Annotated in this window: 45 protein-coding genes (1 of these 45 cut by a window edge); 19 read left to right on the top strand and 26 right to left on the bottom strand. The window is 65.8% G+C overall.

All coding sequences use genetic code 11. The annotated features are described in order from the left end of the window. The first annotated feature begins 372 nt into the window (after positions 1-372). Positions 373-3696, top strand: coding sequence for an autotransporter outer membrane beta-barrel domain-containing protein (locus QEP15_RS13470; protein WP_193725290.1), 3324 nt, complete (start codon positions 373-375; stop codon positions 3694-3696). 26 nt (positions 3697-3722) lie between these two features. Here QEP15_RS13470 and QEP15_RS13465 read toward each other — a convergent pair whose 3' ends face one another. After that, entirely contained in the window at positions 3723-4289 is a 567-nt protein-coding gene (locus QEP15_RS13465) for a hypothetical protein (protein ID WP_152384541.1), read from the bottom strand. A gap of 299 nt (positions 4290-4588) precedes the next feature. Here QEP15_RS13465 and QEP15_RS13460 point away from each other — a divergent pair, with 299 nt between their 5' ends. Beyond that, complete coding sequence (locus tag QEP15_RS13460) at positions 4589-5419, top strand: DUF4189 domain-containing protein (protein WP_227741235.1); 831 nt, start codon at positions 4589-4591, stop codon at positions 5417-5419. 96 nt (positions 5420-5515) lie between these two features. Here the strand turns inward: QEP15_RS13460 and QEP15_RS13455 are convergent, their stop codons facing one another. The 4 genes from QEP15_RS13455 to QEP15_RS13440 all read right to left on the bottom strand — a co-directional run bounded on the left by QEP15_RS13455 (position 5516) and on the right by QEP15_RS13440 (position 9606). Further along, positions 5516-6352, bottom strand: a complete 837-nt coding sequence (locus QEP15_RS13455) for an alpha/beta fold hydrolase (protein ID WP_056318536.1) — start codon at positions 6350-6352, stop codon at positions 5516-5518. A gap of 142 nt (positions 6353-6494) precedes the next feature. Further along, a complete protein-coding gene (locus QEP15_RS13450) occupies positions 6495-6878 on the bottom strand; it encodes a response regulator transcription factor (RefSeq protein ID WP_152384540.1) in 384 nt (127 codons plus the stop codon). A 116-nt stretch (positions 6879-6994) separates the two neighbouring features. Further along, the gene (locus QEP15_RS13445; protein WP_056318538.1) at positions 6995-7645 is read right to left on the bottom strand and encodes a response regulator transcription factor; all 651 of its coding nucleotides are present in this window, start codon (positions 7643-7645) and stop codon (positions 6995-6997) included. Next, positions 7642-9606, bottom strand: coding sequence for a PAS domain-containing sensor histidine kinase (locus QEP15_RS13440; RefSeq protein WP_227741234.1), 1965 nt, complete (start codon positions 9604-9606; stop codon positions 7642-7644). Before QEP15_RS13440 ends, QEP15_RS13445 begins: the two co-directional genes overlap by 4 nt. A 225-nt stretch (positions 9607-9831) precedes the next feature. On the opposite strand from QEP15_RS13440, the gene QEP15_RS13435 reads away from it, so the two are divergent. The 4 genes from QEP15_RS13435 (at position 9832) to QEP15_RS13420 (ending at position 13202) form a co-directional block, all read left to right on the top strand. After that, positions 9832-10350: a Dps family protein gene (locus QEP15_RS13435; protein WP_056318539.1), complete on the top strand. Its 519-nt coding sequence runs from the start codon at positions 9832-9834 to the stop codon at positions 10348-10350. 65 nt (positions 10351-10415) lie between these two features. Then, entirely contained in the window at positions 10416-10919 is a 504-nt protein-coding gene (locus QEP15_RS13430; RefSeq protein WP_056318540.1) for a redoxin domain-containing protein, read from the top strand. Further along, positions 10916-11455 carry a DsbA family protein gene (locus QEP15_RS13425; RefSeq protein WP_152384539.1) on the top strand — a complete coding sequence of 180 codons (540 nt, stop codon included), beginning with the start codon at positions 10916-10918 and terminating at the stop codon, positions 11453-11455. The genes QEP15_RS13430 and QEP15_RS13425 overlap by 4 nt, the downstream gene beginning before the upstream one ends. Before the next feature lie 181 nt (positions 11456-11636). Further along, entirely contained in the window at positions 11637-13202 is a 1566-nt protein-coding gene (locus QEP15_RS13420; protein WP_152384538.1) for a hypothetical protein, read from the top strand. Between the two features lie 20 nt (positions 13203-13222). On the opposite strand, the gene QEP15_RS13415 is transcribed toward QEP15_RS13420, so the two are convergent. The 5 genes from QEP15_RS13415 to QEP15_RS13395 form a co-directional block, all read right to left on the bottom strand. Further along, entirely contained in the window at positions 13223-13711 is a 489-nt protein-coding gene (locus QEP15_RS13415; protein WP_056318547.1) for a GlcG/HbpS family heme-binding protein, read from the bottom strand. A gap of 112 nt (positions 13712-13823) precedes the next feature. Next, entirely contained in the window at positions 13824-14438 is a 615-nt protein-coding gene (locus QEP15_RS13410) for a response regulator transcription factor (RefSeq protein ID WP_152384537.1), read from the bottom strand. Further along, positions 14435-15874, bottom strand: coding sequence for a sensor histidine kinase (locus tag QEP15_RS13405; protein ID WP_152384536.1), 1440 nt, complete (start codon positions 15872-15874; stop codon positions 14435-14437). The genes QEP15_RS13410 and QEP15_RS13405 overlap by 4 nt, the downstream gene beginning before the upstream one ends. Positions 15875-15930: 56 nt before the next feature. Further along, complete coding sequence (locus tag QEP15_RS13400; protein WP_152384535.1) at positions 15931-17085, bottom strand: HPP family protein; 1155 nt, start codon at positions 17083-17085, stop codon at positions 15931-15933. 109 nt (positions 17086-17194) lie between these two features. After that, positions 17195-17647 (bottom strand): MarR family winged helix-turn-helix transcriptional regulator, encoded by a 453-nt coding sequence (locus tag QEP15_RS13395; protein WP_142055105.1) that lies wholly within the window; start codon positions 17645-17647, stop codon positions 17195-17197. A gap of 83 nt (positions 17648-17730) precedes the next feature. Here QEP15_RS13395 and QEP15_RS13390 point away from each other — a divergent pair, with 83 nt between their 5' ends. Beyond that, a complete protein-coding gene (locus QEP15_RS13390) occupies positions 17731-19536 on the top strand; it encodes a chloride channel protein (RefSeq protein WP_152384534.1) in 1806 nt (601 codons plus the stop codon). Positions 19537-19546: 10 nt separating this feature from the next. Here QEP15_RS13390 and QEP15_RS13385 read toward each other — a convergent pair whose 3' ends face one another. Beyond that, positions 19547-20452 carry a LysR family transcriptional regulator gene (locus tag QEP15_RS13385; protein ID WP_152384533.1) on the bottom strand — a complete coding sequence of 302 codons (906 nt, stop codon included), beginning with the start codon at positions 20450-20452 and terminating at the stop codon, positions 19547-19549. Between the two features lie 166 nt (positions 20453-20618). Between QEP15_RS13385 and argC the strand changes: the two genes are divergently transcribed. Next, a complete protein-coding gene (gene argC / locus QEP15_RS13380) occupies positions 20619-21551 on the top strand; it encodes an N-acetyl-gamma-glutamyl-phosphate reductase (RefSeq protein ID WP_152384532.1) in 933 nt (310 codons plus the stop codon). A gap of 49 nt (positions 21552-21600) precedes the next feature. Here argC and QEP15_RS13375 read toward each other — a convergent pair whose 3' ends face one another. The 3 genes from QEP15_RS13375 to QEP15_RS13365 form a co-directional block, all read right to left on the bottom strand. Then, entirely contained in the window at positions 21601-22590 is a 990-nt protein-coding gene (locus tag QEP15_RS13375) for a tripartite tricarboxylate transporter substrate binding protein (RefSeq protein ID WP_152384531.1), read from the bottom strand. A gap of 78 nt (positions 22591-22668) precedes the next feature. Continuing rightward, positions 22669-23721, bottom strand: a complete 1053-nt coding sequence (locus QEP15_RS13370) for a hydroxyacid dehydrogenase (RefSeq protein WP_152384530.1) — start codon at positions 23719-23721, stop codon at positions 22669-22671. Positions 23722-23850: 129 nt separating this feature from the next. Then, on the bottom strand, positions 23851-24750 hold the full coding sequence (locus QEP15_RS13365; RefSeq protein WP_152384529.1) for a LysR family transcriptional regulator: 900 nt from the start codon (positions 24748-24750) through the stop codon (positions 23851-23853). A gap of 164 nt (positions 24751-24914) precedes the next feature. Here QEP15_RS13365 and QEP15_RS13360 point away from each other — a divergent pair, with 164 nt between their 5' ends. Continuing rightward, on the top strand, positions 24915-26096 hold the full coding sequence (locus QEP15_RS13360; protein WP_152384528.1) for an alpha-hydroxy acid oxidase: 1182 nt from the start codon (positions 24915-24917) through the stop codon (positions 26094-26096). Here QEP15_RS13360 and QEP15_RS13355 read toward each other — a convergent pair. From QEP15_RS13355 to QEP15_RS13330, 6 genes are all read right to left on the bottom strand, one after another. Continuing rightward, positions 26070-26906 (bottom strand): TlpA family protein disulfide reductase, encoded by an 837-nt coding sequence (locus QEP15_RS13355; protein ID WP_152384527.1) that lies wholly within the window; start codon positions 26904-26906, stop codon positions 26070-26072. The genes QEP15_RS13360 and QEP15_RS13355 overlap by 27 nt on opposite strands. 91 nt (positions 26907-26997) lie before the next feature. Continuing rightward, a complete protein-coding gene (locus QEP15_RS13350; protein ID WP_280147544.1) occupies positions 26998-29112 on the bottom strand; it encodes an HlyD family efflux transporter periplasmic adaptor subunit in 2115 nt (704 codons plus the stop codon). 13 nt (positions 29113-29125) lie between these two features. Beyond that, a complete protein-coding gene (locus QEP15_RS13345; protein ID WP_152384525.1) occupies positions 29126-30565 on the bottom strand; it encodes an efflux RND transporter periplasmic adaptor subunit in 1440 nt (479 codons plus the stop codon). Between the two features lie 18 nt (positions 30566-30583). After that, entirely contained in the window at positions 30584-31360 is a 777-nt protein-coding gene (locus QEP15_RS13340) for an efflux RND transporter periplasmic adaptor subunit (RefSeq protein ID WP_152384524.1), read from the bottom strand. Then, positions 31357-32979: a TolC family protein gene (locus QEP15_RS13335; protein ID WP_280147543.1), complete on the bottom strand. Its 1623-nt coding sequence runs from the start codon at positions 32977-32979 to the stop codon at positions 31357-31359. Before QEP15_RS13335 ends, QEP15_RS13340 begins: the two co-directional genes overlap by 4 nt. 35 nt (positions 32980-33014) lie before the next feature. Next, positions 33015-40241, bottom strand: coding sequence for a DUF4347 domain-containing protein (locus tag QEP15_RS13330; RefSeq protein WP_280147542.1), 7227 nt, complete (start codon positions 40239-40241; stop codon positions 33015-33017). 328 nt (positions 40242-40569) lie between these two features. On the opposite strand from QEP15_RS13330, the gene QEP15_RS13325 reads away from it, so the two are divergent. From QEP15_RS13325 to QEP15_RS13285, 9 genes are all read left to right on the top strand, one after another. Beyond that, positions 40570-41361, top strand: coding sequence for an amino acid ABC transporter substrate-binding protein (locus QEP15_RS13325; RefSeq protein ID WP_056318565.1), 792 nt, complete (start codon positions 40570-40572; stop codon positions 41359-41361). A 131-nt stretch (positions 41362-41492) separates the two neighbouring features. Continuing rightward, positions 41493-42146 carry an amino acid ABC transporter permease gene (locus tag QEP15_RS13320; protein WP_056318568.1) on the top strand — a complete coding sequence of 218 codons (654 nt, stop codon included), beginning with the start codon at positions 41493-41495 and terminating at the stop codon, positions 42144-42146. A gap of 31 nt (positions 42147-42177) precedes the next feature. Next, a complete protein-coding gene (locus QEP15_RS13315) occupies positions 42178-42930 on the top strand; it encodes an amino acid ABC transporter ATP-binding protein (RefSeq protein WP_152385503.1) in 753 nt (250 codons plus the stop codon). Between the two features lie 375 nt (positions 42931-43305). After that, the gene (locus tag QEP15_RS13310) at positions 43306-45966 is read left to right on the top strand and encodes a T6SS effector BTH_I2691 family protein (protein ID WP_280147541.1); all 2661 of its coding nucleotides are present in this window, start codon (positions 43306-43308) and stop codon (positions 45964-45966) included. 221 nt (positions 45967-46187) lie between these two features. Next, positions 46188-47075 (top strand): hypothetical protein, encoded by an 888-nt coding sequence (locus QEP15_RS13305; protein ID WP_175234436.1) that lies wholly within the window; start codon positions 46188-46190, stop codon positions 47073-47075. Positions 47076-47368: 293 nt separating this feature from the next. Further along, a complete protein-coding gene (locus tag QEP15_RS13300; RefSeq protein ID WP_279992557.1) occupies positions 47369-47674 on the top strand; it encodes a hypothetical protein in 306 nt (101 codons plus the stop codon). Continuing rightward, positions 47674-48801: a hypothetical protein gene (locus QEP15_RS13295; protein WP_280147540.1), complete on the top strand. Its 1128-nt coding sequence runs from the start codon at positions 47674-47676 to the stop codon at positions 48799-48801. Before QEP15_RS13300 ends, QEP15_RS13295 begins: the two co-directional genes overlap by 1 nt. Positions 48802-48897: 96 nt before the next feature. Then, positions 48898-49542, top strand: a complete 645-nt coding sequence (locus QEP15_RS13290) for an ABC transporter ATP-binding protein (protein ID WP_376750978.1) — start codon at positions 48898-48900, stop codon at positions 49540-49542. After that, on the top strand, positions 49533-50336 hold the full coding sequence (locus tag QEP15_RS13285) for an ABC transporter permease (protein WP_280147539.1): 804 nt from the start codon (positions 49533-49535) through the stop codon (positions 50334-50336). Before QEP15_RS13290 ends, QEP15_RS13285 begins: the two co-directional genes overlap by 10 nt. 14 nt (positions 50337-50350) lie before the next feature. Here QEP15_RS13285 and QEP15_RS13280 read toward each other — a convergent pair whose 3' ends face one another. The 3 genes from QEP15_RS13280 to QEP15_RS13270 all read right to left on the bottom strand — a co-directional run bounded on the left by QEP15_RS13280 (position 50351) and on the right by QEP15_RS13270 (position 53592). After that, entirely contained in the window at positions 50351-50653 is a 303-nt protein-coding gene (locus QEP15_RS13280) for a helix-turn-helix domain-containing protein (RefSeq protein WP_279992108.1), read from the bottom strand. Next, positions 50637-51017, bottom strand: a complete 381-nt coding sequence (locus QEP15_RS13275) for a type II toxin-antitoxin system RelE/ParE family toxin (RefSeq protein WP_279992109.1) — start codon at positions 51015-51017, stop codon at positions 50637-50639. Before QEP15_RS13275 ends, QEP15_RS13280 begins: the two co-directional genes overlap by 17 nt. A 346-nt stretch (positions 51018-51363) precedes the next feature. Next, complete coding sequence (locus QEP15_RS13270; RefSeq protein WP_280147538.1) at positions 51364-53592, bottom strand: NADP-dependent isocitrate dehydrogenase; 2229 nt, start codon at positions 53590-53592, stop codon at positions 51364-51366. A gap of 556 nt (positions 53593-54148) precedes the next feature. On the opposite strand from QEP15_RS13270, the gene ilvA reads away from it, so the two are divergent. Then, complete coding sequence (gene ilvA / locus QEP15_RS13265; protein WP_217617948.1) at positions 54149-55720, top strand: threonine ammonia-lyase, biosynthetic; 1572 nt, start codon at positions 54149-54151, stop codon at positions 55718-55720. 16 nt (positions 55721-55736) lie between these two features. Here the strand turns inward: ilvA and QEP15_RS13260 are convergent, their stop codons facing one another. From QEP15_RS13260 to azu, 3 genes are all read right to left on the bottom strand, one after another. Next, entirely contained in the window at positions 55737-56669 is a 933-nt protein-coding gene (locus tag QEP15_RS13260; RefSeq protein ID WP_175155535.1) for a hypothetical protein, read from the bottom strand. A gap of 62 nt (positions 56670-56731) precedes the next feature. Then, on the bottom strand, positions 56732-57514 hold the full coding sequence (locus tag QEP15_RS13255) for an ABC transporter ATP-binding protein (protein WP_062839404.1): 783 nt from the start codon (positions 57512-57514) through the stop codon (positions 56732-56734). 2 nt (positions 57515-57516) lie between these two features. Further along, on the bottom strand, positions 57517-57671 hold the 3' end of the coding sequence (azu, locus tag QEP15_RS13250) for an azurin (RefSeq protein WP_175155534.1). It continues 301 nt past the right edge of the window; only the last 155 of its 456 coding nucleotides appear in the window; the start codon falls outside the window, past its right edge; the stop codon is at positions 57517-57519.

The following is a 57671-nucleotide window of genomic DNA, read 5'->3' as shown; positions in this document are numbered from 1 at the left end:
AAAACCGGTTTACAAGAAATTTGAATTTCTGGTTATCAGACTAAATCCGAGTATTTGTGCTCAATATTTATTTGGAAGAGTTTTCTAGCATTCACCCTGATGCGAAGGCCATGCCTCGCTCGCGTTTGATGAGAGCGGCTATTCCGGTGCCCATCCTGGCGCGCGAGGCGATGTCGATGCGGTTTTATCAGCCAATCTGTGCATGGGGGGCAAATGCGTTCACGGTACGAGTTTGTGGGAAACGGTGTGCATTCGGTTTCAGCCGGAACCGGCCACGTCAAAACAACGACATCCCTATTCACCAGTCTCGGAAACGCTGGCCCAAGTGGGTTCAAACGCCGCCGCGCAACGTGCTTTATCGCGGGCGTGGCGTTGCTGGCGCCGGTCTCTGCGCTGGCGGACATCATCGGTGAAAGCGGTGTGGCCGGCCTGGGCGGCGCGACTGGCATGCGGGGCGGCGACGGCGGCGCGGGGCACACAGCAGTCGTGATCACGGACACCACGCCTTTCGTCAACGTGGAACGCCTGATCGGCGGCGCCGGTGGCGGCGGGGGTGGCGGCGGCGGGGGCGGGGGCCAGGTAAGCGGCAGCGGCGGCGCCGGGGGCAATGGCGGCCAGGGCGGGCACGGCGTCGAGCTGGCCGCGGACGGCGCCGTGCTGACCAACCGCGACCTGCTGCAAGGGGGGGCCGGTGGCGGCGGCGGCGGCGGCGGCGGCAGCTCGTACAACCGGGGGTCGGCCGCAGGAGGGCGAGGCGGCGATGGCGTGGGCGGCGCGGGCGGCGGCGGCGGCGGCGGCGGCGACATTCCCTTGGAGGGAGTGCCTATGCTGCCAGGCGACGGTGGCAACGGCGGTCAGCCAGGGTTGGATGGGATCGCGGGCAACTATCGGTATGGCGGGGGTGGCGGTGGGGCGGGAGGCAGCATCAATCCCTTTGGTTGCGGAAGCGGCGTCGGCGCCGATAGTGGTTGCGGGGGGGCGGCCGGGGACGGCGGCGGTACAGACTTGGGCGGGGCCGGCGGGCAGCCCGGCGCGTCCACCAACCTGAATGGCACGGACGGCGAGCACGTGGTGTCGAACCAGACCGGCGCCGGAGGCGGCGGGGGGGGCGCACCCGGCGGCTTGGGCGGTAGAGGCGGCGGCGCTGTGGGCGGACCTAATGGGTCAACCGCTGGCGGCACGTCCTTGGGCGGCTATGGCATACACGTCCTGGGCGCCAACACCGTGATCACGAACGCCGGCCGCATTGTCCCGGGCACGGGGTCGGCGCAATCGGTGGCGATCCTGTACGCCGACACGGCCCACAATTCGGTGCTGCGGTTGCAGGCCGGCAGCGAAATCCAAGGCACTGTGGACGCCACACGATCCACCAACAACACGCTCGTGCTCGATGGCGAGGCGGGCGTTGACCCGATCACGGGCGCGTCAATGGCCTTCGACGTCTCGAAGCTGGGCGCGGCGGGGGGCGTTGGCGCCACCAACGACGTCTACCAGGGCTTCTCTGCGTTCGAGAAAACTTCCGAAGGCACCTGGCAGTTGGCCAATGCGCCCACGCAGGCACGCACGCCGTGGCGCATCAAGGGCGGCACCTTGGCCATCGCCAGCGGCGACAGTCTTGGCAGTACGCTCGATGCCGTGACGCTGGACGGCGGAACGCTGCAGCTTCAGGACGATGCGGCCCTCCACCATGATGTGGTCGTCAACAGCACCGGCGCGATCGACATCGAAGACGGACAGCAATCGGTGCTGCATGGGGTGCTGGGCGGAGACGGCAGCCACTTTGCCAAGACGGGCGAGGGAACCCTGGCCATCGCAGCAGACGGCAACTTCCACGGCGTGACGCAGATTGACGGCGGCACGCTGCAACTCGGCGCGGGCGGCACAAGCGGCGCCATCGGAAACGGCGCCTTCATCAACCACGGCAGGCTGGTGTTCAACCGCGCGAATCACGTCGTGATCGGCGGTGCGATCGCCGGCACCGGAGACGTGGTGCAAGCGGGCTCGGGCTCGACGACGCTGACCGGCTCGTTGACTTACACCGGCAAGACATACCTGACCGGAGGAGAGCTGGCCATTCACGGCACGACGCTGGGCTCGATTTCAAGCGCGGCGGGCGTCATCGGGCAGGGTCCGCAAGAAACGCTGACCTTGCGCAATGCGGAATTGAACGGCTGGATGCATGCGCCGGGCACGTTGAACGTGGATGCCTCCAGCCGCTGGAACATGTTCACGGACCCGGACAATCCCGCATTCAATCCCGCATACGCGACCACCGGTCACGGGACCGCAATCAGCTTCGCTGGCGAGATCAACCTTGCCGGCCGCATCAACTTCATGCCGCCCGGCACGGCCAATGGCCCATCTGGCGGCACCGTGCTGGTCGCCAACAATCTGAACGGCCAGGGCGGTATCGTCCAGCTGCATGTGCAGTCGACGGAAACCGGGTTCACGGATCTCATTCGGCTCGGCGGCGGCGCCGTCGGAACGACGCATCTGGTTCTGCAAATGGGTGAATCCTCCGTTGGGGACGCGCTTACGGGCGACGGCGTGATGGTGGTCCAGGCAAATGGCCCGACCGACAACGCGTTCGTGCAACGGGAGGAAACGCCGGGCGCTAACCGCAGAGGGGCTTTTCTTTATCGGTTGCAACACGGATCAAGTGTCGTCAATGGCGTGCAGGCGTCTCCGCATAATTGGTATGTGCGCACCGAAGCGCGGCCCGAGGTTTCGCTGTATTCCCAACTGGGCAATCAGGCCGCGCGCCATGGCGAACTGACCGTCGGCACGCTGAACGAACGGATGGGATCCACCGAGAGCCTGGCCCGCAAGGTTTACCCCTTTGTGTGGGCGCGCGCCCTGGCCGACACTGGGCGCAATCGCGGCAATAGCACCGGACTGGCCGCGCAGGACATCGCGACGCGCTCCAGCCTGGCGGGCGTCCAGCTTGGAACCGACGTGTATGTGAATTTCCAAGGCTTGTCGCGCCGCAGTGCGGGGGTGTTTGCGTCTGCCAGCACCATGAAGACCGACGTGGACCATTATCTGAACGTCAGCAATGAAACCGTCGATGCGGGGCGTAGCAATCAGTCGGCATACAGCCTGGGTGGCTACTACACGCTGCTGGACGGAAAGGGCGGTTATCTGGATCTGGTCACGCAGGTCAGCCGCTACGACGTCAAGGCGAACTCGGCGGCCGGCGCAGGCCAGTTGAACACCACGGGTTGGGGCGGGTTGATCTCGGCGGAGGCTGGAAAATCGTTCGCCGTTGGCGACGAAGCCAGCAACCTCCGGCTGGAGCCCCAGGCGCAGGTGATCTATCAACGGATCAGGTTCTCGGACAGCCAGGACGTGGCAAGCGCGGTGGCGTTTCCCGGTGTGAACAGCTTGACCGGCCGGCTGGGCATGCGTCTGTCCAAGACATGGGACGACGATTCCGCCAAGGTCAGTACGGCGTGGGCGACGGTCAATCTGCTGACCACCGCCGGCCACTCGTCAAGCCGCTATGCCACCGCCACGCAGGGAGACCTCACCTTCAAGAACAAACTTGGCGGGCCGCGGGTGGGTCTGACGCTGGGGTACGACAGCCTGGTGGGCGGCAACACCTTCCTGAATGTGCAAGCCGGCACCGAGCAAGGCATCGGCAGCCGCAAGTCCAGCAGCTACAACCTTAACGCCGGGATCAAGATCATCTTCTAGCGATTGCAGATCATCCCGCCGGGCGCTCAGTTCACCACGTAGTTCTTGGCCTCGGCCTCGCCGGCCCATTTGCGCAGGGCCGAAATGAATTCCGGGCACACATTGCCGTCCACGCTGGTGTCGACGATGACGCTGTCTTTCATGCGCATCAGCACCTTGCATTCATAGACGCGCGTGCGGTTGGCATAGTGGCCCGTGGTGTTGGTCTGGAAGACCGGCGTGGGCGCCGCGTTTCTGTTGCCGGGGATCATGCCCACGACCTGTTGGCTGCTGCTGTCCACGACCCATTCCGTGTACGGAGCCGACTGGAAGTCGGACCATTCCAGCTCCATGGTGTTGCCGACCGCACGAACCCTGGAAGGCTCGCCCAGCGCCGCGATCGCGTCATCGATGGAGCGGCCTTCCATGTTCTTGGCCACGTTGACGCTGGGCGAGAACGAAAGCCCGGACTTGAACACCTGGCTGAGCGAGGGCAGGGTGGAACTTCCGCCCGTCGGCATCGGTGCGCAGCCGGCCAGCCCCAGCACGGCAACGAGGCCCGCAACCAGGAGAATCGATCCGCGGTTTCGGTTGGAATGCTGAGGCGACTTCATGTGTGTTGTCCAGGTTCCCGAGCCGACCTGCCTATATAGGCCGAAGGACGGACCGCTTGTTTCTATTCGTGACGGAGGGCGGGTAAAGCGACTCCGGTTGCGCAGGGCGACGGAGTAAACGCAACGCTGCGCCGCGTCGTGAAGTGCGACATTTTTACCGAAAAACGGGGCCGGAGTTCGTCAGGCGATGTGTTAATTTTGTTACCTAATATGCCGCAACGTCCATGCATACAGGGACGGAACCGGGGCCGGCTGCGCTAAGATCGTCCCCGCCCAATCCACTGGACTTTGTGACGATCATGCCCGCTCGCTTTCAATTCCTGATCCGTGCCGCATTTGCCGCCCTGGCCTTGGTGGCAGGCATGGCCTCGCCCAACGCGCATGCCGAGAAGCTGTACGGCGGCATTGCCACCGACGGCAAGCATTCGCGGATTTACTGGGTGTTGCCCGAAACCGGGGGCAAGTCGGCAGAAGCTGCCGCGCTTGCCGAATGCCGCAAGGCGGGCGGCAAGGACTGCAAGGTGCTGAGCTGGTTTTCCGACAGCTGCATGGTGTACGCCCGCAATTCCGTCCAGGATCTGTTTCCGGGCAACAGCGTGTCGCCGGAGATGGCGGCCAAGAAGGCGATGCGCCGCTGCACGGCCGGCAGCCCCGATGGGAAGTGCCGGTTGATCACCATGCCGCTGTGCGTGGGCCCGGGTTACAGCGCCGCCGACATGCGGGCGCCCCTGCGGGCCTCGAAGGCGGAGCTGGAAAGTCTGTCCGCGAAGTTGAACCAACGAGAATACTGGGGCGCCATCGCCGAAAACGACACCGGCGGACTGGTGTACTCGGATGGCTATCCCAATGAAAAGGACGCCCTGTCCAAACTGCTGGACTGGGAAGACTGCAAGGACTGCCGCAAGGTGCTGACGTACACGGACAGCTGCGTGGGCATGGCCTGGGCCAAGGGGGCCAAGGGCCGCGGCACCAGCTTCACGGCGCTCAACCCCGACCCGAAGGCCGCCCGCGACGAGTCGCGCGCGACGTGCACGGCCAAGACCGGCAGCCCGGCCTGCGTCGCCATGGTGCGTTGCTCGGGCCGCGCGTATATCGATGGCTATGCCGGCCTGGACGAAAAGCCGAACTAGGCGCCGTGGCCAAGGCTGCTCGCGGCCAGGCAGCCCGAAGCGACAGGCGAAAAAAAAGGAAGGCGGCGCCTTCCTTTTTTTGTGTTCACCGGACGATCAGCCCTTGATGAACGCCAGGAGGTCGGCGTTGATCACATCCGCGTGGGTCGTCAGCATGCCGTGCGGAAAGCCGGGATAGACCTTCAGCGTGCCATTCTTGAGCAGCTTGACCGCCAAGCGCGACGAGTCGTCGATGGGCACGATCTGGTCGTCGTCGCCATGCAGTACCAGCGTGGGCACCGTGATGGCCTTCAGGTCTTCGGTCTGGTCGGTCTCGGAGAAGGCCTTGATGCCTTCGTAATGCGCCTTGGCGCCGCCGTTCATGCCTTGGCGCCACCAGTTGTTGATCACGCCCTGCGAGACCTTGGCGCCTTCCCGGTTGAAGCCATAGAACGGGCCGGCGGCCACGTCCAGGAAGAACTGCGCGCGGTTGTCGGCCAGGGCCTTGCGGAAGCCGTCGAACACTTCGATGGGCGTGCCGCCGGGATTGGACTCGGTCTTGACCATGAGCGGGGGGACGGCGCTGACCAGCACGGCCTTGGCGACGCGGCCCTGCGGCTCGCCGTGGCGGGCGACGTAGCGGGCGACTTCGCCGCCGCCGGTGGAGTGCCCGATGTGCACGGCGTTGCGCAGGTCCAGATGCTGGGCGACGGCGGCAGCGTCGGCCGCGTAGTGATCCATGTCGTGGCCATCGCTGACCTGGGCCGAGCGGCCGTGGCCGCGGCGGTCGTGCGCAATGACGCGAAAGCCCTGGGCGAGGAAGAACAGCATCTGGGCGTCCCAATCATCGCCGGACAGCGGCCAGCCATGGTGGAACATGATGGGCTGGGCCGTCTTGGGGCCCCAATCCTTGAAGAAGATTTCAACGCCGTCGGGGGTGGTGATCGTGCTCATGTCGGGTTCTCCGGGGTTAGTTGGACCGCAGGGATAGACTAGGGCCTTATGCGCTGCCGGGAAATCCTACGCTGGGCTTGGCGCGTCATACGAAGGTATAAGCGGGGTTTGGCGCCGGATGTGTCCAAACCGCCACCACCGCCTATCGGGCTGGTTGGCAGCCTTGCAATGCGTGCGCGACGCACCGCGCCATCGCTTCGCCATCAACGGGCTTGTCCAGGTAGGCACACGCGCCCAGCGCGAGCAGCCGCTGCTTGGCCGCCTCGGTGGGAAAGGCGGTCATGAAGATCAACGGGAACCGGCGCCCGGCCGCGATGAGCTCGGCCTGGAGCTGATCGCCCGTCATGGGCGACATCTGGACATCGGTGATCATGCAATCCGGCTCTTGGGCATGCGCGTCGTTCAGGAATTCGGGGCCCGACCCGTAGGCCCGAACCTCGTAACCGAGCGAGCGCAGCAGGCTGGAGAGCGCGATCCTGACCCCATCGTCGTCGTCGACAACCGCGATAGTGGGAATGTGGTTCATATCAGAAAATCCTTCGGGCCGGTCGGGTCACGATACGCATCCGATGTCCGGCATGTTCCGTTATGAACCTTTGCGCCTGCCGCGGAAATCATACAGAGGTTTGTCCCAAGCGCGGGTCAGGGCGCGGAAATGCCCAGCGCCTCGGCGTGGCGGACCAGGTCGGCCAGCGACCGGACCCCCATTTTGCGCATGACGTGGCCACGGTGAATCTTGACCGTGATCTCACTCAGGCCGATCAGGCCCGCCACCTGTTTGTTCATCAGCCCGGACACCACATGCGCCATCACCTCGCGCTCGCGCGGGGTCAGCGTCTCGTAGCGGGCGCGCAGGCCGTCCATGGCCGCATCGCGCGAACGGCGCTGCGTGTCGCGTTCGATGGCGGCGGAGACGGCGTCCAGCATGTCCTGTTCGCGAAAGGGCTTGGACAGAAAGTCCACCGCGCCCGCCTTCATGGCGCGCACGGTCATGGGGATGTCGCCGTGCCCGGTGATGAACACGATGGGCAGATCGATACCTTGGCGCACCAGCTGATCCTGGAAATCCAGGCCGCTGATGCCGGGCAGGCGCACGTCCAGGACGATGCAGCCGGGCGCGTCGGGAATCTGGGTCTGCAGCAGTTCGGCGGGCGAGGCGCACAGGGTGGTGCGCAGGCCGATCGAGCGGAACAGGCTGTCGAGCGAGGCGCGGACGCTGGCCTCGTCGTCGACGACGATGACTTGCGACTGCGGGGCGGCGCTTGCGGCGCCGCTGGCGGTGCGGGTGTTCATGCGGAAGGTTCCCCCTGGGTGGCGGCGAGTGTCAGCGTGAATGCGGCACCCGCGCCGGGCGTGTTGTCGACGGTAAGGCTGCCGCCATGGGCCTGCGCCGTGGTGCGGCAGATCGGCAGGCCCATGCCCATGCCTTGCGGTTTGGTGGTGAAAAATGGATCGAACAGGCGTTCCAGGTCGGCGGGCGCGATGCCGGGGCCGGTGTCGCGCACCGTGACCGCGACGCGCCCGTCCTCGTGGCGGCGCGCGCCGACGGATAGCTGGCGGGCCTGAAACTGGCCGGCCATGGCCTGGCTGGCGTTGACCATCAGATTGACCAGCACCTGCTGAAGCTGGATCCGGTCGCCCAGGACGGGCGGCAGGCCCGGTTCGATGTCGACGTTCAGCGCCACGCGCTCGCGGCTGAGCTCGTGCGCGACCAGGCGCGTGGCTTCCTCGATGACGGCGCCGATGTCCAGCGCGGCCTGCTGCACCGGCGCCTTGCTGAGGAACGCGCGGATGCGCTTGACGATTTCGCTGGCGCGCCGGCCTTCGGAGATGATGCGCTCCATGGCCAGCTCGACCTCGTGCAAGTCGGGCTGCGGACGGCGCAGCCATCGCATGCCCGCGTCGCCGCTGGTGACCACCGCCATCAGCGGCTGGTTGACCTCGTGCGCGATCGATGCGGTGAGCTCGCCCAGGGTGGCAACGCGCGCGGCGTGCGCAAGTTCAGTCTGCGCCAACAGCAGCGCGTCCTGCGCCTGCCGGCGTTCCGTGATGTCCACCACGAAAACCAGCACGGCGCCGTTGACGTCGTCGGCGGGCGGAAACGTGATGGTGAACAGCACCGGCACGCGCGCGCCGTCCGCATGCACGACTTCGGTTTCGCCTTCGTGAAAGGCGTCGCCCTGGGCAAACGCCGTCAGCGACCGCGCGAACATGCGGTCGTCCTCGCAGAGAATGTCGTCGACCGAGTACGGTCCGGGCTCGCCGGCCGGGCGGCCCGCCATCGCCAGGAAGGCGGGATTCATGTCATCCACCTTGGTCAGCTTGCGGACCTGGCCGATGAATTCGGGATGGCGCGCCAGATGGGTGGTGAGGGCGGGGCCATCCATGAGGCCCAAGGCGGTCAGTTCGGCGCGCACGGCGCGCCAGTCTTCCTGGATGACGCCAATGCGGCTGGCGTCGAACATGCGGCGGTAGCGCCGTTCGCTGCTGACCAGCGCGGTGTAGGCGGCCTTGCGGTCGGTGGCGTCGCGGTGCGTTTCCATGACGCCCGTGATGCGCCCATGATGATCGCGCTGAAGGACCCAGCGGCTTTCCAGCACCAGCGTGGCGCCAGCCTGCGTCTTCTGTTCAAGCGTGCCGTCCCAGCTGCCGGTGGCAAGCAGTTCGGCCTCGACGGCTTCGCGCCGGTCCGGATAACGCGTCTGCAGCAGCGCATCGGCGACGCGGCCCAGGGCCATGCTGGCGGGCCAGCCGTAGGTGTCTTCGGCGGTGCGGTTCCAGAAGGTGATCACACCCTGGTGATCGCGCACGAAGATCATGTCGTGCGACAGGTTGAGCAGCCGCGCCTGCGAGGCAAGCCTGCGGGTGGCGCTTTGGTTCTGCAGCGCCAGCAGCGCGGTGATGCCGATGGCGGCCAGGCTGACCAGCGCACGGGCAGTGGGCGAGCCCACGTGGTTCAGGCCATGGGAATTCAGATAGGCCGCGATGGTGAGCAGGATGCCGCCCGTGCCCGCCACGATGATGTCCAGGCGCCGCGAGGTGCGCGCGGCAAGCAGCACGACCACCACATAAAGCACGGCCACGGCGCCGTCAAAGTCGGTGAAGGTATCCACCAGCGCAATGGCCAGCGCCAGCAGCAGGGCGGCGGCACGGAACAGGAACTGCATGCGGCGCATGCCCGTGGTCTGCGGCGCGCCGGGACGCACCGGTTGCGGCGGCTGGCCTGACGCGCTGCCGAGTGTCGACGTGAGCAAGATCCACCTCTGGGTAGGGGCGCGCGGGTCGGGCAGAAATCCAGGGGCGCGCAATGAGACCCGCACATTATCAGCCATGTTTGAAAGAAAACACCCGTATTTCCTGGGTAAACCTTCGTATGACTGGAGAAAACGATGAGCCGATTTTGCCGGCGCGTCGCCGTGGCTATTCTGGTTTCCATCGGGAATCGATACCCGATTCGTGAAGCCAACCCGGAGAATTCCATGAACGATCTTTCGCTTCAAACCCGCATCACCGCTCCCCTGCGCACGCCCACCGATCTGGGCGCCGAGGCCAGGGTCGACATCGCCGCCGCCCTGACGGGCCTGCTGGCAGACATGTTCGCGTTGTATCTGAAGACCAAGAACTTTCACTGGCATATGTCGGGCCCTCACTTTCGCGACTATCACCTGATGCTCGACGAGCAGGGCGACGAGATCTACGCCACGACGGACGTCATTGCCGAACGCGCCCGCAAGGTGGGCGGCACCACGCTGCGTTCGATCGGCCACATCCAGCGCCTGCAGCGTCTTGCCGACAACGACGCCGACTACGTGACCCCCGAGGACATGCTGGCTGAGCTGGCCGACGACAACCGCCGCCTGACGGGCTTTCTGCGCGCGACGCACGCCGTGTGCGAGGCCCACAACGACGTCGCATCGACCAGCCTGATCGAGAACTGGATCGACGAGGCCGAGCGCCGCACGTGGTTCTTGTACGAGTCGACGCGCGCTCAACGCTGATCCCCAGCCGGTCGGCTGCCGTCCAGACCCTTGCGCCGCGCGCGGCGCGTCCAGGAGACGTTTCCATGTCACACGACTACCCCGCGGCCGCCTTGCCAGCCGGCACGGCCGCCCCGTCCTTCGCCTTGCCGGCCACGCCGGACCAGACGGTTGCGCTGGAAGAACTGCGCGGCCGGCCGTTGATCCTGGCGTTCTATCCCGCGGACTGGAGCCCGGTCTGCGGCGACCAGATGGCGCTTTACAACCAGATCCTTCCCGAATTCCACAAGGCGGGCGCGCAGCTCGTCGGCATCTCGGTGGACGGCGTCTGGTGCCACGCTGCGTTCGCGGCCGATCGCAAGCTGCATTTCCCGCTGCTGGCCGATTTCGAACCGAAAGGCGAGGTTGCCCGGCGCTACGGGGTCTACCGCGAACCGGAGGGCATCGCCGAGCGCGCGCTCTTTGTGATCGATGCAGAAGGCGTCATCCGTTGGAGCTACGTGTCGCCGCTGGGCATCAACCCGGGCGCCGACGGGATCCTGGACGCGCTCGACAAACTGGCCCCCGCCTTGCAAGGAGTGCAATCATGAGCCGCTTGTTCATTCCCGTGAATGCGCAGGACCACATCCAGGGGCCGGAAAGCGCGCCCGTGACGCTGGTGGAGTATGGCGATTACGAATGCCCGTATTGCGGCGAAGCCTATCCGGTCTTGAAGGCCGTGCAGCGCGCGCTGGGGGACCAGATGCGCTTCGTGTTCCGCAATTTCCCGATTTCGGAATTGCATCCGGACGCCGTCGCGGCCGCTGAGTTTGCCGAGGCGGCCGCGCAGGCGGGCAAGTTCTGGCAGGCGCACGACCTGCTGTACGAGCGCCAGCATGCCCTGACGCAAAACGACCTGTTCGCCTACGGTGCGGAAATAGGCCTGTCGGCCCAGTTGCTTTACCGCGCCTTCGGCGGCGCGTTCGATTCCAAGATCGAGGTGGACTTCAGCGGCGGCGTGCGCAGCGGCGTGAACGGCACGCCGACCCTGTTCGTCAACGGCGTGCGGTATGACGGGGCAAGGGATGCCGACACGCTGGTCGCCGCGCTGACCGCGGCCGCGCGAGAGGCTGCGGTCCACGCGTGAATGAGGCAAGGCCCCGCATCCGGCGGTCTCGTTGCCCGCCCGGGGCTGCCCGCCCGGGGCTGCCCGCCCGGGGCTGCCCGCCCGGGGCTTAAGTCTGGCGTTTCCGTGCCGTTACATTTCTCAAGGAAACCCCGGCCAGGCGGGCGAACATGCCGCGCGGCCGCCAAGAGGAAGACACGCCATGACATCCGTTGCCTCCGTAGGCGCCGTGACCACGATCGGCCTGACGCCGCCTGCCACGGGCGTGACCCGTGCGGGCGATCCGCCCGAGGTCGCCGCGGCGCCCGCCTCCACGACGGTGACGCTGGGGCAGGGCTCGGCCCCCGCGCTGACCTACACGCCGCAGCCCGCTGCGACGGGCGTCGTCTGGGAGCACGAGGCGTCGGACAAGGTGTCCGCCGTCATGGCCGAAACACTCTCGGCCCGCACGCTGGCTGGCCGGCTTGAGGGCGTGGCCTCGGCGCTGCTGGAGCGTTTCACGACCGATGGCGGCAATTACTTGCAATCGGCGCGGATGCTGCCGGGCGCCGGACAGGTAGGCGCCCTGGGCGCCGTGCAGACCGGTTCGGCCGGTCAACCCGAAGACGCGTACACGCTGCGCATCACCACCGCCAGTGGCGTGAAGGTGGAGGTGGGCCTGCGCAACAGTGCGGACGGTCTGGAAGTGCAGATCGACGTGGCCGAGGGCGAGCTCTCGGAAACCGAGCGCAAGGCGATTGCGGGTCTGTCCAAGGCGTTCCAGGACGCGGTGGATGGCCTGGCCTCGGTGCCGCCGCGCATGGCGTGGTCCGGCCTGGCCAAGTTCGACACTGCCGTGCTGTCGTCGGTGTCGCTGCAAGCCACGACCACGGCCAATGGCGTCATCTCGCAATCCGTCGAGTTTTCCGCCGACAGCAAGCAGCGCTCGCTGGCCATCAAGAGCGTCGACGGCGTGGTGAAGGTCGATGTCGACGTGAGCAAGTCCGCGCTCTTTGGCAACGCCCAGCAGCGCGACGCGGCCGTCAGCGACTACCTGCAGCAGTTCGACGCCGCGCGCACGCGTGGCCGGGGCAACGAGGCAATGATGTCGCTGTTCAAGGACGCCTTCGCCGAACTGCACCAGAGCTACGAAGCGGGCGCGGCGCCGTCCAGCCAGGCGCCGCGCATCGCCGCGGCCGGCTACACGTACCGCAGCCTGCTGTCGGGCGTGGCGGACTTCTCGGCCTCGATCTCGCAGAATGGCGACGCGAGCAATCCGTACAAGACCAGCGAAGTCGACCAGTTCACGTATCGGGTCTCGCAAAGCAGCAGCGTGAGCGGCCGGCCGTTGTTCGATCTGGGCGTCAGCCAGGAGCAGCGCGCCAATCTGTCCGCCAGTTATCACACCGCGCTGGCGCCGCAGCAGACGCTGGACCTGACGCGCGACAAGGATTCGCAGAACTACCGATTCTTCCAGATCCGGGACGAGGTCAGGAGCCAGACCAGCATCCGCTACGAAGCGGGCATGCTGGCCGAGGCGAACCTGACGCACACGCGCAATCTGTCGATCCGCATGCAGGCCTACGTGAAGGGCGAGCTGATCGAAGACACCCTGACGCCGGTGCTTGAGACCACCACGCGCGATCTGATGTCGCTGGTGCGCGCCGCGGAGCTGGAGCCGTCGGAAAGCGAGCGGCTGCAACGCCGCGATCCGGCCGCCGCGGACGCGTTGCTGCTGAGCAAGCACCTGGCGCTGGCGCGTGCCGTGGCCAGGGACCGGCAGCTTTAATCCAGGACGCAGACGCCCGCTTACTTGAACAGCGCGGCGTTTTCTTCCAGGACGGCATCGGCGCATTGCGCGTCCAGATTGCCGCCGGGCGCCCCGGCCACGCCAATGGCGCCGATCACACTGTTGCCGGCCTTGATCGGCACGCCGCCACCCAGCAGCAGGAAGCCGGGAATGTCGGTCAGGTTGGCGGCGCCGGGATTCTTCTGCGCATTTTCCATCATGGTGAGCGTGGGCGTCTTGGCCGACACGGCCGTGAAGGCCTTGGCGCGGCTGGCTTCGATGGTGTGCGGGCCAGCGTTGTCGGCACGCGCGAACGCCTTGAGCAGGCCCGCGCGGTCCACGACGGCGGCGCTGACGTTGTAGCCCTTGGCCTGGCAGGCGGCGACAGTGGCAGTCGCCAGCTTCTGTGCGTCGGCCATCGACAGGTTGCTCTCGCTCAGCACGGCGGCATGGGCGGCGCCGGCAAAAGCCAGCGTGGAAATCAGGGCGGCAAGCGAAAGCTTCTTCATGGTCTGCATCCTTTGTGAGGTGTTGCGGTAGGAGCAGACAGTGTGGCCAAAAGGCCGAAAACCCGGTATACGCCCGACTACGCGCGCGCCTCCGTAGCGCTACGGAGGCGCATCAGTCGAGCAGGGTCGCGTACTGGCGGATCAGCTGCGCGAGGGATTCGGCTTCCAGCTTCGCAAAGACGTTGGCGCGGTAGGTTTCGACCGTGCGCGGCGACAGGTCGAACTCGCGCGCGATTTCCTTGTTGCTCATGCCGCGCACGATGCGCGCCAGGACCTCGTGTTCGCGCGCCGATAGACGCGCCAGGCGGTCCGCCGCCGCCTGCGTGACGGCCAGGCGTTCACGGCTGGCGATGTGCGTGCGCACGGCCGCCTGCACCGCATCCAGAAAGACATCGTCGTCGACCGGCTTTTGCAGGAATTCCATGGCGCCGCCCTTGAATGCACGGCGGCACAGGTCCACATTGGCGTGGCCGGTCAGCATGACCACGGGCAGGTCGGACCGGTCGGCAAGCTGGGCAAGCACGTCCAGGCCGCTGATGCCGGGCATGCGGATGTCCAGCACCACGCAGCCGATCACGGGCTGCGCCAGGGCATCCAGAAACGCCGTTGGGTCGGCGTAGCCCGCGCTGCGCAAGCCGACGCTGCGCAGCAGCAGTCCAAGGCCATCGCGCACCGCATCGTCGTCATCCACCAGATACACGAGCGGGGAATGGTCGTTGGGATTCATGCGGCGGCTCCGGCTTGCGGCAGGCTGACGGTGAAGCAGGCGCCCGCGGGACTGAGGTTGCGCGCGGCGATGCGGCCGTCCATCGACCCGGCCAAGGTATCGCACAGGGCAAGACCCAGGCCCATGCCCTGGTCGCGGGTGGTGTAGAACGGCGCGAACAGGCGCGGCATTGCATCCGCGGCGATGCCGGGGCCGGTGTCGCTGACGCTGAACTGGTATTGGCCGTCCACCACGCGGCCTTCAAGCGCGATCTTGCGCGCGCCGGTGGCGCCATCCAGCGCGTCCGCCGCGTTCTGCACCAGATTGTGCAGGATCTGTTCGAGGGCCACGCGGTCACCCAGCGGGCGCGCGCCGGGGCTGGCGTTGGTCCAGGTCAGCCGGATGCCTTGTTTAGCCAGCTCCGGTTCGCGCAGGAAGCGCAGCGACGCGATCATCGCCTCCGGATCGATGGCTTCGCGCCGCGCGGGGGAACTGGGCTGCACCAGCGCGCGCATGCGGCTGATGATGTCGGCGGCGCGCTTGGCTTGTTCGGCGCTGGCCAGCAGCGCATGGCGCACGGCGGGGCGCTCGTCTTCGTCATCGAGCAGACGCTGGGCGGCACGGGTTTGCGCCAGGATGGCGGTCAGCGGCTGATTGAGTTCATGGGCGATGCCGGCGGCCATTTCACCCAGCGTGCTCAGGCGCGCCATGGCCGACAGCCGCACTTGCTCCTGCTGCCGGCGCGCTTCGGCGCGCGAGCGATGCCACGCGGCGGCGCCGGCCACCAGCAGGCCGCTGGCCGCGGCCCACCCGAACCAGACGGCCCAGGGCCAGGATGCGGGCGTCAGCGTGCGCGTGCTGCGCATCTGGAAGGGCTGGCTGGCCGCGCCCAGCGGCTTTTGCAGCGCCAGCGTCCAGCCGGCTAGCGACGCGTCGGGTTGCTTGTCCAGAAGGGCTAGCGGCTTGCGATCCACCGTGAGGGTCAGATTGCCCAGGCCGGAAGGAAAGTCAGCGGCCGGCACGAGGTGGCGCGCATCGATCAGCAGGCTCCACCCCGACGGGGACACCAGCCAGTAGCGCGCGTCGTCCACGGCGATGGTGACGGGCCGGTCCAGTTGGCGCGCGCGTTGCACCGCGGCGGTCAGGCCGGCGGGCTCGGGCAGGCTGCCCGACCACACACCGCCCGGCAGATAGCCCAGGCCCAGAAGCTGGGGCATGGCGGGCTGCAGGCTGGGAAAAAGGCGCTCGGGAGCGGGCGGATGCGACAGCGCGGCCAGCGTGGCGAGGACGGCTTCGTGCTGCACCGTCTTCTGGCTCAGCATGCGCTGGGCGATGCTGGTGCTTTGGAAGAAGCGCTCGTACTGATCCGCGTACTCCTGGCGCGCGATCCAGATTGCGCCCAGACAGAAGAGGACCAGCCAGCAGAGAAAGGCGCGCGCGCGGGATAGGGGATTCACGCCGGCCATTATGCCTTGCGGCAAACCCGCGCCGGAATCCGTAGGGCTACGGAGGCTCAGGCGGCCAGCTTGTGCGTGCCGGCGGGTTGGGAGTTGGCCGAAACGGCCATCTGATACAGCGCGGCCACCAGGTCGGACTGCGTCACCAGCCCCTGCAGATGGCGGCCCTCGTCCAAGACGGGCACGCAATGCAGGCTGTCCGACATCGGGCGCGCCAGCTCGATCACGGGCAGGCCGGGCGTGGCGAAAGGCACTTCGCTGCGCATGCAGTCGGCCACCAGCAGATCGGACGCGAAGGCGGCATCCGTGGCGACGGGCGCCGGGCGGCTCTTGCGCGCCAGCACATCGCCTTGGGCAATCATGCCCGCGTAGCGGCCCGCCGAATCCAGCACCGGCAGCGCCTGCAAACGGTGCTTGTCAAAGAGCCGCACCGCGTAGTCCAGCGGGTCCTTTTCCAAGACGGTCACCACGTCGCGCGACATGATGTCGGCGCATCGCACGTCGCCAAAGCGGCGCACGCTGGCGCGCAGTTCGGCGGCGAGCACGATGTCTTCCAGATCTTCCTTGCTGATGTCCAGCAGCTCGCCGCGCTGGCTCAGCGCTTCGTCAAGGTCGGCGCGCGAAAAGCCCAGCCGCGCGCTGGGGATGGGGTCGCGCGTATGGTGTCCGGCGGCCGGCTCGGCGTGGCGGCGTGGGTAGTTGCGTTTGAGCGCGCCGTTGAAGACCACGGCGATGGCAAGCAGAATGACCGAATTCAGCGCCACGGGCCACAGCGCGAAACCGTAGCCGAGCTTGGCGACGGCCGGCCCTCCCAGCACGGCGGTCAGCGCGACGGCGCCGCTGGGCGGATGCAGGCAGCGCAGGGAAAACATGGCGCCGATGGCCAGGGCCACGGCGACGGCGGCGGCAACGCCGGGCAGGGGAATGAACTGCGCGCAGAACACCCCGATCAGGGCCGACACGAGGTTGCCGGCCATCAACGACCAGGGCTGGGCGAGCGGACTGGCAGGCGCGGCGAACAGCAGCACCGCCGATGCGCCCATCGGCGCGATGAACCACGGATTGTCCGCGCCCAGCGCGTGACGTCCCACCCACTCGGTGCAGAACAGGCCGAGCAGGGCGCCGACCGCGCCGTACAGTTTTTCGCGTCCGTTGACGCCCACGGGCGCTGGCGCGAACGAGCCCAGCCAGCGCTTGATTGCAACACCCAAGACAATCTCTCCTCGCGACGCATTGATATGTCGCGGGGCGACAATTTATCACGAGGCGCATTACCTGACGGCATGAGCTTATGCCGGACAGGCGTAAAGGAGAGCGGGATCAGTCCTTGCCGTTGTCGGCGCCCATGCGCGCCAGCAATCGCGTCAGAAGCGGGCGCATGGCGTGCAGTTCTTCGAGATGCGAGGCAGAGAGGTTTTCCAGCATGCGCTCGCCCTTGGCGGTGAGCACGACCTCGACGCGGCGTCCGTCTTCGGGGTCGGCTTCGCGGCTGACCAGGTCCAGCCGCGCCAGACGGCCCACCAGTTCGGCCGCGGTATGCGGGCGGATCAGCAGGCGGTCGGCGATTTCGCCAACGTAGAGGCCCCGGCGTCCGGGAGCGCCTTTGCGCGTGCCCTTGATGGCCAGCAACGCCTGATGCTGCTGCGGCATCAGGTCCAGGCCCGCGGCCGCGCTTTCACTGAAGGCCGCGAATTTTCGCAACGCATAGCGAAAGTCCGCGAGCAGTTCGTAGTCTGCGGGAGACAGGCGAGAGGGTGTCTTGGAGGCGTTCACCGCGCGATTCTAATATATGTCGTGCTACGATATATATGACTTTTCTCAAATTCCGTGCGAATACTTCCCAAGTTGCTTTGATCATGCCTCCCATTTCCTCTTCCGCCCGGCCCGGACTGCGGCTCGGCGACTTCACCACGGACCGGCGCGTCGTCCTGCTGATGGGTCTTGCCATTCCCGTCGGCCTGGCCAGCGTCGCGGCCGCCTGGATCCTTTTGCGCCTGATCGCACTTTGCACGAACCTGGCCTATCACGGCCTGTTTTCCTTTGCCGACCTGCCCTTCACCACTGGCCGTCTCGGGTGGGGATCGGTGGCCATCCCGATGATCGGCTGCCTCATCATCGGCCTCATGGCGCGCTACGGCTCAGAAAAGATCCGCGGCCACGGCATCCCCGAAGCCATGGAAGCCATCCTGATCGGCAAGAGCCGCATCCAGCCGAAGGTGGCGGTGCTCAAGCCCGTGTCGTCGGCGGTGTCCATCGGCACCGGCGGCCCGTTCGGCGCCGAAGGACCCATCATCATGACGGGCGGCGCGATCGGGTCGCTGCTGGCGCAGACCATCCACCTGGACGACGGCGAACGCAAGACGCTCCTGGTCGCCGGCGCGGCGGCCGGCATGACGGCCATCTTTGGAACGCCCCTGGCCGCGGTGTTGCTGGCGGTTGAACTGCTGCTCTTCGAATGGAAGCCGCGCAGTTTCCTGCCCGTGGCCGTGGCCGCGCTGGTGGCGGCGGCAACGCGCGCCTTCGTCATGGAGCCCGGCCCGATCTTTGCGTATGCCGGCACGTTTGCCTTCACGCCGTGGCATCTGGTGGCGTGCGCCGCGGTCGGCGTGCTGGCGGGCCTTGGGTCCGGCGTGCTTACGTCGCTGGTGTATGCGGCCGAAGACCTGTTCGAGAAGCTGCCCATCCACTGGATGTGGTGGCCCGCCATCGGCGGACTGGCCATCGGCATCGGCGGCCTGATCGAACCCGCCGCGCTGGGCGTGGGCTACGACAACATCCGCCACATGCTGGCGGGCGATCTGGCGTTCCAGGCGGTGCTGGTGCTGCTGGTGGTCAAGGTTGCGATCTGGTCGATTGCGCTGGGGTCGGGCACGTCCGGCGGCGTGCTGGCCCCGCTGCTGATCTTTGGCGGCGCGCTGGGCGCGCTGGCGTCGCCCGTGCTGCCGCAGGCAGACCCGGGGTTCTGGGCCCTGGTGGGCATGGCGGCGATGATGGGCGGCACGATGCGCGCGCCGCTGACGGCAACGCTTTTTGCCGTGGAGCTGACCGGCAACCTGCAGGCGCTCTTGCCGGTGCTGTCGGCGTGCGTGTTTGCCTATGGCGTGACCGTGCTGCTGCTCAAGCGGTCGATCCTGACCGAGAAGATCGCACGCCGCGGCCACCATATCAGCCGCGAATATCGCGTGGATCCCTTTGACCTCTTGCGTGTCGCCGACGTGATGACAAGCCCGGTGCAGACGCTGCCCGACACGATGACGGTGGCGCAGGCCGTGACGCATTTCAGCACCGCGCAGCCCGTCCACACGAGCTATCCGGTGCTGGACGCGCAAGGTGCCGTGGTGGGCGAGGTGACGCGCGCCGACACGCTGGCGTGGGCATTGCAAGGCGAGCCGGACGACCGGACGCTGGCGCAGGCGCTGGACGGGCGCGAACTGGTGTTCGGCCATCCCGATGAACTGGCCAGCCAGATCGCCGACCGCATGGCGTTGTCCGGGGCGGGGCGCGTTCCGATCATCGACCGCGATTCCGGCCGGTTGCTGGGCATCGTGGGCCGTAAGGACCTGTTCCGCTCGCGCGCGCGCCGGTTGCGCGAGGAAAGCCAGCGGGCGGCGTTTTTCCGCCGGGCGGCGTCTGCGCCGGGCGCGCTGCGCAAGACGGGCTGAGGCGGTTCGATTACGCCGCCGCGGCCTTGCCGCCCGATGCGCGCAATTCCCACAACACGTCCAGCACGTGCTGCGTGGCCGCTTCCACTTGCCCGGCGCGATGCGCGATGCCCAGCGGCCGCCATAAGGCCGGCCGCACCGGCCGCATGATGACGCGCGGATCGGGTTGCGGCGCGGTCGCCTCATGCGGCAACAAGGTCGCGCCATAACCGGCAGCCACCAGGCTCTTGATGGCGTCGTTGTAGTTCAACTGGATGCGCGCGCGGGGGTTCAGGCCGGCGGCCATGAACCATTCGCCCGTCAGCCGCGACAGGCGCGTGCTGGCGTCGTTCAGGATCAGCGGCCGCTCGGCCAGCCACGCGGGCGTGAGGCGCGCGGGCGCTTTCCAGGACGCGGGCAGAAAGGCCATCACCGGATCGCGGCGCCACGGTCGCAGCACGAGTCCCGTCATGGGCGGCTGTGGCAGCGCGACCAGTCCCACGTCCAGTGTCCCTTCGGCCAGCCTCAGCAGCGTCTCCTGCGAGGTCAGCACCGCCACCTGAACGTCGATGCCGGGATGATCGCGGCCCAGCGTCTCCAGCGCTTGCGGCAGCAGATGCGCGATGGCCCCGGTCGAGGCCCCGAGCCTCACGCGGCCCGCCAGCCCTTGCACCTGCCGCTGCACGTCGTCCAGCGCCTGGTCCGCCTCCGCCAGCAGGCGGCGCGCCCGTTCCAGCAACGTTTCGCCGATGGGCGTGGGCCTGACCTGACCGCGTTTGCGCGTCAGCAGCGGCGCGCCGACACGGGCTTCCAGGTCTGACACGTGCAGGCTCACGGTGGGCGGCGCCAGATGCAGCGCACGCGCGGCGTCGGCAAACGACCCGAGGTCGGCGATGGCGACGAGGGTGCGCAGACGGTCCAGGCTGATTTCGCGCATGAGGGATTCCGGGATGGGTTTCGGTGTTGGCGGCGCCGTGCCTACATCGTTCAGGAAACCTGAATCAAACGATCATGATATTCGACTTTTCTTATCTGGCGGCGGGATCGAAGATGACGTTCATTCCTGAAGAGATCAGGCAACGCCGAACCATCCGGACCGCATCATGACCCAACCTCTAGTTTTCATCGACGGCGACCAGGGCACGACAGGCCTGCAGATCCACGAGCGGCTGCACGGCCGCACCGACCTGCGGCTGCTGACGCTGCCCGAGACCGACCGCAAGAACCCGCAGCGCCGCGCCGAGGCGATCAACGCCAGCGACATCGCGATTCTCTGCCTGCCCGACGAACCGGCGCGGCAGGCCGCCGCCTCGGTCGTCAATCCCAAGGTCCGCATCATCGATGCCAGTTCCGCGCACCGCACGGACGCGGGTTGGGTCTATGGTTTTCCGGAAATGCGCGCGGGTCAGGCCGAGCGGATTGCGCACGCGCTGCGGGTCAGCAACCCGGGCTGCTATCCCACCGGCGCCATCGCGCTGCTGGGGCCGCTGGTGCAGGCCGGGCTGGTGCCCGCCGACTATGCGGCGGTCATCAACGCCGTGTCCGGCTACTCGGGAGGCGGGCGCGCCAGCGTCGATGCCTACGAAGGCGCGGAAGGCGCGCGCGGACTCGCGTTTCAGGTGTACGGCCTGGGTCTGGCTCACAAGCACACGCCCGAGATCGAGCGGCATGCGGGCCTTACGCAGCGTCCGGTGTTCGTGCCGTCTTACGGCGCTTTCCGCCAGGGCATCGTCCTGACCGTGCCGCTGCACCTGCGCCTGCTGCCCGCAGGCGTGGACGCCGCGGCGCTGCACGATTGTCTGCAACAGCACTACGCGGGCGCCGCCCATGTTCAAGTCGTGCCGCGCGACGAGGCCGCCACGCACGCGAACCTGGATCCCCAGGCGCTGAACGGCACGAACGACCTGCGGCTGGGCGTGTATGGCAATGCTGAGCACGGTCAGGTGCTGCTGACCGCCGTGTTCGACAACCTGGGCAAGGGCGCATCGGGCGCGGCAGTGCAGAATCTGGATCTGATGCTGGCCGCGATGCGGTGATGGGGCTTGTGCAAGCCGGGCAAGGCCATACGGCCTTTGCCCGGCCGGATTACTTGTCGAGCCAGGGCGCTTCCTTCCAGAGCTGGCGGAATTGCGCTTCACCCGCCGAAAGTTCCTTGGCGTATTCCGCGGGCGGCAGGTAGCGCAGCGGTGCAAACATCTCGCGGGCCTTGGCCTGGAATTGGGGATCTTCCACCGTGCGCTGGACGGCCGAAACCAGCTTCGTGCGGACCTCGTCGGGCAAGCCCTTGGGTGCGGCCAGGCCGCGCAGCGAAGCCAGTTCGAAGTCGAACCCCTGTTCCTTGAAGGTGGGCACGTCGGGCAGCGCGGCAGAGCGGGTATTGCCCATCTGTCCCAAAAAGCGCAGCGGCGTGCCCCCTTTCCGGTACTGAAGCGCCTCGCCCACGTTGATGGCGCCGATCGTGATCTCGCCGCTTGCCAACGCGCCGCGCACCTCTCCGGCGCCCTTGTACGGGATGTGGCTCAGTTTGGTGCCTGACGTACGTTCGAAGCGGAGCATGGCCAGGTGGTCGTCCGAGCCGGTGCCCGTTGTGCCGACGGTGACCTTGCCGGGATTCTGCTTTGCATAGGCAGCCAATTCCGCCAGGTTTTTGATCGGATTGTCGTTCAGCACCGAGAACGCGCCCGGATCATCGATCAGGTTGCCGAGCAGATCGTAGCTTTGCCACGTGAAGTCCGTCTTGCGCTCGATGGGAATCGTCAGCAGATTCGGCGTGTTGATGAAGCCGATGGTGTAGCCGTCCGGCTGAGCGCGCGCCAGTTCGGCAAAGCCGATGGCGCCGCCCGCGCCCGGCCGGTTCAGCACCACGATGCGCGCGTCGCCGCCCAGGTACTTTTGCAGGAAGGGCGCCATCATCCGGGCGACCAGGTCGGTGCCGCCGCCCGGTCCGTAAGACACGATCAGGTTGATCGGCCGTTCGGGATAGCCGGCCGCTTGCGCGGCGCCGGAAAACAGGGCGGCGCCTGCAAGCAGGGTAGCCAGGGTGCGCAGCGTGCGGCGCTTGGTCTGTTGTTGCATGGTTGTCTCCTTTGGATGTTTTGGCGGTCACGGCCTGTCGCGTGCCTTGCGGCGCGGGCAGGCACGAATGCCGCGTTGTTATGTCAGGCTGGCAATGCGCTCGGCGGCCCGGGGCCAGACCTCCGGGTTGACGAGTTGCGGCGGCCGCTCGCCGCGCAGCATGGCGGCAAGCTGCGTTGCCGAGGAACGGGCGACGCTACGGCGCGCTTCGTGCGTGACGCCCGCGGTGTGGAAGGTGGCGACGACGTTGTTCAATGCCAGCAGCGGGGCCGACCGGTCGGGCGGTTCCTGCTCCCATACGTCCAGCCCGGCGCCTCGCAGGTGTCCGCCCCGCAACGCGTCATGCAGCGCGCTTTCGTCATGAATGCCGCCACGGGCCGTCGAAATGAACACCGCGCCGGGTTTCATCGCCGCAAAGGCGCGCGCGCCGAACAGGCCGCGCGTGGAGGCGTCCAGCGGGCAATGCAGCGAGACGATATCGGACTGCGACAGCAGTTCGTCCAGCCCGACCGGTTCAGCGCCGCGCGCGCGGATGGTCGCGGCGTTCAGCAGCGGATCGTGGGCGATGACGCGCAGACCAAAGCCTTGGGCAATGCGGGCCACGCAGGTGCCGATCTTGCCAATGCCCACCAAGCCGATGACCGCGCCGTGGATCTCGTGGCCCATCAGGTCTTCGCGCGAAAAGCCGGTGTCATGGCGCAGGCGGTTATGCGATTCGACGATCCGGCGTTGCACGGCCAGCAGCAGCGCGTAGGTGTGTTCGGCCACGGACTCGGCGTTACCGCCGGCCTGGTTCACGACGGCGATGCCGGCGGCCGTGCAGGCTGGCACATCGATGGTGTCGTAGCCCGCGCCGCCCGACGAGACGCACACGAGGTTCGGGCACTGCGCGATCAATGATTCGCCGACAAACCACTGGCGCGGCAGCTCGTCCTTGGCCGCGGACACATGGTAGGCATGAGCGGATTTCAATCCGGCAAGCGTGCGGGCGTCGTCGCCCTTCGCGGGAAGCACCGACAGCGCGATGCCGGGCGTGGCGCCGATGATTTCGTCAAATACGGGGTTCAGCCACAGGTCCAGGCGAACAAGCCGGGCGGGGCGGTCGTGCGGGGGGAATCCGGAATCCGGCATGGGGCCTTATCTCCAAGTCAGTCCGACTGGACTCTACGCCCGCCAAAAGGGGAGATAAAGCGAATAATTTTCTGCTCAATAGAACGCTTTTGTGAAACTGTCGAGACCTTCGCTTAGGGGCAGTTCCGCTCACACCATTCCCGAGGGCGCATGAAAATCCAGGCAGGCCTCGGCGTGCGCGCGCAGCGTTTCCAACATGGGCCTCGTGTCGTCCCGGCGCCATTGGAAGGTGTAGGTAAGCGGGCGCAGGGGCGCGAATCCGGGCAGGGGGTGCAAGTCGCCCCGGTCGATCAGGATGCGTGCCCAGGCCGATGGCAGGAAGCCCAGCCCCAGGCCTTGGCGGAGCATCGCCGCGATGCCGCCCCAACCGTTGCAGCACTGGTTGCGGCCGGGCGACACGCGTTGCTCGGTCAGCCAGTCGTCCAGGACGCGGATGGCGCCCGAGCTTTGCGGCAGGGTGATGAGCGTCAGGCCGGGCAGGTCGGCGGGGGTGAGCGTCTGGGGATTGGGGACGGCGCCGGCCGCGGCCACCCATTCGAAGTGGGCGCTGCCGATGACGCGCGACGCGATCGACGGCCGGGAAGAGGGGCCCGCGATGACGGCAAAGTCGAGTTCGCCTTCTTCCAGGCCGCGCTCGACCAGTTCGCCCACGCCCACGAAGGGCTCGACCAGCAGATCGGGGTGGTCGAGTTGAATCACTTCAATCAGGCGGGCCATCCAGGTCAGTGACGTCAGCTCGCCCGCGCCAAACCGGCAGCGGCCCGAATAGCTGAGGTTGTTGCTGGCCTGCTGCATGAACTGGTCGGCGTTGCGCAGCAGATCCTTGGCGTGCGGCACCAGCTGTTCGCCCAGCGCGGTCAACGTGGCGCTACGGGCGCTGCGGCTGAAGAGTTCGGCCCCGATGGATGATTCCAGTTCGCCGATCCGCTTGGACAACGACGAAACCGAAATATTCAGCCGGTTCGCGGCGATGGCGAAGTTCTTGCAGGTGGCGGCCCAGTAGAAGGCTTCGAGTTGCTTGAGCGTCATGAGAGGATGCAATCCGGCGGCGCAGGATGGTGAGGGCGAATAAAAGTGTAGGGAACAAGATCAATAAAGTCACTTTATTCAAACTGCCGTCGCGCCTATAGTCCCCGCCAATACCGACAACGACAGGACGGCCGCTCGTCGCGCGAGCGCCCCGAGGAGCCCACATGCCCGATCCGCTGCGCCGCATGCTCAGTCTGCACGACTTCGAAGCCGCCGCCAGAAAGCGGCTGCCCAAACCCATCTATGCGTACGTGTCAGGCGCGGTCGAGGACGGCCATTCGGAACGCGGCAACCGCGAGGCGTTTGCCGAATATGGTTTTCTGCCCAAGGTGCTGGTGAACGTGTCCGCGCGTAGCACCCGGTGTACAGTGCTGGGCCGGGCCTTCGCGGCGCCCGTGGGCGTGGCGCCCATGGGCATTTCGGCGATATCCGGTTACCGCGGCGATATCGTGATGGCCAAGGCGGCCGCGGATGCCGGCGTGCCCTGCATCATGAGCGGTTCGTCGCTGATCCGGCTGGAAACCGTGATGGAGCAGGCGCCGGGCACCTGGTTTCAGGCCTATCTGCCCGGCGACGACGCACAGATCGCCGCGCTCATCGATCGCGTGGCGGCGGCCGGCGTCGGCACGCTCGTCCTGACGGTCGACACGCCCGTGGCCGCGAATCGCGAGAACAATGTGCGCGCCGGGTTTTCGACGCCGCTGCGGCCAAGCCTGGGCCTGGCGTGGCAGGGGCTGACGCATCCCCGGTGGCTCTTCGGCACATTCCTGCGCACGTTGGTGCGTCACGGCATGCCGCACTTCGAGAACAACTATGCGACCCGGGGCGCGCCGATCCTGTCGGCCAGCGTGCTGCGCGACTTCTCCGACCGCGGCCACCTGAACTGGGAACACGTGGCCGCCATCCGACGGCGCTGGCGGGGGCAGATGGTGCTCAAGGGCGTCTTGCATCCCGACGACGCGCGGACGGCGCTTGCGCTGGGCATGGACGGCATCATCGTGTCCAACCACGGTGGCCGGCAGCTGGACGGCAGCGTGCCGCCGCTGCACGCCTTGCCCGCCATCGTGGACGCGGTGGGCGGCCGCATGGAGGTGATGCTGGACAGCGGCGTGCGCCGCGGAACGGACGTGATCAAGGCGTTGGCGCTGGGCGCGCGCTGCGTGTTCGTGGGGCGCCCGTTCAACTATGCGGCGACGGTCGCGGGGCAGCGCGGCGTGGCGCACGCAATTGCGCTGATCGCCGAGGAAGTCAAGCGCGACATGGGCCTGCTGGGCGTCGTGGATGTCAGGGAATTGAACGCCGAATTCCTGCAACGCGCTTCACGGCTTGCTGGACGCGGCGCGTAAGGCATCCAGACGTTGGGCCAGCGTGGCGGCCGACAATTCGCCCACGCGCAGGTCCACCATCCGTCCACTGGCATCCAGGAATAGCGTTGCCGGCAGGCCACGGTTGCTGAGCTGGCGTGACGCGTCGCTAGCCGGGTCCATCAGCACGTTTTGAAGCGCCGGCGCGTGCTGACGCAGGTATTGCGTGATCTCGGGCGGGGCTTCGCCCTGGTTCAGGAACACGAAGTGCACGTCCGGGTGAGCAGCTTGCGCCGCTTCGAAGGCAGGCATCTCGCGCCGGCACGGCGGGCACCAGCTTGCCCACAGATTGACGACAGTGGGCTTGCCTTGATAGGCGGATAGCGCCACGGGGACGGCGTTCAGGTCCTGCAGGCGAAGCTGCGCGAGCGCCGGCGGCGGTTGATCCGGCGGCGCCAGCAGGCGGCCCCCAGCAAGCCAGGTGGCCGTGGCCAACGCCAGGGCGCCGATGACGGCCGGCCTTGGCACGCCGCGGCGCAGCATGGCCGCCACGGCATAGATCCAGGCGGCCGCCAGACCCCATGTGCCGGCCCAACCGCCGTCGCGCACGTCCAACACGGCCAAGGGGTTCTGTACGAACGGATCCCGGTATTGCCAGACAAAGCCCAGCCGTGCGGCCAGCAGACCCACGATCAGGGCGCCCCACAGCACGCCGGAGACGTCGGCGCGGCGGCCATCCCGGCCGGTGCGGTTCAGCAGGTGCGCCGCGAGCAGTCCAACAAGGGCGGCGGCGGCCAGGACGGCGAGTTCGGCGGGGAAAACAAGCGGGCCAAGACGGATGGCGGGCGGCATGCAGGTTCCTGATGGGAGAAGGCCGCCAGCCTAGCACGGCGCGGCCAGCCGGCAGGCTGGCGCGATCCGGCCCAGACCGGCATGGATTCCGTCAGAAGCCAATTTCCCGTTGCAGCGTCGCGACCGCAAGGCGGATGCCCGCGCCGATGAAGCTCTGGCGCCCCGCGCCCAGTTGCGCGGTGCCGTTCAGCTCGCGGTCCATGCCAGGTGCCCCGTCGCAGTCCGCAAAGCGTACCTGCCAGGTTGCGCGCAAAGGCACCAGCCCATGCGTCTTTGCGTCCCGCTCCGCCGGAATCGGACCGCCGTACGTGCTGGCAACGCTGAGCTCATCCAGCGTGGATACGTTGACGGGGTCGATGGCCTGGACGCGGCAGGTGCGGGCGGCCATTTCGGGCAGGCTCGCGACGAACACGGCGGATTGCCCCGGCGCCAGCCGCGCAACCGCTTCTTCTCCCACGTAAGCATTGCCCTTCACTCCATCCGGCGCGACCAGGTCGTACAGCCGTTCTCCGCGTGGCAGCCAAGTGCCTGGCGCCTGTCCTTCACCGTCGGCCTGCACGATGCCGTCGAAAGGGGCGCGCACGCTCAGCTGCGCGATCTGCGCTTGCAGACCCGCCACGGTTTCGCGCGCGGCGGACCATCGGCTTGTCAGCGCCGTGCCTTGCTGGCGCAGGCGGTCGTCGAAGGGTTGCTGTTCGACTTGCCACCGCAACTGCTTTTCTTCGGCCGTGGCGGCCGCGAGCGTGGCCTGCAGGTCGGGAGACACCAGCACGGCCAGGACATCGCCGGCCTGGACGCGCTGGCCGTCGCGAGCGGGCGGCGGGGTGTCGGCCAGATAGCCAGCCGCCACCGTGTACAGCCCTTGCGCCCGCTGCGGTCCCAGCACGGCCGGCGCGCTGACGCCGGCATGCCAGGGCACGACAAAGAATGCCACGACCGCCGCGCCCAGCAGCGCACTGCGCACCGTCTGGAAACTCCAGTGCAGGTCCTCACGACGCGAACCGATCGCCTTGACCTCGTTCCACACGGGGCGCAGGATGAACCACCACAACTCGACGCAGAACAACAGCATGCCGAGGACTTTGAAAAAGGCGTGATAAACGATCAGCGCAATCGCCATGAACACCATCAGGCGATATAGCCAGGTGGCGAACGAAAAGGCGACCAGGAAGCGTCGTCGCTGCGTGCTGCACGGTTCGGGCTGCGGATCGCCCAGTCCGAACAGCCGCTCGCGCAGCCACCAGCGGCCCATGGCAAAAGCGCGGTCATGCAGGTTTGGCATCTCCAGCCAATCCGACAGCAGGAAGTAGCCGTCAAAGCGCATGAACGGGCTGGCGTTGATCGCCAACGTGGCTACCCACGTCGTGGTGGCAAGCAGGAAAGCGCCGGACCGTAGCGGGCCGTCCGGCAGCAGGCTCCACGCCAGCGTGGCGAAGGCGGCGAGCGCAAGTTCGCTAAGCATGCCGGCCGCACCGATCTGAAGGCGTTCGCGTCGGCCCTGTACCTTCCACGCCTCGGTCGTGTCGGTGTACAGCATCGGAAACATCACCAGCAGCGCCACGCCCATCGTCGGAACCCGGCATCCATGGCGTTGCGCCGTATAGGCATGCGCCAGTTCGTGCAGGATCTTGGCAAATCCGAGGGCGATGCCTACGCCGATCAGGCCGCGCCAGTCGGCGTAACCCTGGAAGGTGTGCAGGAATTCGTCCCAGCGCCGCGAGGCCAGGACCAGGCCGACGAGCGCAACTGCCGCGACCAGCCACCAGAACGCCGGGCGGAAGGCGAACGACACGTGGCGCGCGGTAGCGCGCAGGAAACCCATCGGATGCCATAGCGGAATCCGGATCATCAGGTAGTGCTTGAGCAGCCACATCGCTCGCGAAGTCTGCTGCGCGGCCTCGTGCTGTTGCAGCCGCTCGGTATCGGCGCTGGTTTCGGACACCAGCAGGTTCTGCTGGCGCAGCATGCGCGCCAGCGCCTCCAGGTCGTCCAGCGTGACGGTCAGCGTGGTGTCGCGGTTGACGGCGTTCACAATGGCCTGCGCATCGTCCAGGGGCCAGCGCGACAGGATTTCGAACGCGGGCCAGCCGATCTGGAAAAAGCGGTTAGCGGCGGGGTCATGCAGCATCCAGGTCGGTGCGCCGTCGGGCGTGGCGGCGCCCGGCGTCAGCGTCAGTTCCTGGCGGAGTTGGGGAAGGCGGGCCATGGTGACAGTGGCGCTACCAACCCAGCCACTGGCGGGCCTGGGTCAGCGGGCGGCGCAGCACGTAATAAATGGCCGGTACCCAAGAGCCCTGGATGCGGGCCGTCCCCATGGAGCCCAGCGGCGGCTGCGTGCCGTCGGCATGCAGGCTGGCGCGCACCCGATAGGCCAACACCCCATCGGGCGTGGGTTCGGCGCGCCAGGCCACCGATTCGATTCGCGCGTCGTAGCTCGACAGCGGTGAACTCTTGGGATAGAACGTCAGGGGCGTGCCGGGTTGCACGTCGATGTTGTCGGCCACCGGCAGCCAGGCGGTCACCTGCACGCGTGCGGGATCAGCCAGCAGCAGAATCTTCTCGCCCACCGCCACGGCCTTGCCGGTCCACTCGTTGGGGTCGCTGAAGATCGCCACGCCCGCGCGCGGCGCGTTGACATTCACACGCGCCAACTGGCGCGCGGTGTAGTCCAGCTCGACGCGGCTCTGGTCGAGCTTGCCCTGGCGTTCCACCATGTCCAGACGGGTACGGTCGTCGGTGACGGCCAGCTGGGCCGTCTGCCGGTATTCCTCTTGCGCAGTGGCGAAATTCTTGTCGGCCAGCGCATGGCGCGAGCGCAGCGTGGTGGCGTCCAGGCTCAGCAGCGGGGTTCCGCTATCGACGGCCTGGTTCGGCTTGATGTGCAGCTGGTCGATGACGCCGTCAAGTGGCGATCGAACCACGTAGGCGTCTTGCGGGGTGACGTCCGCCGGGGCCAGCACCGTCAGCCGCACCGGAATCAGGCACAAGCCTGCAAGGGCGAGCAGCACCCGCCGTTGCGTACGGCCGGGACGCAGCGCGCTGCGGGCGCGGGCGCGCCAGGTGGCGCGCGGCGCGAAGGCTTCGAAGCCATGCGCCCAGACCTGTCCCAGTTCGGCCAGCAGCACCGAATCCACCGGGGACCAGGCCTGCTCGCGCGCGAACACCACGCCACCCAGGGGCCGGCCCGTGCGGTCGGCTAGCGGCAGCCATGCGGCGTGCGCCGGCCACCAGGCACTCCATTCGTCGGCCAGGTGCGGCGCATCGGCGCGCAGGTCTTCGGCGGTGAACGTGCGCACCTGCGGGCGGCGGGGCAGGACGGGGGCCGGCTGGCCTTGCACCTTGGCGGTGTCCGGCGGCGTGGACCGAGGTCCACGGGCCAACACCTTGCACACCGCGCTCAGCCACTGCACGTAGGGAGCGTTGGGATCGCTTTGCGGCAGGCCCGAGACCGCCGCAATATGACCCGGCGCGTCGCCGCGCCACCAGGCGGCCTGCCGATACGGCACCAGCCCCAGGGTTTCATTGACCAGGGTGAAGCCCAGCGTCTTCTCACTGGCGGCCGCGCGTGCGCGGGACGATAGCTGCCATAGCAGCGCGAACTGCCTGCCGTCCAGCCGGACCTGTTGCGTGGCGTCGTTCGCCGTCTGTGATGCGGTCATGCCGATACCGTGTTGCCGTCAGCGCGCGAAGGTCGTCCAGCCGCTCATGCCGGGCAAGAGCTCGGCCGCGCCCGTCGTCAAGGCAGCCGTCACGTCAACGGTCTGCGTGACCGGATCGACCCGGGCGCCGATGCGTGCCACCTTGGCGGGATAGGCTTTGCCGGACTCGTCGACCTGCACGCTCAGCGCATGGCCGGGCTTCAGCCAGACCAGCCACTTGGACGGCACGATCATCTTCAGTTCCAGATGGCTGGTGTCGACGATCGTCAGCAGGGGCTTGCCCGGCTCGGCAAATTGCTGCGGCGACGCGCTGCGCTTGGAGACCCGGCCATCGAAGGGCGCGGCGATGGCACACTTGCGCACGGTCGCCTGCATGTAGGCAACGTCCGCGGAACTGGAATTGTGCTTGGCCTGAGCCTGCTGCACCTCCAGGTCGCCGATCGAGTTCGTGGCGCGCAGCTTGCGGTTCACGGCGAGCAGTTCGCCTGCGCCCGCGGCGTCGGCCTGGGCCTTGCGCAGTTGGGCGTTGAACAGCGAGCAATCCAGTGTGACCAGCATGTCGCCGGCACGGAACATGTCGCCGTCGCGGTAGGGCAGCGATGCGATCTTGGCCGAGATTTCGCTCGAGACCTCGACCTGGTCGCGGGCCACCAGCTGGACTCGGATCTTCGAGCCCGGTTCGTCGGCCGCCGGTGCCGCGGCGGGCGCCACGGCATCCGGCGCTGCCAGCGCCAGTCGCGTGGCAAGCAGCAACGCGGCCGCGCCAACCGCCCGGCCGTGAAAAAAGCGCGTCATTTCTGAATGGTCCCGGGCATCGAGGTGGCAGGCGCCGCGGCGGCCAGCGCGGACTTTTGCGCAGCGGCCGCCGTATCGGCGCCGGGCGCATTCGCGCCGCTCGCCAGCGCGCCCCATCGCTTCTGTTCCTGGGCGATCGATGCTTCCACCGATGCCAGATCGTTGCTCGCCAGCTTCTCGCCCAACGGGTCCAGGCCAAGCGTGGCCAGCATCTGGCCGTAAGCGCTTTCCAGCTCGCCATAGCTTTGGTACACGCGCAGCTCGGACATCATTGCCGCCGTGGCCGCGCGAATCTCGTCCAGTTTGCCCTGCGCCGTGGCGACGGTGGCATTGTGGGTGTGCGTGAGAAGCTGCTGGTCGACGTCGTTGGCCTGCTTGTACAGATCGAACTGGCGGGTCTTGGCGGCAAGCTGGCTGCGCGACAGGTGCACCTGCGACAGCACGGCCATGCTCAGCGCCATGCGCTGCGCCTGGGCCACATCCAGTTGGGCCTGCGCCGCGCCGCGGATGTTGCCCGCGTTCAATGCGTTCAACAGGTTCCAGCTGATGCTGACGCCGGCGGACTGCCAGGTGTTGTAAACCAGGAAGCTGTTGCTGTCGTAATGCGTTCCCAGGCTCAGCTCGATGCCAGGCAACAGCTTGGCAATGGCCTTGTGCGTTTCATTTACGCTGATGCGTTCGTTGTAGCTGGCCTCGACCAGCTCGGGACGGCGCTGCAGCGCCATGTCTTCCATCTTGTCCATCGGCATGTCGAATGCCGGCACCTGGAAGCTGTCGCTGCCGGCCAGCGTGAAGTCCGAGCTGGGGTCCAGGTTCATCAGCGCGGCCAGGCGCGGCTTGGCTTCTTCCAGCTGGGTGCGTACCACTTCCAGCTGGCGCATCAGGTCCAGCAGGATGCGCTGGTAGGTCAGCGTGGTGATCGGCGAGCGCAGACCCTGCGCCTGCTCGCGGCGCGAGTCTTCCAACGCCACGCGTGCCTGCTCCAGCAACGGGCCGACGCGGTCGCGCAGGCGTTGTGCGCCCAAGGTCTGCCAGTAGCTTTCACGCACCTGCTGCATGAGAAGCTGCACGACCTTGCGGCGGCGCTGTTCCAGCACCAGCACGTGGTCGGCTTGCTGCTTGGCCTCGAAGTAGCTGACGCCGAAGTCCAGGAGGTTCCACGACAGGTTCAGGTCGGCAGTGCGGCTGTTCTGATCGGTCGAAAAGGACGGGATCAGCGACTCTTCGCCGGTATACAGGCCTTCCGAACCGGAGGCCAGCGGGTGGTTGCGGTGGTTGTAGCCCGCCTGCGCGGTCAGCTTGGGAAGCAGGTTGAAGTTGGACAGGTCAAGTTGCCGCTGCGACAGCGCCTCTTCCATCATCTTCAGGCGATGGTCCAGGTTATAGCGGACCGCGCGCGCCATGGCCTGGTCCAGCGTGATGGGACCGCTGACGGGCTCTTGCTGGTCGAACAGTTTGGCGCGCTCGGCACTGGCCGTGGCGGCGCGATCGATCTCCGTGAACGGCTGGGGCTTGATCGCGCAGCCGGTCAGCCAGACCAGGGCGAGGGCGGCGGCGATCAGGGCGGGGCGCGGCACGCGTCCCTGGGGCGTCTTCTTGTTCACGTCGGCGTTTCTCATCGGAGTAAATGCGGGGGTAAGGGCGAAACCTTGGGTCATGACCGGTGCTCGGTTGCAGTGTGGGGGGCCGCAGACGGCGCCGCGTCGTTGTGCGAAATGTGCAAGGCAGCCATCGCGTTGGCGAATTGCGCGGCCAGCGAGTCCTTGGCGGCGGGCAACGCGGCGCGGGGCTCGCTGATGCCGGGGCGGGCCGGGGCGGCCGGCTGGTTGCCCCGGGCCTCGAAGTGCAGGACGAACTCTCGGCTGAAGCCGCCGGCCTGAAGCACGATGCGCAGCTGGTCTACACCAGCCGGGGGCGTGCCTGTCAGCTCGCCGGAATCGGCGTCGTAGTGCAGCCAGGCCGGTAGCGGGGCGCCGCCGGGCAATCTTGCGGTGGTGATGGAGTGAAGGTCGGCGCGCATCGCCTGCGCATCCATCACGAACGGCATCTTCACGACCACCGAGAACGCAACGCCAGCGACATATCGCTGTGGGATGTCGACGGAAGGCAACGCCTGGACGCGCGAGGTGAAGTCGAGCTCCGGCGGGATGTAACGGAAATCGCCGGTGACGCGCTCGATCTTGGGGACGCCCACCGGGCTCGGCGCCATGCCTGGGTTACGGCCTTCTTGCGCAACGAGCGTGTAGAAGGGCGTGCTTGCGTCTCCCACGCGCCCGGTGGGCAATTCATACACGCCCGTCTCGATGGCCGGCGCCTGGGCGGGATTCAGATAGCGCTCGGACGTATCGCCGTTGTCATCCCGAAGCGCCGTGTCCACATTCTGCTGCGGCTGCGGCAGGATGGGAACGCCAACCTGGCTGGACGCGGACACGCCTTCGATGTGGAGCGTGCGCTGCAGGGCTGCGCTCGTTTTGTCGCCATTGGCCACGCTAAACAACAGCGTGCGCGTGCCGTCGGTGGATTCGGCCTGCGAGTCGCGGTAGGTGACCGCGGCCAGTGCGGCCTGCCACTGCGCTACCGTCGCCGCGCCATTGACCGAGCGCAGCGTCAGCACGCCCGATGCGGGATCGTAGCTGGCCACGATGTCGCCGGTTTGCGCGGTTGCCGCGAAGCCCAGCACATCGCGTTGCGGATCGAACGTACCGCTGAAGGACACGGTGGCCGTGGTGGGCGGCGTGGCATTGCGGTCGGTCAGCGTAATGCCGGTGCCCACCGCGACCGGGCTGGCATCCTGGCTGGCGGTGTAGACGGGCGATGCGCCGTCGTCGCTCAGGTGCGGCGTCTGCCGCACTGCGGTGATGGCGACATCGCGCGAGAAGACCGCGCTGGTCTGGGCGCCGTCGTTGACCGCAATGCCGATGCTGCGGGTGACGGCATCGGGCGTGATGGCGGTGTTGGTGTAGGTGATGGCGCGCAGCGCGGCCTGCCATTGCGCCAGGGTGGCGGAGCCGCCGGCCGAGGTCAGCGTGAGCGTGCCGTGGGCCGCATCGTAGGTGGCGGCGATGTTGCCCATCGTCAGGCCGTCGTTGATGAAGCCAAGCAGGTCCTCGCTGGCAACGAATCCCGCGCCGATCTGGACGGTGGCCGAGGTCAGCGTTGCGTTGTCAGCGTCGGACAGCGCAATGCCGGTGTCGATGGCCACCGGCGTCGAGGCCATGTTGTCGCCCGAGATGAATGGCGCCGCGCCAGTGCTGCCGGACGAAATCACCGGCGTTTGACCGGTGGCGGTGACGGTGACGTCGCGCGTGTGGATCGCGCTGGCCTTGGCGCCGTCGCTGACCGCAAAGCCGATGCTACGGTTTGCGGTATCGGGCGTGATGGCCGTGTTGAGGTAGGTGACGGCGCGCAGCGCGGCCTGCCACTGTGCAAGCGTGGCGGTGCCGCCCGCCGAGTTCAGCATCAGCGTGCCATGAGCCGCATCGTACGTGGCGGCGATGTTGCCCATCGTCAGGCCGTCATTGGTAAAGCCAAGCACGTCCTGGCCGGCATGAAAGCCGGCGCCGATCTGCACGGTGGCCGAGGCCAGCGTCGCGTTGTCCAGGTCGGACAGCGTGATGCCGCCATCCACGGTCACGGGCGTCGAGACCGTGTTGTTGCCCGAGACGAAGGACGCGGCACCGGTGCTGCCGGAGGAAATCACCGGCGTCTGATCGGTGGCGGTGACGGTGACGTCGCGCGTGAGCGTGGTGCTGCGCTTGATGCCGTCGTTGACCGCAAAGCCGATGCTGCGGGTGACGGTATCTGGCGTAACGGCCGTGTTGCGATAGGTGACGGCGCGCAGCGCAGCCTGCCATTGCGCCAGCGTGGCGGTGCCGCCGGCCGAGGTCAGCGTCAGCGTGCCGTTGACCGCGTCGTAGGCTGCGACGATATTACCCATCGTCACGCCATCGTTGGCGAACGCAAGCACGTCCTGGCCGGCACGGAAGCCGGCGCCGATCTGCACGGTGGCCGAGGCCAGCGTCGCGTTATCGAGGTCGGACAGCGCAATGCCGCTGTCCACGGTCACGGGCGTCGAAGCCGTGTTGTCACCTGCCACGAAAGATGCCGCACCGGTGCTGCCGGACGAGATCAACGGCGTCTGGTCAGTGGCCGTCACCGTGATGGCGCGCGTCAGGACGTTGCTGAACTGCGGGCCGGCATTGACGGAAAAACTGATCGTGCGCGTCGCCGCATTGGGCGAGACCCGGGTGTCGGCGTAGGTGATCGAGCGCAACGCGGCCTGCCATTGCGCCAGCGTCGCGGTGCCGCTCGCCGAGTTCAGGGTAAGCACGCCGGTCAGCACGTTGTAACTGCCGGTGATGTCGCCCATGGTCAGGCCGTTGTTGACGAACGACAGAACGTCTTCGGCTGAATGCAGATTTCCCGTGATGGCGACGACGGCCGAGTCGACGACGTTGCCGAGCGGGGAGGCAAGGAGCAGGCCGCCATCGATGACGACCGGGCTGGACGACGTATTGTCACCCGCCACGAACGAGACGGAGCCCGTGCTGGGGCTGGACAATGCGGGCGCCGAACTGATGACGTCAACGGTGTAGGACAGCGGCGCGCTGGTCTTGACGCCGTCGCTGATGGTGAACTCGACTGTGCGCGCACCCAGCGGCGCGCTGGCCGCGGCCGAGAAGTGGATGTTGGCCAGCAGCGATTGCCACTGCGCGAGCGTGCCGCCGGTGGATGCGATGGTCAGCTTGCCCACGGCGGCATCGTAGGTAACGGTCATCCCATTCGTCAGCGTCGATGGCGGCAGGTCGAAGCTCAGGATGTCGCCCTGCTGCAGGCCCGACGTAATCCGCGCTTCCAGTGTCAGCGCCACAAGCGAAGCTCCCGCGACATTGCGGTCCGTCAGCGTCAGGCCGCTGTCGATGATCTTGCCGCTTTGGCCCGGCAGGTAGGTCAAGGTGTCGCCAGAACTGCCCAGCACGGGCGTCTGATGGGTGGCGATGACGATGATGGCCTTGTCGGAGATGCCGCTGGACTTGGCGCCGTCGTTGACCGAGAAGGAAATGGTGCGGTTGAAGGTCTGCGGCACGGCCGACGTGGCGGTATAGGTGACCGAGCGCAGCGCGGCCTGCCATTGCACGGTGGTGGAGCCGCCGGCCGAGGTCAGCGTCAACGTGCCCGTTGCGGCATCGAAAGTCGCCTGGATGTCGCCAAACGAGCCGCCGCCCATCGTCAGCACGTCCTCGCCCATCTGGTAATTGCCCGTGATCCTTACCGTGGCCGAGACCATGGTCGGCGTGTCCGGATCGCTTAGCGTCAGCGACGCATCGATCACGACGGGCGTGGACGGCGCGTTGTCGGCCGATGTGAAGGTTGAGCTGCCGCCGCTGTTCGTCAGCACTGGCGACTGATCAACCCGCTGGACATCGATCATGCGCTGGATACTGGCGCTGACCTTGAAGCCGTCGGTGATGACGAAGTTGATGGTGCGCTGCGTCGTGCTCGGCACCGCCGCAATGTCCGTGAACCGGATGGAACGCAGCGCGGATTGCCATTGCGCCAGCGTGGCCGAGCCGTTGCTGGAAGTCAGCACAAGCACGCCGGACGAATAGGACCCGGTAATGTTGCCCATCGTCGCGCCGTCGTTGGTAAACAGCAGCGTGTCGCCGTTGCTGTGATAACCGCTGGCGATCACGACGTTGGCCTGCGTCAGGGTGGCGCTGTCGAGGTCGCTGACCATGATGCCAGCATCGATCACGATGGCGGTACCGGGCGCGTTGTCGCCTTGTGTGAAGGTAACGCTGCCCGCCGAGCCGGACAGGATAGGGGTTTGCGTGGAGGCCGTAACCGTTATCGATGACTGGGCGGCCGCGCTGATCTTTGTGCCGTCGCTGACACTGAAACTGACGGTGCGCGTGGCCGTGGTCGGCATGACCGCGGTCGAGGTGAACGTGATTGCCTGGAGCGCGTTTTGCCACTGGGCCAGCGTTGCCGTGCTGCCGCTGGAGTTCAACGTCAATACGCCATTGACGTAAGTAGCAAAGATGTTGCCGTAGAGGGCCGAATTGTTGTTGACGAAACGCAGGAGGTCGGTTGGCTGGTAGTTGCCGGAAATGGTGACGACAGCCTGCTGCAGCGGGCCGCCGTCCGCATCGCTGACGGTGATGGCGCTGTTGACGACAACGGGCGTGGAGGCTGAGTTGTCGCCGGATACAAAATGGGCGGTGTTGCCGCTGTTGCCCAGCAATGGGGTCTGGTCGGTCGCGGTCACGGTCACCGAGCGCGCGGCGACGGCGCTGGTCTGCGTGCCATCGCTGATCTGGAAGCTGACCGTGCGCGTGGCGCTGCTGGGCACGACCAGATCATTGGTGAAGCGGATGGATCGCAAGGCGGTCTGCCATTGCGCCAGCGAGGCGCCGCCCGCGGAGGTCAGCGTCAGGACGCCCGTGCCACTGTCGTAGACGCCGGAAATATCGCCCGACGTTGCCGGATTGCCGATAAAGACGAGTTCGTCGTGATTCACCTGGAAATTGCCGGTGATCGCGACGGTCGCGCTGGCCAACGTGGCGCTGTTGCCGCCACTGAGCGTGAGGCCCGCGTCGACGGCGACGGGCGTGGAGATCGTGTTGTCGCCGCTGGTGAACGACGCGGAGCCGGCACCAGGGGCGACCGCCAGAGGCGTTTCAACCTGGACGCTGTGATGCAGCAGCGCGCTGGTGCTGGCGCTGTCCCGGACCGAGAATGTGATGTCGCGCAGGCCGGCGGATGTCGAGGCGCCAGCCGAGAACGTCACGGCCCGCAGTGCGTTCTGCCACTGGGCTACGGTGGCGTTGTCGGACACGGAAGTCAAGGACAAGGTTCTCGTCGCCGAGTCGTAACTCCCGATGATGTCGCCGTACAGGGACACACTGGAGTTATTGAAGGACAGGGTATCGCCCGCGATGTAGCCGGCAGAAATTGTCACGGTCCCGGCCGGCAGCTTCAGGCTGTCCGCGTCGCTGACGCTGATGGTGCTATTGACGACGATGCCTGCAGAGCCCGCCACGTAGTTGGTGTTGGCGGGCGAGCCGTCGCTGACGAGGGGCGTCTGGGGCGTTTCCGTGATCGTGATATTGCGGGTGGCAACATCGCTGTCGTTCTGTCCGTCACTGAACGAAAAAGCGATCGACCGAGTGGTGTCCGAGAGGCTGGGCGAGGCCATCGTGCTGGAAAACGTGACTGACCGCAGCGCGGCTTGCCATTGCGCGAGGCTTGCGGTGCCGGTCAGCCGGAGCTCGCCGACGCTTGCGTTGTAGCTGCCTGAGATGCCGTTTTGCGCCGTGAATCCCAGTTGATCGCCGACGACAAAATTGGTGATCCGTACCGTCGCCGAGATAGCAGTGGACGTTCCGCTCAGCGTCAGGCCCGGATCGATGGCGACCGCTGTGCCGCCTACGCCGTTATTGGCCGATGACCACGCCGCATTGCCGGGGCTGGTGGTGACGAACGCGCCCACTTCGGTATAAGCCAGGTTGTCCAGGGAGGGTTCGAAGGCGCCGGTATCGTTCTGGTCGATCAGTGAAAACGAGACGATGTTGTCGAACGCCGAACCCAGCTGGTTCTGGTTCGATACCGTACCCACGAATCCGCCTACCGTAGCCGTCGCCAACTGGATCAGTGCGCTGTGCGATCCATCCTTGTAGTTAGCCTGGATGTACAGGTCACCATTGAAAGAACTGAGATCGAAGCCTTGCAGCGAAAATGTGTGGCCGTTGGCTAGCGAGATCGTCACGCTTCTCATGACTGAGGTGCCGTCGGCATTGAGCAGCAGCACGCCGTCGGTCGGGCCGTCGGTAATATCGGTCGGCCCGAACGGGCTATTGCTGTCGTTGTATGCGTAGGAATTGGCCGCCCGGTCAAATGTGTACGTAATGCCATTCAGCGTAAATTGCGACTGGCCAACGGCAGAAAAATTGTTGGAGGCGGCGGTATCGTAGGTTTCGGTCGTGACCGCAAGCAGGCCGCCGTACTGCGCCAGCGCGATCGGCGAAGCGTTCAACGTGGATTGAACGTCGCCCGCGTGATACTCGAGTGTCCAGTCCCCGCCCCGCGTCGCGGCGCCCGTGGCGTCGGTGGAGGCCGCGACGTCCAGGTGCGAGAGGTCGGCGATCTGGCGCACCAACGCCTGCCCATCGGCCTGCTGTGCGATGTCGCATCCGTAGATCAGGAAATCGCCACCCGGGTTCATCGCCGCGCCGATCCGCGCCAGGTCGGCGCTGTGCGCCGCCAGCGAGGAGGCGGTCAGCCAGGTCGAGCCGGCCTGGATCGCGCCGTTGGAGCCGTGCGAAATCAGGCTGATCGCGTCCACGCCGGGATGCGATTGGAGATATTGCGCAATCTGGGCAAAGCCGTCGGATCGGGCATCCAGCACGACATACTGCGTGCCAGGAGCCAGCCCGTCGATCAGGGTCTGATACTTTTCGACACTGGGATCGATGAACACCACCTGCGATTGCAGGCTCGACACCGCGATGCCGTCGGCGGCCGCCTGCTGGTCTTGTTGCTGCCTGTCGGCGGTCTGGGTTCCGTCCTGCGCAGTCTGGCGGCCCGCCGACTGGGCCTGGGCGGCGGCGGGCGGGGGCGTATCCGAGGCTCGAGGCTGACCGGCCGAAACGGCTGGCGGCGTGGCGTTAGCTTGGGAAGGGGCGTCGGCCTGAGGTTCGCCGGCGCGATGGATCTCCGGCGCGGGATCGGCCTGGTGGGGTTGCGCGGAGAGCGCCGCCACCGAGGCGTCATAGACAATGCGAGGCTCCAGCGCCATCAGCAGGGGAGACGCCGCCACGGCGGGGCGGGGGCGGTTGGCGCCGTTCAGGCTGCCCGCCAACCATTGTTTGACCTTCTTCATGACCTGCTTCTCCATGCCGCCAGCGGCTGTCGCCGTAAACGAGCCTGGAGACCCAGGGTGTCGAAGTCCGCAATATTCGGGGCGTTGTATCGCGATCTTACAACTTAATGTGTCAATAGTGACGAGTATTAACATTATTTTTCTCGTCCGTAACTTAGCCGCCTCAGAAGCGCGAAGGCATTCGTCGAGGGCTCGAAACGCAACCACCGCAGAAACGTCGGCGACCGCCCGCCGGCGCTTCCCGCCAGGAACGCTAAAATACCGCCTCGCGGCTTTTTGGCCAGCCTTTCCGGTATCCCCCTACCTGCGCCTGGCGCACCCCACAACGATGAAAAAACTGACAGCTGTACTTCTTGTGTCCGCAACCTCGCTGCTCACGGCCTGCGGTCCTGGCGACAACGCGCCCGCCGCGAGCGCCCAGGCGCCGGCCGCGCCCAAGAAGGTTGTCGTGGGCCTGGACGACAATTTCCCGCCCATGGGATTTCGCGACGCCAGCAACCAGATTGTCGGTTTTGACATCGACATGGCCAAGGAAGCCAGCAAGCGCCTGGGCATCGAAGTGGAGTTCAAGCCCATCGACTGGAGCGCCAAGGAAGCCGAGCTGAACGGCAAGCGCGTCGACGTGCTGTGGAACGGCCTGACCATCACGGAAGAGCGCAAGAAGAACATCAGCTTCACCGCGCCCTACATGGCCAACCACCAGATCATCATCGTGGGCAACACCTCGCCCGTGAAGGTCAAGAATGACCTGGCCGGCAAGGTCGTCGGCGCGCAGGACGGCAGCAGCGCCACCGACGCCATCGCCAAGGATCCGGTTGCCGCGCAGATCAAGGAAGTGAAGAAGTTCGGCGACAACGTCACCGCGCTGATGGACCTGGCCGCGGGCCGTCTGGACGCCATCGTCGTCGACGAAGTCGTGGGCCGCTACCTCATCAGCAAGCGCGCGGGCGAATACCGCGTGCTGGAAGAGAACTTCGGCACGGAAGACTACGGCGTCGGCGTGCGCAAGGACGACACCGAACTCCTGGCCAAGCTGGACAAGACGCTGGACTCGATGAAGCAGGACGGCACCGCCGGCCGCATCGCCACGCAGTGGTTCGGCGCCAACATCATCAAGTAAACGAGAAAAGCGCCCGCGGCCCAACCGGCCGCGGCGCCTTTGCCGTTGCAGTTCGCAGCCCGCCGCGGCACCGCAAGGCCAGGCGGGCTCGCCCATGATTCTCTCTTGCCCGCGCGGCGCGAACCCACTGCATGGACTACGTACTTTCCCTTCTGGGGCCCATGGCGCAAGGCGCGAAAGTGACCTTGACGCTGTTTTTCATCACGCTGGCGCTTGCCGTGCCGCTGGGCCTTGTGCTGGCCTTGGCGCGCATCTCGAAGTGGCCGCTGCTCAGCCGCGCCGTCAATGGCTATATCTGGCTGATGCGCGGCACGCCGCTGATGCTCCAGATGCTGTTCATCTACTTCGCGCTGCCGTTCGTGCCGGTGATCGGCATCCGGCTGCCCGACTTTCCGGCGGCCGTCGTGGCGTTCGCCCTGAACTACGCCGCGTACTTCGCCGAGATCTTCCGCGCCGGCATCCAGTCGGTGGACCGTGGCCAGTACGAAGGCAGCAAGGTGCTGGGCATGACCTACCTGCAGACGCTGCGCCGCATCGTCCTGCCGCAGATGGTGCAGCGCGTGTTGCCCCCCATGAGCAACGAGACCATCACGCTGGTCAAGGACACCTCGCTCATCTACGTGCTGGCCCTCAATGACATCCTGCGCACCGCGCGCGGGATCGTACAGCGCGACTTCACGACCACGCCGTTCCTGGTCGCCGCGGCTTTCTACCTGTTGATGACGCTGCTCCTGACGTGGTTCTTCCAGCACATGGAAAAGCGCTATGCCAAATATGACCAGTAATTCCCCGGCCGGGCTGAACATGCGCCCGGTCATGATCGAAGCCCGCCACATCGTCAAATCCTTCGGCGCGAACCGGGTGCTGGACGACGTTTCGTTGACCCTGGAGCAGGGCGAGGTGGTCGCGGTGATCGGCCCGTCGGGCTCTGGCAAGAGCACGTTCCTGCGCTGCCTGAATCACCTTGAGACCATCGACGAAGGCAGTATCGTGGTGGAAGGCGAAACCATGGCGGCCGCCGTCACCGGCGCGCGCAGCCAATACGCCAGCGACGCCGACGTGCGCCGCATCTGCCGCAAGATGGGCATGGTGTTCCAGTCGTTCAACCTGTTTCCGCACATGACGGTGCTGCAGAACATCATCGAGGCGCCCATCACCGTCAAGGGCATGACCCGCGCCCAGATCGTGCCCAAGGCCGAAGAACTGCTGCGCAAGGTCGGCCTTCTGAACAAGCGCGACAACTATCCCACCCGCCTGTCCGGCGGCCAGAAGCAGCGCGTCGCCATTGCCCGCGCGCTGGCCATGGAGCCCGACATCATGCTGTTCGACGAGCCCACCTCGGCGCTGGACCCGGAACTGACCGGCGAAGTGCTGCGCACCATGAAGCAGTTGGCCGACGAACGCATGACCATGCTGGTCGTGACCCACGAAATGGGCTTCGCGCGCGAAGTGGCGCATCGCGTCATCTTCATGGACGACGGCCGCATCGTCGAGGAAGCGCCTTCCGCCGCGTTCTTTGCCGCGCCCCAGCATGCGCGCAGCCGGGAGTTCCTGGCGCATATGCTTTGAGTAAGCGGCCTGGGTGGGGCGTTGCGCCAGAGAACCCGAGCGTATCCTCCGTGTGCCATGCACAAGGTTGGGACGACGGGCATATTTAAGAAGCTTTTGATGTACACGTTTCAGATGCGCGAGCACGATCACGGCGATCGTCCTCGGGTGCATCAGGTGGGAAGCTAGGGCGCTTCCGGTCAGGGTACGCGGCGGACGCCCACCCCATAGCGGCCGCCTCAGCAATAACGTCTTTCGAGCCGGGCCGCAGCCACCGGAGCGCCGCGTGCCCGCCCAATCTCGTCCGATTTTCCTGTTTATCGTTGGCGCCAATGATGGGGAAGCCAGCGCACTTCAGCACGGCATTTCACCATCACGGCGTCCTGGACCGCGGTCATGAACCAGGTGTCATTGGAAGAGCTGCTATCGCAGGCAGTCGACGTCGCGCGCAGTACTCGACGGGACGAAGCGCCCAGCCCGTGCGTCGACTGCAAGTCCGAAGTTGCCATTCTTCCGCTGCGCTATGCCGTGGTGACCAGCGAAGATCCGGAAGCGCTTGCCGCGCTGGCGCCGGATCTGCCTCGCAATCTCGGCCTGGGGTTGCCCGCGTTGCACGCCAAAGGCGTCCGCTACGCCGTGCGCGCCATGCGCCAGGGTTACCTGTACGCGTTCATCAAGCGCTTCGGAAAATGGAATTGCGAAAGCGCGTGGCGAGCGACAGGGACAGGGGTGTTCTCCCCATTCTGGCCTTACTCGCCAGATTCGCAGTACGCGCCCGAACCGCGCCGCCTGCTGGGATATGGCGGCTGGACCATCCTGTTCAAGGCCCCGGAAGACATCCAGGAAGCGCGCCTGCTGTTCACTCCGGACGTGCTTACCGAGCGCATGCTCGACAAGTTGCGCGATACCGATTCGTTGCGCAACAAGCTGCAGGCATTCGACATCAAGGAAATCGCCAGCATCTGCTCGTTTGCTCCCGACGTGCTCGACATGTCTTCCACGGACAATGGCATTGCCGAGAGCATCGCCGCGGCCCATACCCGCTTGGCGCCCACGCTTGCCAATCAGCTCCATTCCGACCCGGATTATCACCACGCCCCGCAATTGGTCGCGTCGGATTTGAGGCCGACGGTCACCCGAGCCCGCGGCGCCGCTATCGTGCTGCGCGACCCCATCGGCATTACTCAGCAACTCAACGCCTGGCGAAACGAGGCCGTCGAGACGCTGAAGGACTACTTGAACAGGGGTGGGGCCAACAACGGCATCAGCAACGAACGCAAGATTCTGGTCGCGCAGGCGTTCGGCGATGTTCGGAATCAGTTTGAAGAAAGGTCTGCTGCCTTGGAGGCGCAGCATTACATCGAGATCGAACGGGACAAGGTGTTCAATCCCGAGATGGCGCGGGGGCGCAACTGGATCCTCGACGAGGCGCAGCAGAAGCGCTGGGAAGCGGCAGCCCAGGAGCACGTGCGCAACTACGAAGCCACGATAAGAGCTCGGGTGCAAGCCAAACTGGACAGCGGCGAATACCGCGCCCGCTTCGAAAGCAAGTACGTAACTCCGCCGGACCCGAAAGCGGCGTTGCAGATCTACGCCATGCAACAGGCGCTCGCGGGTTTCGAGACCCAGTGTCGAATTGCGGAACAGGAAGCGGCGCGTCGGGCACTGCCATACGAAGTCTGGTTGCAGAGCGAGCAATTACTGGATGGGTTGGAAGTCTATGACGATGCCGACCTTGCCAGCGGCTGGCGGTTTGCGGGTCAGACAGGACTGTGCGTCTTCGGTGCGGAAGGATGCGAAAGCAGTGCCAACGTCATCCAAGAGTGGTGGCAGGGTGGGGTGCGAGACCGCAAGAACCTCGCGCTGCGAAGCTTTGGACTGAATCAGGATGCCATCCTGGCGGAAATGGACCGCATCCGCGAATCCGCGAAATCCGAGCCGGCGCTCGCTGCCGGCGAAACCATTTACCAGTACACGCGCACGGGCCTCGAAATGGCAAAGACGCTAGGGCAGCTCTTTGACAAGGCCAATAGCGTGTACGAAGCGATGGACAAATCGAGCAATGCGGGACTGTCAGGCGGAGTCCTGGCCTGGTACGCCAGCCTGGGCCGCCAGACCTTGCGCCACGCCTCGCGAGGCAACGAATGGTTCGTCCACAGGGCCACCCGCAGCTGGCTCGCCGCCAGCATCGGCGAGCGCGCCGTCAACCTCAGGCTAGAGGACCTGCAGGCCATCGGCCACAGCGCGGACCGGACGGTCATGCGAGGCCAGATCAAGCAGAACGTCCAATTCGCCTTCGCGACGGAGCTGGTGGATGCGCACTCCAGCGAGTTCTACAAGGTAAGGGCCAGCGGGTGGCTGCTGTTGCTTGAGGCCGGCCTGCTCGGATTAAGAATGCACAGCCTGCCTCAGAACGACAGGCAGAGAGCCGAGCTGGCGGCCGCCGTGCTGACCGCCGGCGCGGCGGGGATCGAAATGCTGGCCTGCGGGACGGAGCTGGTGTTGAGGCACTTCAATCCCGGAAGCACGACCGGGGTGGGGGCCACGGTGTTCTTGGGGAGGCTGCGGCTGTGGGATGGGGCGTTGGCGATCATGGGAGGTGCGATCGCCGCTACGTATGATCTGATTGATATGCAGAACGCGGCGAAAGAGAAAAAAACATCGCTATCCCGAGCATTTCGGATCCGGTTTGTCACGACTCTCTTGATGGCGACAGGGCAAGCAAGCTTAACCTTGGGAGCGGCTGCACCGATGCTACGCATTGTTGCAGAGCGGGCTGTGCTCTCACGCTGGAGCGTCTCGTTGGGCATGATGGCAGACATTTCAGCCTTCTTTGCCAAGGACGCAGTGGCGCTATTTTTGCGCCGCCTGCTACTCCGTGGGACGGGAATTTTGGTCGTAGCCAGTGTGGCAATTGCAATTTTCGATGATGACGCTCTGCAAAAATGGTGCAAGCGTACATCGTATCGCGGACCAAAGTTTCAGAACGAGAAGCCGTTTGAAGACACAGCGCAAGAATTGGCGAGCGTCTATGGCGCCCTGAATGAGGTGGCTTGATGTACGCGACCGAGTGGATGATGTGGTGGGGCTGCTTGAAATCGGATGAGGAATTAGGGAGCCATTCCGGAGGCGCACGGCCCTCGCCACGAGCTGTGTCTTACGTAGAAGATGTTGCGCAAGAGCGAGCGGCCCAACAGGCAAAACGTTGCGATCGCGCTGTCAGTCGCGGCCCAGTGTACGCCGCTAACGATATATATATGGAGATGCGTTGCGGGGGAATGGAAGACAAGCGGGGGCTTATCACGCTCGCCACTGCAATTTTTGTAGGCATGATTTTATATGCGTGGGCCGTTAGTTCGGGACCAATTCTCTTTGCAGTGCTGCTCGGCTCGATGAAGTGGTATGACAGTTCAATCGGGTGGCAGCAGTACTTTGATTTGGCGTTCGACGTCATTATTTTTGGCGTGCCGCTTTGGCTCTACTTCAGGCACGCATTCCGCTTCAGTCGTCTAGAGGTGTTGACGTCCCGTCACTTGCTGGTTCGGTTTAATCGGATTACTCGTCAAGTCTATCTTCATCGACCTTCGCATTGTGGCGGTGTCCTTGTCTTGCCCTGGAACGGCACAACCTCGATGGAGATGGCGGGTCAGCGCCTTATGCTCGGATGGTTTCCAGACGATACGCCGTTGCCGTTTCCGAACTTTGCGTTGGTGGGAAAGCCAAGCAGTCGTCTGTACGACCTGCAAGCTGAGTGGGAGTTCATCCGCCGGTACATGGACGAGGGCGGTCTGCAAGCTGTCGAGAGACCGCGCATCAGCTCGCAGCTGCCTTTGCCCTGGCCAGCCTTCACGGCGCAGTTCGAGGCGCTAGGTCCGTTTCTGCGCAACAGCGGCCCGTTGACGTGGTTGGGTTGCGTGCTGATCTCGCCTGCATTCGTTATCGTCGGGCTCTCGCATTGGGCTTCGTTGTTGCTGTGCTGGCGGCCACGTTGGCCGCGCGTCATTCGTGAGGCAGGCCAGCCGGGAAAGCCGGCGCCCGCTTTCACTACCGTCGCTGACTATCCTCCGGACGTTCAGTCACAGTTGCTGGCCAATGCGCACCGCTGGAAATTGCGGCCGGGGCGGGCCCCTGCGAATGCGTCACGCGAGGGAAAACATCGTGGGTGAGGAGGAAGAGCGGCTTCCACCCGCCGCCCACAGAAAGTTTTTCTCAAACACTATCAACACCCGAACTGAGGCGGATAGCGTGTACTAAGAGACGGACGAATCGAGCAATGCGGGACTGTCAGGTGGAGTCCTGGCCTGGTACGCCAGCCTGGGCCTTCATTGCCTTGCGCCACGCGTCACAAGGCAATGAAGGCCTCGTCCACAGGGCTAACGCAGATGGCTAGCGGTCTGCGGAGTTGGCCGCTGCCGTGATAGTCAGCCAAGCAGGTCTGGCGCTTGCGGCGGCGCGCCCAATGATCAAGATGCTGGCCGAACGCGCGACAACGACGAAATACGCTGCCTGGTGGAATTTGTTTTCTCGCGTCTCCGCAGTTTTGGCTCGACAAGCGGTAATCCTTTTCTTGCGGCGCGTGTTGCTTCGTGGGACCTTAATTACAGTTGCCTTTACGGTGGTCATTACGATATTTGATGACGATGCCCTCGAAAAGTGGTGCAAGCGTTCCCTCTACCGTGGTCCGAAGTTCAAGTATGAGAAGACTTACAAGCGTGCCGAAGAAGAGTTGGCCGCCTTGTATAGCGCGCTTTTGGAAATCATCTGATGTACATCGCTGAGTGGATCTCTTGGTTCGTATGTCTGAAACCGGACGCGTGGTTAAGGAAAAATCTCGAGGAATACCAGAGTCAGGCGATCCCAATCGTTCAGCCGGCATATGAAGATTGCTTTGTGGAGGACCGTGCGCGCCAATCTGCGAAGCGGTTCGGCCAGGCTAGAACAAAGGGGCCGGTCTATGCATGCACCGACGCATACCTTGAAATGCGCTGCGGTGGTTTAGAAGACAAGAGAGGATTCATCTCTCTGCTCACGATCGTCATCATGTACTTCATGGTGGGTTCATGGATAGACATAGACGGAAGATTGCTTTGGGCAGTCCTATCCGGCTCTGGAGTCGCCTTTGGCCGAGACCTGTATATCGGTGATCTATTCACTTTTCTTTTGGGGACCACGGTGACGGCTGGAGCGCTCTGGCTGTATTTCAAGTATGCATTTCGCTTCACTCGCCTTGAAATGCTCACATCACGCCACCTCCTGATTCGCTTCAACCGTATCACCCGTCAAGTCTTTCTACATCGGCCGGCGAGCTGCGGGGGGATTCTGGTTCTACCTTGGGAGGGTGTGCATACGGAGGAAATTCCCGGATTGAGGTTGGTGATGGGCTGGTACCCCGGTGACAACACGGACCTGCCCTTTCCGACCGCTGTGTTTATTGGAAGGCAAAGCAGCCGTCTCTCCGACCTGCAGTGCGAATGGGAATTCATCCGCCGGTACATGGACGAGGGCGGTCTGCAAGCTGTCGAGAGACCGCGCATCAGCTCGCAGCTGCCTTTGCCCTGGCCAGCCTTCACGGCGCAGTTCGAGGCGCTAGGTCCGTTTCTGCGCAACAGCGGCCCGTTGACGTGGTTGGGTTGCGTGCTGATCTCGCCTGCATTCGTTATCGTCGGGCTCTCGCATTGGGCTTCGTTGTTGCTGTGCTGGCGGCCCCGTTGGCCGCGCGTCATTCGTGAGGCAGGCCAGCCGGGAAAGCCGGCGCCCGCTTTCACTACCGTCGCTGACTATCCGCCGGACGTTCAGTCACAATTGCTGGCCAATGCGCACCGCTGGAAATTGCGGCCGGGGCGGGCCCCCGAGAGTTCGTCGCGCGTGGGTAAGAAGCGTGAACGGAACTGATGATACCTGCACGTTGAGATGATCAGTCGACTTGCGTATGCCGTTATAGGGCTTGGACGTTCGATGATCGCCGACTATTCGATATGATGCATACCCATGCCCCCCATGCCGGTTTCCACGCACTCCGATTCTGACGCTCCGCCGCTGCTCAGACTGCGCGGCCTGTACAGCGAGCGCCTGGCGCCCGTGAGCCTGGATCTGGCCGCGGGGGAGTGCTCGGCCGTGGTCGGCGCGTCGGGGTCGGGCAAATCGCTGCTGCTGCGTCAGATCGCCGACCTGGATCCCGGACACGGCGAGGCCGAGCTGGATGGCCGCCGCCGGTCGGCCATGCGCGGTTTCGAATGGCGGCGCCAGGTGATGTATTGCCAGGCCGAGGCCGGCTGGTGGGATGACCATGTGTCCGCGCATTATGCGGACCGCGCGGAGGCGGTCGGGGTCATGAGCCGGCTGGGGCTGGCCGAGGACAAGTTCGATGCGCTGGTCCACGAACTGTCCACGGGCGAGCGCCAACGCATGGGACTCGTGCGCGCGCTGCTGCAAGAGCCGCGCGTGCTGCTGCTGGACGAGCCGACCGCGGCATTGGACGAGGTCGCGACGGCGCTGGTCGAGGCCGAACTGGCGCGGTTTCTGACTCGCGGTGGCGGCATCCTGATCGTCACGCATAGCGCCGAGCAGGCCGGTCGTCTGGCGCGCCGAAGCTGGCGGATGACGCAGGGCCGCATGGAGCCCCTATGGACGTGATCCAACTGCAGGCGCTGGATCTGGTGATCGCGTCGCTGCTGGTGCTGCTAAGCGCCGGCATTTCCTTTGCGCTGCGCCTGAACCTGCACAGGCAGGTGCTGTGGGCGGCGGTGCGGACGGTGGTGCAACTGCTCCTGGTCGGCCAGATCCTTCGCATCGTGTTCGCCCACGCCGCGCCATGGCTGACGGCGCTGGTGGTGGCCGTGATGATGGCGCTGGCCGCGCGCGAGGTGGCCGCCCGGCCCAAGGCGCGCCTGACCGGACACGGCAACGGCTGGGTCGGCACGCTGGCGGTGGCCAGCACCACGCTGATCACGGCGCTGTTCATCCTGAGCACGGCGTTGCGTCCAGACCCCTGGTACGACCCGCGCTACACGATTGCACTGGTGGGCATTGTGCTGGGCAGCGTGCTCAATGCCGCCAGCCTGGCGCTGGACGGCATGTTGTCGGGCGTGCGCCGCGAACGGCTGGGTATCGAGGCACGTTTGGCACTGGGGGCCACGGTCCACCAGGCGTTCTCATCGCTGCTGCGCGAATCCGTGCGGCGCGGCATCGTGCCAAGCATCAACCAGATGTCCGCCGCGGGCATCATCACCTTGCCCGGCATCATGACCGGCCAGATCATCGCGGGCATGGACCCGGTGGACGCGGCCAAATACCAGATCCTGCTGATGTTCCTGCTGTGCGGCGCAAGCGGCATGGCAGCGATGGGCGCAGCCTACGGCGCCATGCGCCGATTGACCGATGAGCGTGGAAGGCTGCGGCTGGACAGGTTGATGCCGGGGTGGGTGTGATGCGGTGGCGGCCGTCAAAGGATGGCGTGCAGCCCTTTGTCAGCCAGGAGATTGAGAAGCTTCAATGCAGGGCCGGTAGGGCGCGTGTCGCCTTGTTCCCATTTCTTGACGGTCGAAGTGCTGGTGTGCAGGTGCAGCGCGAATACAGGTTGGCTGAACCGTAAATCTTCACGCAGCTGTTTAATATCGCCCGGACTGAAATCCCGGACGGGGGCAGGACAGATAGCGTCAAAGTCCCGCATCGTGACTTTGTCTATCGACCCCGCATGGTAGAGCGCGGCGAGATCTTCGCGCAGAGATTCAATGAGTTTGCTCACAGTTCACCTCGATTAACACGCCGGACTGCAAGGCACTTAACAGGGCGCTTACTTTCAGGTCAAGAAAGACCTTGCCTGTAAATTGCAGGGCTTTCTTTTCTGCATCGGTGATATTCGCCTTGTCGCTTTTCGGATATCCGTGCAAGAACACATATCGGCTTCCAATGCGGGCCGATACCAGCGTCCGGTAGCCGTCACGTTTGCCGCCCCCGGGGCGCGCCACTCGAAGCTTGTACAGATGACCGCCCAGATCGGCGACAACAAGGCCGCATTCCATTTCGCGGACCGCGCCACACAGCACGGCGTCAGACAACCGTTCGGCGGCCTGCCACCGGGTAAAAGATTTGCGCTTTAGCACCACCATTCCAGAACACTCCAAAGTGTACCCTTAACGGGTACAGTTAGGCGCCACACATTATTGCGTGGCCGCGAGAAATGAACTTACTCGCGCATTCGTAGTAGGAGGTCGGGGCAGCCCTCGTAAGTCAGTCGGATTTTGGATATCGACAACATTGCGCTGCAAGGTGTCAGGCATCCTAGGAAGACAATCAGCAGCCTGCAGCCGCGGCTCAACGGCTGTCGGGCACCCCTCCGAGGTCGCCCACGAATGCAGGAATCCGGCGCGTCCAAAGAAAAACCGGCAGCCCCAACGGGACTGCCGGTTTCTTGTCTGTCAGCCAGCTTGCGCCAGCTGGCAAAGCAGGGGACGCTTAGCCGATGGAGGCCAGCACCTTGTTCAGCGTGGCGCTGGGGCGCATGGCCTGGCTGGCCTTGGCTTCGTTCGGCTGGTAGTAGCCGCCGATGTCCACGGGCTTGCCTTGGGCTGCCTTGAGCTCGTCCAGGATCTTGTTCTCGCCTTCCGAGAACGCGGTCGCGGCGGGCGCGAACTGGGCGGCCAGGGCGCGGTCTTCGGTCTGGGCGGCCAGGGCTTGGGCCCAGTACATCGCCAGGTAGAAGTGGCTGCCGCGGTTGTCCAGGCCGCCGACCTTGCGCTCGGGCGACTTGTTTTCGTCCAGGAACTTGGCCGTGGCCTGATCCAGCGTCTTGGCCAGGATCTGGGCGGTCGGGTTCTTGTACGTGCGGCCCAGGTGGTCCAGCGACTCGGCCAGCGCCATGAATTCGCCCAGAGAATCCCAGCGCAGGAAGCCTTCTTCCAGGAACTGCTGCACGTGCTTGGGCGCCGAACCGCCCGCGCCGGTTTCAAACAGGCCGCCGCCAGCGACCAGCGGCACGATCGACAGCATCTTGGCGCTGGTGCCCAGTTCCATGATGGGGAACAGGTCGGTCAGGTAGTCGCGCAGCACGTTGCCGGTGACCGAGATGGTGTCCAGGCCTTCGCGGATGCGCTTGACCGAGAACTTGGTGGCTTCGACGGGGTCGAGGATGCGCAGGTCCAGGCCGCTGGTGTCGTGGTCCTTCAGGTACTGCTTGACCTTGGCGATGACCTGGGCGTCGTGGGCGCGCTTTTCGTCCAGCCAGAAGACGGCGGGCGTCTTGGTGGCGCGAGCGCGCGTGACGGCCAGCTTGACCCAGTCCTGGATCGCGGCGTCCTTGGTCTGGCACATGCGCCAGAGGTCGCCGGCCTCGACGGCTTGCTCCAGCAGCACCGCGCCGGTGGCGTCGGTGACGCGCACGGTGCCGGCGGCCGGGATGACGAAGGTCTTGTTGTGCGAACCGTATTCTTCGGCAGCCTGGGCCATCAGGCCGACGTTGGGCACGCTGCCCATCGTGACCGGATTGAAAGCGCCATTGCGCTTGCAGTCGTCGATGACGGCCTGGTAGACGCCGGCGTAGCTGCGGTCGGGGATGACTGCCTTGGTGTCCTGCAGCTTGCCTTCGGCGTTCCACATCTTGCCCGAGTCGCGGATCATGGCGGGCATGGACGCGTCGACGATGACGTCGCTGGGCACGTGCAGGTTGGTGATGCCCTTGTCGGAGTTCACCATGGCCAGCTGCGGCAGCGTCTTGTAGGCGGCGTCGATGTCGGCGGTGATGGCGGCCTGCTGGTCGGCGGGCAGCGACTGGATCTTGGCGTACAGGTCGCCAATGCCGTTGTTGGGGTCAAAGCCGGCCTGCTTGAGGACGTCGGCGTGCTTGGCCAGGACGTCCTTGTAGAACACGGAGACCACGTGGCCGAAGATGACGGGGTCCGAGACCTTCATCATGGTGGCCTTCAGGTGGACCGAGAACAGCACGCCGTTGGCGCGCGCGTCGTCGATCTGCGCCTGCAGGAAGGACTTCAGCTTGGCGGTCGACAGCACGGCGGCGTCGATGATCTCGCCGGCCTTGACCGGGGTCTTTTCCTTCAGGACGGTCTTGGTGCCGTCGGCAGCCGTCAGTTCAATCTTGACGTCGCCGGCTTGGGCGATGAGGGCCGACTTCTCGGTGCCGTAGAAGTCGCCTTCGCTCATGTGCGCGACGTGCGACTTGGAGTCGGACGACCAGACGCCCATCTTGTGCGGGTGCTTGCGGGCGTAGTTCTTGACCGACAGCGGGGCGCGGCGGTCGGAGTTGCCTTCGCGCAGGACCGGGTTGACGGCGCTGCCCTTGACCTTGTCGTAGCGCGCCTTGACGTCACGCTCGGTGTCGTTGGCGGGGGCGTCCGGGTAATCCGGCAGCTTGTAGCCCTGGTCCTGCAGTTCCTTGATGGCCGCCTTCAGTTGGGGCATCGAGGCGCTGATGTTGGGCAGCTTGATGATATTGGCTTCGGGCTTGACCGCGAGGGCGCCCAGCTCAGCCAGGGCGTCGGACAGCTTCTGGCCGTCTTCGAGGTAATCCGGGAACAGGGCGATGATGCGGCCTGCCAGCGAAATGTCGCGGGTCTCGACCGTGATGCCTGCGGGTTTGGCGAATGCCTGGACGATGGGCAGCAACGAACGGGTTGCAAGTGCCGGAGCTTCGTCGGTGAGGGTATAGATAATCTTCGGAGTAAGAGACATGATCCTTGAATCTGTTCGGCTCAGGCGATTAACGCGCAAACCCGAACATGCTATGCGGCGTACGCCGGTAGATGTTGTCGAGAGTGGGTTCGTATGGAGGGACGCGCAGGCAAGCCGTCCACCCAACATGACCGCCGCCCGTCCTATTGTTTGACTGGACCGGCCGGCCCGATTGAAAGGGCCGTATCCGGGTCCGCCTTGGAAGGTGCGACCGCCACGAACTTTCCATTGTAATACCGTGCTACGCATTGCGCCGGGAAATGGTTCCATTTCATGATGGCGACGCAATATGCATAGGCCCAAGGTTTCAGGGACGGATCGCTTGCGGCGGGCCAACTTGCTGCGGATCGAGCCCAACTTGCGCGTTTGACAAAGCGCCGCGATGAGAGGAAAGTAGCGCCCATGAATTTCCGCGCCGTCCGCATTTCGCTGATTATTACCATCATTCCTGGAATGGTGGGTTAGCGCGCGACCGCAACAGTCACAGCCACCCGCCCCACGAGGCGGGTTTTTTGTGGCCGCCTCTGCCGGGCAAGCCTACCCAAGCAGAGAAACCATGTCCGCTACCCCCCCCAACGCACCCTCGGAATTCCAGGCTGGCGCCGCCACGCCCATGGAGTACCTGCGGCAGATCCTGACCGCCCGGGTCTATGACATTGCCCGGGAAACCGAACTGGACCTGGCGCGCGGCCTGTCCGCCCGGCTCGGCAACACTGTCCACTACAAGCGCGAAGACAACCAGCCGGTTTTTTCGTTCAAGGTGCGCGGCGCCTATAACAAGATGCGCAACACGCCGCGGGCGGCGCTGGAGCGCGGCGTGATCACCGCGTCGGCCGGCAACCATGCGCAGGGCGTCGCCATTTCGGCGGCCAAGCTGGGCGTGCGGGCCATCATCGTGGTGCCGCAGACCGCACCGCAAGTGAAGGTGGACGCCGTGCGCGCCCACGGCGGTCCGACCGTCACCGTGGTGCAGGCCGGCGATTCGTATAGCGACGCCTACGCCCATGCCCAGATGCTGGCGCAGGAACAGGGACTGACGTTCGTCCCCGCGTTCGACGATCCGTATGTGATCGCCGGTCAGGGCACGGTGGGAATGGAGATCCTGCGCCAGCACCCCGAACCGCTGCACGCCATCTTCGTGCCGATCGGCGGCGGCAGCCTGGCAGCGGGCGTATCGACCTACGTGAAGGCGGTGCATCCCGGCGTGAAGGTCATCGGCGTCCAGACAGAGGACTCTTGCGCGATGGCGCAGTCGCTGCGCGTGGGCGAACGCGTCATCCTGGCCGACGTGGGCCTGTTTTCGGATGGCACGGCCGTCAAGCTGGTGGGCGAAGAGACGTTCCGCCTGTGCCGCGAGCATCTGGACGAGGTGATCCTGGTCGACACCGATTCGGTATGCGCGGCCATCAAGGACGTTTTCCTGGACACGCGCAGCGTGCTGGAGCCAGCGGGTGCGCTGGCGGTGGCGGGGCTGAAAAAATACGTCGAGCGCGAAGGCGCTCGCGGGCAATCGCTGGTGGCGATTACTTCAGGCGCCAACATGAACTTTGACCGCATGCGGTTCGTGGCGGACCGCGCCGAGGTGGGCGAGGCGCGCGAGGCGGTGTTCGCGGTGACCATCCCCGAGGAACGCGGCAGTTTCCGGCGCTTTTGCAAGGTGATCGGGCAACGTAGCGTGACCGAATTCAACTACCGCATCGCCGACGCGCGCACCGCGCACATCTTCGTCAGCGTGCAGATCGCGCGCCGCGGTGATTCGGCCGACATTCTGGCGGCGTTGCAAGCCGAGGGCTTCTCGGCCACCGACCTGACGAACAACGAAGTCTCCAAGCAGCACATCCGCTACATGGTTGGCGGACGCTCGCCGCTGGCAGGCGGCGAACGGCTGTTCCGCTTTGAATTTCCCGAGCGCCCGGGCGCGCTGATGAAGTTTCTGTCGGCGATGGCGCCCAACTGGAACATCAGCCTGTTCCATTACCGCAACCAGGGCACGGACTTCAGCTCGGCGCTGGTGGGCATCCAGGCACCGGTGGCCGACGATGCGGCGCTGGATGCGTTCCTGCGGCAACTGGGTTATGCGCACGCCGAGGAAACGGGGAACGAGGCCTACCGCCAGTTCCTGATCTGAGTGAGCGGCCGGGCGTTTAGCTAGCGTTGCAACCGGCCTTGCGCGGCAATGCCACGCCCGGCTTCAAACGCAGCGTCGCGCGGCCCTGCGCCTGGGTCAGTTCCAGCGCGTTTGCGCGCCATGCGGGCACGTCGTCGAATGCGATGACCGGCGACGAGCCGGAAGCGGCCTTCGCGCCGGGCCGTTCGAATTGCAGCGCAGGCAGGCCCACGCACGTGTCCTTGAAATCCAGGCGGGCCAGCTCACGCCCGTCGCTCAGGCGCACCGCGCGAAACGCCAGGGGCGTATCCACGAACTTGCTGACTTCCGGCACGTATTGCAGGTAACCGTGGGCGTCCTTGACGTGCGTGGCCGGTTGCAGCACGACGACGTCGCGGCCCGGAGGGATAGCCAGGTAGGCCACATCGCCCGCCACATCCAGCAGCTTGCCCGGGCCGAGGTTCTTGGCCTTGAGCGGCGCGTGCCGGATCATCACGGTTTCGTTCCAGGCGGAATTCACGCGCGTCCATCCGAGCAGGCGGGAGTCCTCGAACCGCGTGCCGTGGATCCGGTCGCGGTCTGGCTTGTCGGAGATGGGTAGACGCTGCACGCGCAGCGCGCCGTTGACCACTTGCAGATGCGCGAGCACGGTGCTGGCGCTGGAACTGGTGAAGAATGCCAGCACCGCGTCGGTTTCCAGAATGGCGACGGGACCGGGGCAGAAGAACGCGCGGGCTTGCGGCGCATTGCTACCCGGAAAGAGCAGGGCGCCGACGTCCGCGCCGCACAGGCTTTTGCCCTGGAACGTGATGGTGGTGGCGCGCGTCGTCTGGCGCTGACCGGTATTCCAGTCGCTGCGGCTGCCGGTTGCCACGTCGACGACAAGGCCGTGATTGTCATAGACCACCGCGGCGCCCGAGGGCGCGGCCAGCAGGCTGAGCAGAAACACGAGGGCGCGGCGGCTCGTCATGGGCGGACTCAGAGGATGGCGGGAGGGGTGAATATATACCGCTGAAGCCGCGCCGGTCCGGTTCAGCGTTCGGCCAGCCCGTCGACATGGATCTGCGCCTGTCCCTGCGGACAATGCTCCACGCGTGCCCGCACCCGGTATACGCGGCGCAGCGTGTCGGGCGTTACCACATCGCCTGGCAGCCCTTCGGCCTCGATCGCGCCCGCGTGCAGCAGCAACGCATGGTCCGCGTGGCGCAGCGCGATGTTCAGGTCGTGCAGCACCACCAGCGTAATGAGACGGTGCAGGCGCGTCTGGCGGCGCAGCACGTCCATCACGTGGAACTGATAATTCAGATCCAGCGCGGACAGCGGTTCGTCGAGCAGCAAGAGGCGCGGGCGCCGCACCAGCGCCTGGGCCAGCGAGGCAAGCTGCTTCTGTCCGCCTGACAGTTCGTCCAGATGGCGGCTGGCCAGGTGCGCAATGCCCAGCTCGGTGATGACCGCCATGGCGTCCTCCATCAGCGCGTGCCCGGGTTGCCCGTGCCTTCCGGAACGCGCCGCCACCAGCACCGATTCGAAGACGGTCATGTGCACCCCCTTGGGCAGGGCCTGCGGCATGTACATCGCGCATTCGGCGCGGCGGGCGGCGCTGGCCTGCGCCAGGTCCTCGCCGCCCAGCAAGAGGGCACCGTCCATCACCGGATGCAGGCCCGCCAGCGTCTTGAGAAGCGTGGACTTGCCGCTGCCGTTGGGGCCCAACAGCGCGGTGACGGCGCCTTCGGCCATGGGGCCGGCGCTGGCGTGGCGTAGCACCGGCCGCCCGCCGTAGCCCGCGGACAGCGCCTGGAGGCGTAGCTGCGTCATCGTCAGGGTTGCAGCACCAGCGTGCCGCGCATGTGCTGCGCGTGCGCCGGGAACGAGCAGTAGTAGGTGTATGACTGGCCGGCGCGCAGGCGGCTGACGGGGAAGGTGACGGTGGCCGTCTCGCCGCCGCCCAGCATCGGCGTCTTGGCCAGGATGC

Source organism: Achromobacter mucicolens (genome assembly GCF_029866465.1).
Taxonomy (GTDB): Bacteria; Pseudomonadota; Gammaproteobacteria; order Burkholderiales; family Burkholderiaceae_B; genus Achromobacter; species Achromobacter mucicolens.
This window is presented reverse-complemented; position numbering and strand designations above follow the sequence as displayed.

Coding starts and splice junctions, on each gene's coding strand:
- QEP15_RS13465 (WP_152384541.1), bottom strand. CDS start 4,289: ATGAAGTCGCCTCAGCATTCCAACCGAAACCGCGGATCGATTCTCCTG.
- QEP15_RS13460 (WP_227741235.1), top strand. CDS start 4,589: ATGCCCGCTCGCTTTCAATTCCTGATCCGTGCCGCATTTGCCGCCCTG.
- QEP15_RS13455 (WP_056318536.1), bottom strand. CDS start 6,352: ATGAGCACGATCACCACCCCCGACGGCGTTGAAATCTTCTTCAAGGAT.
- QEP15_RS13450 (WP_152384540.1), bottom strand. CDS start 6,878: ATGAACCACATTCCCACTATCGCGGTTGTCGACGACGACGATGGGGTC.
- QEP15_RS13445 (WP_056318538.1), bottom strand. CDS start 7,645: ATGAACACCCGCACCGCCAGCGGCGCCGCAAGCGCCGCCCCGCAGTCG.
- QEP15_RS13435 (WP_056318539.1), top strand. CDS start 9,832: ATGAACGATCTTTCGCTTCAAACCCGCATCACCGCTCCCCTGCGCACG.
- QEP15_RS13430 (WP_056318540.1), top strand. CDS start 10,416: ATGTCACACGACTACCCCGCGGCCGCCTTGCCAGCCGGCACGGCCGCC.
- QEP15_RS13425 (WP_152384539.1), top strand. CDS start 10,916: ATGAGCCGCTTGTTCATTCCCGTGAATGCGCAGGACCACATCCAGGGG.
- QEP15_RS13420 (WP_152384538.1), top strand. CDS start 11,637: ATGACATCCGTTGCCTCCGTAGGCGCCGTGACCACGATCGGCCTGACG.
- QEP15_RS13415 (WP_056318547.1), bottom strand. CDS start 13,711: ATGAAGAAGCTTTCGCTTGCCGCCCTGATTTCCACGCTGGCTTTTGCC.
- QEP15_RS13410 (WP_152384537.1), bottom strand. CDS start 14,438: ATGAATCCCAACGACCATTCCCCGCTCGTGTATCTGGTGGATGACGAC.
- QEP15_RS13390 (WP_152384534.1), top strand. CDS start 17,731: ATGCCTCCCATTTCCTCTTCCGCCCGGCCCGGACTGCGGCTCGGCGAC.
- QEP15_RS13385 (WP_152384533.1), bottom strand. CDS start 20,452: ATGCGCGAAATCAGCCTGGACCGTCTGCGCACCCTCGTCGCCATCGCC.
- argC (WP_152384532.1), top strand. CDS start 20,619: ATGACCCAACCTCTAGTTTTCATCGACGGCGACCAGGGCACGACAGGC.
- QEP15_RS13375 (WP_152384531.1), bottom strand. CDS start 22,590: ATGCAACAACAGACCAAGCGCCGCACGCTGCGCACCCTGGCTACCCTG.
- QEP15_RS13370 (WP_152384530.1), bottom strand. CDS start 23,721: ATGCCGGATTCCGGATTCCCCCCGCACGACCGCCCCGCCCGGCTTGTT.
- QEP15_RS13365 (WP_152384529.1), bottom strand. CDS start 24,750: ATGACGCTCAAGCAACTCGAAGCCTTCTACTGGGCCGCCACCTGCAAG.
- QEP15_RS13360 (WP_152384528.1), top strand. CDS start 24,915: ATGCCCGATCCGCTGCGCCGCATGCTCAGTCTGCACGACTTCGAAGCC.
- QEP15_RS13355 (WP_152384527.1), bottom strand. CDS start 26,906: ATGCCGCCCGCCATCCGTCTTGGCCCGCTTGTTTTCCCCGCCGAACTC.
- QEP15_RS13350 (WP_280147544.1), bottom strand. CDS start 29,112: ATGGCCCGCCTTCCCCAACTCCGCCAGGAACTGACGCTGACGCCGGGC.
- QEP15_RS13345 (WP_152384525.1), bottom strand. CDS start 30,565: ATGACCGCATCACAGACGGCGAACGACGCCACGCAACAGGTCCGGCTG.
- QEP15_RS13340 (WP_152384524.1), bottom strand. CDS start 31,360: ATGACGCGCTTTTTTCACGGCCGGGCGGTTGGCGCGGCCGCGTTGCTG.
- QEP15_RS13335 (WP_280147543.1), bottom strand. CDS start 32,979: ATGAGAAACGCCGACGTGAACAAGAAGACGCCCCAGGGACGCGTGCCG.
- QEP15_RS13330 (WP_280147542.1), bottom strand. CDS start 40,241: ATGAAGAAGGTCAAACAATGGTTGGCGGGCAGCCTGAACGGCGCCAAC.
- QEP15_RS13325 (WP_056318565.1), top strand. CDS start 40,570: ATGAAAAAACTGACAGCTGTACTTCTTGTGTCCGCAACCTCGCTGCTC.
- QEP15_RS13320 (WP_056318568.1), top strand. CDS start 41,493: ATGGACTACGTACTTTCCCTTCTGGGGCCCATGGCGCAAGGCGCGAAA.
- QEP15_RS13315 (WP_152385503.1), top strand. CDS start 42,178: ATGATCGAAGCCCGCCACATCGTCAAATCCTTCGGCGCGAACCGGGTG.
- QEP15_RS13310 (WP_280147541.1), top strand. CDS start 43,306: ATGAACCAGGTGTCATTGGAAGAGCTGCTATCGCAGGCAGTCGACGTC.
- QEP15_RS13305 (WP_175234436.1), top strand. CDS start 46,188: ATGGAAGACAAGCGGGGGCTTATCACGCTCGCCACTGCAATTTTTGTA.
- QEP15_RS13300 (WP_279992557.1), top strand. CDS start 47,369: ATGATCAAGATGCTGGCCGAACGCGCGACAACGACGAAATACGCTGCC.
- QEP15_RS13295 (WP_280147540.1), top strand. CDS start 47,674: ATGTACATCGCTGAGTGGATCTCTTGGTTCGTATGTCTGAAACCGGAC.
- QEP15_RS13290 (WP_376750978.1), top strand. CDS start 48,898: ATGCCCCCCATGCCGGTTTCCACGCACTCCGATTCTGACGCTCCGCCG.
- QEP15_RS13285 (WP_280147539.1), top strand. CDS start 49,533: ATGGACGTGATCCAACTGCAGGCGCTGGATCTGGTGATCGCGTCGCTG.
- QEP15_RS13275 (WP_279992109.1), bottom strand. CDS start 51,017: ATGGTGGTGCTAAAGCGCAAATCTTTTACCCGGTGGCAGGCCGCCGAA.
- QEP15_RS13270 (WP_280147538.1), bottom strand. CDS start 53,592: ATGTCTCTTACTCCGAAGATTATCTATACCCTCACCGACGAAGCTCCG.
- ilvA (WP_217617948.1), top strand. CDS start 54,149: ATGTCCGCTACCCCCCCCAACGCACCCTCGGAATTCCAGGCTGGCGCC.
- QEP15_RS13260 (WP_175155535.1), bottom strand. CDS start 56,669: ATGACGAGCCGCCGCGCCCTCGTGTTTCTGCTCAGCCTGCTGGCCGCG.
- QEP15_RS13255 (WP_062839404.1), bottom strand. CDS start 57,514: ATGACGCAGCTACGCCTCCAGGCGCTGTCCGCGGGCTACGGCGGGCGG.